This window comes from Shinella yambaruensis (genome assembly GCF_050859155.1).
In the GTDB taxonomy this organism is placed as follows: domain Bacteria; phylum Pseudomonadota; class Alphaproteobacteria; order Rhizobiales; family Rhizobiaceae; genus Shinella; species Shinella yambaruensis.
Window position 1 is genome coordinate 2,421,936 of the sequence record NZ_CP150638.1, and the last position, 56,361, is coordinate 2,478,296.

General features: G+C 66.4%; 51 protein-coding genes and 1 other RNA gene (2 of these 52 running past the window's edge). 22 read left to right on the forward strand and 30 right to left on the reverse strand.

All coding sequences use genetic code 11. From position 1 onward, the window contains the following. Both WMC41_RS12020 and WMC41_RS12025 read right to left on the reverse strand, forming a co-directional pair. Window positions 1-764: the 5' portion of a PhzF family phenazine biosynthesis protein gene (locus tag WMC41_RS12020; RefSeq protein ID WP_432343421.1), read on the reverse strand. Its footprint begins 154 nt before the window's first position; 764 of the gene's 918 nt are visible here — the first part of the coding sequence; the start codon lies at window positions 762-764; the stop codon falls past the left edge of the window. Window positions 765-893: 129 nt separating this feature from the next. Beyond that, entirely contained in the window at window positions 894-2,000 is a 1,107-nt protein-coding gene (locus tag WMC41_RS12025) for an endonuclease/exonuclease/phosphatase family protein (protein WP_244766686.1), read from the reverse strand. A gap of 167 nt (window positions 2,001-2,167) precedes the next feature. On the opposite strand from WMC41_RS12025, the gene WMC41_RS12030 reads away from it, so the two are divergent. Then, window positions 2,168-3,784, forward strand: coding sequence for a hypothetical protein (locus WMC41_RS12030; protein ID WP_432343423.1), 1,617 nt, complete (start codon window positions 2,168-2,170; stop codon window positions 3,782-3,784). 12 nt (window positions 3,785-3,796) lie between these two features. Here the strand turns inward: WMC41_RS12030 and WMC41_RS12035 are convergent, their stop codons facing one another. Beyond that, window positions 3,797-4,213, reverse strand: a complete 417-nt coding sequence (locus WMC41_RS12035; RefSeq protein ID WP_244766688.1) for an Lrp/AsnC family transcriptional regulator — start codon at window positions 4,211-4,213, stop codon at window positions 3,797-3,799. Between the two features lie 138 nt (window positions 4,214-4,351). On the opposite strand from WMC41_RS12035, the gene WMC41_RS12040 reads away from it, so the two are divergent. Beyond that, entirely contained in the window at window positions 4,352-5,995 is a 1,644-nt protein-coding gene (locus tag WMC41_RS12040; RefSeq protein ID WP_432343425.1) for a M20/M25/M40 family metallo-hydrolase, read from the forward strand. Between the two features lie 183 nt (window positions 5,996-6,178). On the opposite strand, the gene WMC41_RS12045 is transcribed toward WMC41_RS12040, so the two are convergent. The 3 genes from WMC41_RS12045 to WMC41_RS12055 all read right to left on the reverse strand — a co-directional run bounded on the left by WMC41_RS12045 (window position 6,179) and on the right by WMC41_RS12055 (window position 9,650). After that, on the reverse strand, window positions 6,179-7,402 hold the full coding sequence (locus tag WMC41_RS12045) for a PLP-dependent aminotransferase family protein (RefSeq protein WP_432343427.1): 1,224 nt from the start codon (window positions 7,400-7,402) through the stop codon (window positions 6,179-6,181). Between the two features lie 512 nt (window positions 7,403-7,914). Continuing rightward, window positions 7,915-8,934 (reverse strand): ketol-acid reductoisomerase, encoded by a 1,020-nt coding sequence (gene ilvC, locus WMC41_RS12050; protein ID WP_244766691.1) that lies wholly within the window; start codon window positions 8,932-8,934, stop codon window positions 7,915-7,917. Window positions 8,935-8,993: 59 nt separating this feature from the next. Beyond that, window positions 8,994-9,650, reverse strand: a complete 657-nt coding sequence (locus tag WMC41_RS12055) for a TetR/AcrR family transcriptional regulator C-terminal domain-containing protein (protein WP_272805782.1) — start codon at window positions 9,648-9,650, stop codon at window positions 8,994-8,996. 395 nt (window positions 9,651-10,045) lie between these two features. Here WMC41_RS12055 and WMC41_RS12060 point away from each other — a divergent pair, with 395 nt between their 5' ends. The 5 genes from WMC41_RS12060 (at window position 10,046) to WMC41_RS12080 (ending at window position 12,794) form a co-directional block, all read left to right on the forward strand. Further along, window positions 10,046-10,426: a hypothetical protein gene (locus WMC41_RS12060; RefSeq protein ID WP_244766693.1), complete on the forward strand. Its 381-nt coding sequence runs from the start codon at window positions 10,046-10,048 to the stop codon at window positions 10,424-10,426. A 117-nt stretch (window positions 10,427-10,543) separates the two neighbouring features. After that, window positions 10,544-10,843 carry a hypothetical protein gene (locus tag WMC41_RS12065; protein ID WP_244766694.1) on the forward strand — a complete coding sequence of 100 codons (300 nt, stop codon included), beginning with the start codon at window positions 10,544-10,546 and terminating at the stop codon, window positions 10,841-10,843. Window positions 10,844-10,853: 10 nt separating this feature from the next. Beyond that, entirely contained in the window at window positions 10,854-11,216 is a 363-nt protein-coding gene (locus tag WMC41_RS12070) for a DUF4087 domain-containing protein (RefSeq protein WP_432343430.1), read from the forward strand. Window positions 11,217-11,418: 202 nt separating this feature from the next. Next, complete coding sequence (locus WMC41_RS12075) at window positions 11,419-11,628, forward strand: cold-shock protein (RefSeq protein ID WP_064330432.1); 210 nt, start codon at window positions 11,419-11,421, stop codon at window positions 11,626-11,628. Between the two features lie 152 nt (window positions 11,629-11,780). Beyond that, window positions 11,781-12,794, forward strand: a complete 1,014-nt coding sequence (locus tag WMC41_RS12080) for a bifunctional helix-turn-helix transcriptional regulator/GNAT family N-acetyltransferase (protein ID WP_432343432.1) — start codon at window positions 11,781-11,783, stop codon at window positions 12,792-12,794. On the opposite strand, the gene WMC41_RS12085 is transcribed toward WMC41_RS12080, so the two are convergent. Both WMC41_RS12085 and WMC41_RS12090 read right to left on the reverse strand, forming a co-directional pair. Next, on the reverse strand, window positions 12,736-13,980 hold the full coding sequence (locus tag WMC41_RS12085) for an FAD-dependent oxidoreductase (protein WP_432343434.1): 1,245 nt from the start codon (window positions 13,978-13,980) through the stop codon (window positions 12,736-12,738). The genes WMC41_RS12080 and WMC41_RS12085 overlap by 59 nt on opposite strands. 45 nt (window positions 13,981-14,025) lie before the next feature. After that, window positions 14,026-14,433, reverse strand: coding sequence for a winged helix-turn-helix transcriptional regulator (locus WMC41_RS12090; protein ID WP_272805785.1), 408 nt, complete (start codon window positions 14,431-14,433; stop codon window positions 14,026-14,028). Between the two features lie 168 nt (window positions 14,434-14,601). Here WMC41_RS12090 and WMC41_RS12095 point away from each other — a divergent pair, with 168 nt between their 5' ends. Further along, window positions 14,602-15,489 (forward strand): SDR family oxidoreductase, encoded by an 888-nt coding sequence (locus WMC41_RS12095; RefSeq protein WP_432343437.1) that lies wholly within the window; start codon window positions 14,602-14,604, stop codon window positions 15,487-15,489. 43 nt (window positions 15,490-15,532) lie between these two features. Here the strand turns inward: WMC41_RS12095 and WMC41_RS12100 are convergent, their stop codons facing one another. Beyond that, on the reverse strand, window positions 15,533-16,285 hold the full coding sequence (locus WMC41_RS12100) for a pyridoxine 5'-phosphate synthase (RefSeq protein ID WP_432343440.1): 753 nt from the start codon (window positions 16,283-16,285) through the stop codon (window positions 15,533-15,535). Window positions 16,286-16,531: 246 nt separating this feature from the next. Between WMC41_RS12100 and WMC41_RS12105 the strand changes: the two genes are divergently transcribed. Further along, window positions 16,532-17,629, forward strand: coding sequence for a hypothetical protein (locus WMC41_RS12105; RefSeq protein ID WP_244766701.1), 1,098 nt, complete (start codon window positions 16,532-16,534; stop codon window positions 17,627-17,629). Between the two features lie 324 nt (window positions 17,630-17,953). After that, entirely contained in the window at window positions 17,954-18,634 is a 681-nt protein-coding gene (locus WMC41_RS12110) for a MerR family transcriptional regulator (protein ID WP_432343442.1), read from the forward strand. Between the two features lie 79 nt (window positions 18,635-18,713). On the opposite strand, the gene WMC41_RS12115 is transcribed toward WMC41_RS12110, so the two are convergent. Further along, entirely contained in the window at window positions 18,714-19,841 is a 1,128-nt protein-coding gene (locus WMC41_RS12115; protein ID WP_244766702.1) for an ATP-dependent DNA helicase, read from the reverse strand. Between the two features lie 147 nt (window positions 19,842-19,988). Here WMC41_RS12115 and WMC41_RS12120 point away from each other — a divergent pair, with 147 nt between their 5' ends. Then, window positions 19,989-21,077, forward strand: a complete 1,089-nt coding sequence (locus WMC41_RS12120) for an AbrB family transcriptional regulator (RefSeq protein WP_244766703.1) — start codon at window positions 19,989-19,991, stop codon at window positions 21,075-21,077. On the opposite strand, the gene WMC41_RS12125 is transcribed toward WMC41_RS12120, so the two are convergent. Genes WMC41_RS12125 through WMC41_RS12140 form a run of 4 tightly spaced genes read right to left on the reverse strand, consistent with a single transcriptional unit; the run spans window position 21,074 to window position 23,393 of the window. Continuing rightward, a complete protein-coding gene (locus WMC41_RS12125; RefSeq protein WP_432343445.1) occupies window positions 21,074-21,487 on the reverse strand; it encodes a nitrile hydratase accessory protein in 414 nt (137 codons plus the stop codon). The two genes, WMC41_RS12120 and WMC41_RS12125, sit on opposite strands and share 4 nt — an antisense overlap. Beyond that, window positions 21,474-22,133, reverse strand: a complete 660-nt coding sequence (nthB, locus tag WMC41_RS12130) for a nitrile hydratase subunit beta (protein WP_432343448.1) — start codon at window positions 22,131-22,133, stop codon at window positions 21,474-21,476. Before nthB ends, WMC41_RS12125 begins: the two co-directional genes overlap by 14 nt. Next, complete coding sequence (nthA, locus tag WMC41_RS12135) at window positions 22,130-22,759, reverse strand: nitrile hydratase subunit alpha (RefSeq protein WP_432343451.1); 630 nt, start codon at window positions 22,757-22,759, stop codon at window positions 22,130-22,132. Before nthA ends, nthB begins: the two co-directional genes overlap by 4 nt. Window positions 22,760-22,799: 40 nt before the next feature. Beyond that, window positions 22,800-23,393 carry a LysE family translocator gene (locus WMC41_RS12140; RefSeq protein ID WP_244766707.1) on the reverse strand — a complete coding sequence of 198 codons (594 nt, stop codon included), beginning with the start codon at window positions 23,391-23,393 and terminating at the stop codon, window positions 22,800-22,802. Window positions 23,394-23,519: 126 nt separating this feature from the next. Between WMC41_RS12140 and WMC41_RS12145 the strand changes: the two genes are divergently transcribed. Next, on the forward strand, window positions 23,520-24,365 hold the full coding sequence (locus WMC41_RS12145) for an aldo/keto reductase (protein ID WP_272805793.1): 846 nt from the start codon (window positions 23,520-23,522) through the stop codon (window positions 24,363-24,365). A 228-nt stretch (window positions 24,366-24,593) separates the two neighbouring features. Here the strand turns inward: WMC41_RS12145 and ilvN are convergent, their stop codons facing one another. Then, complete coding sequence (gene ilvN / locus WMC41_RS12150; RefSeq protein WP_244766709.1) at window positions 24,594-25,166, reverse strand: acetolactate synthase small subunit; 573 nt, start codon at window positions 25,164-25,166, stop codon at window positions 24,594-24,596. Window positions 25,167-25,237: 71 nt separating this feature from the next. Then, complete coding sequence (locus tag WMC41_RS12155) at window positions 25,238-27,016, reverse strand: acetolactate synthase 3 large subunit (protein ID WP_432343456.1); 1,779 nt, start codon at window positions 27,014-27,016, stop codon at window positions 25,238-25,240. 343 nt (window positions 27,017-27,359) lie between these two features. Here WMC41_RS12155 and WMC41_RS12160 point away from each other — a divergent pair, with 343 nt between their 5' ends. Continuing rightward, the gene (locus tag WMC41_RS12160; RefSeq protein WP_432343458.1) at window positions 27,360-29,444 is read left to right on the forward strand and encodes a helicase HerA domain-containing protein; all 2,085 of its coding nucleotides are present in this window, start codon (window positions 27,360-27,362) and stop codon (window positions 29,442-29,444) included. A 65-nt stretch (window positions 29,445-29,509) separates the two neighbouring features. Here WMC41_RS12160 and miaA read toward each other — a convergent pair whose 3' ends face one another. Continuing rightward, the gene (miaA, locus tag WMC41_RS12165; protein ID WP_432343460.1) at window positions 29,510-30,439 is read right to left on the reverse strand and encodes a tRNA (adenosine(37)-N6)-dimethylallyltransferase MiaA; all 930 of its coding nucleotides are present in this window, start codon (window positions 30,437-30,439) and stop codon (window positions 29,510-29,512) included. On the opposite strand from miaA, the gene serB reads away from it, so the two are divergent. Continuing rightward, window positions 30,438-31,328 carry a phosphoserine phosphatase SerB gene (gene serB / locus WMC41_RS12170; protein ID WP_272805797.1) on the forward strand — a complete coding sequence of 297 codons (891 nt, stop codon included), beginning with the start codon at window positions 30,438-30,440 and terminating at the stop codon, window positions 31,326-31,328. The genes miaA and serB overlap by 2 nt on opposite strands. Then, window positions 31,328-31,885, forward strand: a complete 558-nt coding sequence (locus WMC41_RS12175; RefSeq protein ID WP_432343463.1) for a GNAT family N-acetyltransferase — start codon at window positions 31,328-31,330, stop codon at window positions 31,883-31,885. The genes serB and WMC41_RS12175 overlap by 1 nt, the downstream gene beginning before the upstream one ends. Window positions 31,886-31,976: 91 nt before the next feature. On the opposite strand, the gene WMC41_RS12180 is transcribed toward WMC41_RS12175, so the two are convergent. The 7 genes from WMC41_RS12180 to WMC41_RS12210 form a co-directional block, all read right to left on the reverse strand. Further along, window positions 31,977-33,500: a DegQ family serine endoprotease gene (locus WMC41_RS12180; RefSeq protein ID WP_432343465.1), complete on the reverse strand. Its 1,524-nt coding sequence runs from the start codon at window positions 33,498-33,500 to the stop codon at window positions 31,977-31,979. A gap of 127 nt (window positions 33,501-33,627) precedes the next feature. Next, the gene (locus WMC41_RS12185) at window positions 33,628-33,816 is read right to left on the reverse strand and encodes a DUF2065 domain-containing protein (RefSeq protein ID WP_432343468.1); all 189 of its coding nucleotides are present in this window, start codon (window positions 33,814-33,816) and stop codon (window positions 33,628-33,630) included. Between the two features lie 7 nt (window positions 33,817-33,823). After that, window positions 33,824-34,774 (reverse strand): protease modulator HflC, encoded by a 951-nt coding sequence (gene hflC / locus WMC41_RS12190; RefSeq protein ID WP_432343470.1) that lies wholly within the window; start codon window positions 34,772-34,774, stop codon window positions 33,824-33,826. Next, complete coding sequence (hflK, locus tag WMC41_RS12195; RefSeq protein ID WP_244766718.1) at window positions 34,774-35,895, reverse strand: FtsH protease activity modulator HflK; 1,122 nt, start codon at window positions 35,893-35,895, stop codon at window positions 34,774-34,776. The genes hflC and hflK overlap by 1 nt, the downstream gene beginning before the upstream one ends. A gap of 156 nt (window positions 35,896-36,051) precedes the next feature. After that, window positions 36,052-36,573, reverse strand: coding sequence for a dihydrofolate reductase (locus tag WMC41_RS12200; protein WP_288077977.1), 522 nt, complete (start codon window positions 36,571-36,573; stop codon window positions 36,052-36,054). 15 nt (window positions 36,574-36,588) lie between these two features. Beyond that, entirely contained in the window at window positions 36,589-37,383 is a 795-nt protein-coding gene (locus tag WMC41_RS12205) for a thymidylate synthase (protein ID WP_272805802.1), read from the reverse strand. A gap of 87 nt (window positions 37,384-37,470) precedes the next feature. Continuing rightward, complete coding sequence (locus WMC41_RS12210) at window positions 37,471-37,782, reverse strand: DUF2853 family protein (RefSeq protein WP_432343474.1); 312 nt, start codon at window positions 37,780-37,782, stop codon at window positions 37,471-37,473. 210 nt (window positions 37,783-37,992) lie between these two features. Between WMC41_RS12210 and ssrA the strand changes: the two genes are divergently transcribed. The 4 genes from ssrA (at window position 37,993) to WMC41_RS12230 (ending at window position 39,689) form a co-directional block, all read left to right on the forward strand. Continuing rightward, window positions 37,993-38,353: a transfer-messenger RNA gene (gene ssrA / locus WMC41_RS12215) on the forward strand. 209 nt (window positions 38,354-38,562) lie between these two features. Next, window positions 38,563-39,081, forward strand: a complete 519-nt coding sequence (locus WMC41_RS12220) for an SspB family protein (protein ID WP_244766722.1) — start codon at window positions 38,563-38,565, stop codon at window positions 39,079-39,081. Window positions 39,082-39,090: 9 nt separating this feature from the next. Beyond that, window positions 39,091-39,300, forward strand: coding sequence for a DUF4169 family protein (locus WMC41_RS12225; RefSeq protein ID WP_244766723.1), 210 nt, complete (start codon window positions 39,091-39,093; stop codon window positions 39,298-39,300). Window positions 39,301-39,464: 164 nt separating this feature from the next. Further along, window positions 39,465-39,689, forward strand: a complete 225-nt coding sequence (locus WMC41_RS12230; RefSeq protein WP_288077978.1) for a ribbon-helix-helix domain-containing protein — start codon at window positions 39,465-39,467, stop codon at window positions 39,687-39,689. Window positions 39,690-39,782: 93 nt separating this feature from the next. Here the strand turns inward: WMC41_RS12230 and WMC41_RS12235 are convergent, their stop codons facing one another. The 4 genes from WMC41_RS12235 to WMC41_RS12250 form a co-directional block, all read right to left on the reverse strand. Beyond that, window positions 39,783-43,580, reverse strand: a complete 3,798-nt coding sequence (locus WMC41_RS12235) for an AsmA family protein (protein WP_432343478.1) — start codon at window positions 43,578-43,580, stop codon at window positions 39,783-39,785. Between the two features lie 42 nt (window positions 43,581-43,622). Beyond that, window positions 43,623-45,044: an FAD-binding oxidoreductase gene (locus WMC41_RS12240; protein ID WP_432343481.1), complete on the reverse strand. Its 1,422-nt coding sequence runs from the start codon at window positions 45,042-45,044 to the stop codon at window positions 43,623-43,625. A gap of 260 nt (window positions 45,045-45,304) precedes the next feature. After that, window positions 45,305-48,481, reverse strand: a complete 3,177-nt coding sequence (locus WMC41_RS12245; protein WP_432343483.1) for an efflux RND transporter permease subunit — start codon at window positions 48,479-48,481, stop codon at window positions 45,305-45,307. After that, window positions 48,481-49,653 carry an efflux RND transporter periplasmic adaptor subunit gene (locus WMC41_RS12250; RefSeq protein WP_432343485.1) on the reverse strand — a complete coding sequence of 391 codons (1,173 nt, stop codon included), beginning with the start codon at window positions 49,651-49,653 and terminating at the stop codon, window positions 48,481-48,483. The genes WMC41_RS12245 and WMC41_RS12250 overlap by 1 nt, the downstream gene beginning before the upstream one ends. A gap of 299 nt (window positions 49,654-49,952) precedes the next feature. On the opposite strand from WMC41_RS12250, the gene WMC41_RS12255 reads away from it, so the two are divergent. The 3 genes from WMC41_RS12255 (at window position 49,953) to WMC41_RS12265 (ending at window position 53,797) form a co-directional block, all read left to right on the forward strand. Continuing rightward, on the forward strand, window positions 49,953-50,774 hold the full coding sequence (locus WMC41_RS12255; protein ID WP_432343488.1) for a cyclase family protein: 822 nt from the start codon (window positions 49,953-49,955) through the stop codon (window positions 50,772-50,774). A gap of 50 nt (window positions 50,775-50,824) precedes the next feature. Beyond that, on the forward strand, window positions 50,825-51,238 hold the full coding sequence (locus WMC41_RS12260) for a carboxymuconolactone decarboxylase family protein (RefSeq protein ID WP_432343489.1): 414 nt from the start codon (window positions 50,825-50,827) through the stop codon (window positions 51,236-51,238). A 102-nt stretch (window positions 51,239-51,340) separates the two neighbouring features. Continuing rightward, window positions 51,341-53,797 carry an ATP-dependent helicase gene (locus WMC41_RS12265; protein ID WP_432343491.1) on the forward strand — a complete coding sequence of 819 codons (2,457 nt, stop codon included), beginning with the start codon at window positions 51,341-51,343 and terminating at the stop codon, window positions 53,795-53,797. A 218-nt stretch (window positions 53,798-54,015) separates the two neighbouring features. On the opposite strand, the gene WMC41_RS12270 is transcribed toward WMC41_RS12265, so the two are convergent. Next, window positions 54,016-55,206: a DUF2778 domain-containing protein gene (locus WMC41_RS12270; RefSeq protein WP_432343493.1), complete on the reverse strand. Its 1,191-nt coding sequence runs from the start codon at window positions 55,204-55,206 to the stop codon at window positions 54,016-54,018. 253 nt (window positions 55,207-55,459) lie between these two features. Next, a protein-coding gene (locus WMC41_RS12275) for an amidase (protein ID WP_432343496.1) crosses the window boundary here: on the reverse strand, window positions 55,460-56,361 show its 3' portion. Its footprint extends 517 nt past the window's final position; the window shows 902 of its 1,419 coding nt (coding positions 518-1,419); its start codon lies beyond the right edge, outside the window; the stop codon is at window positions 55,460-55,462.

Below are 56,361 nucleotides of genomic sequence, written 5' to 3' on the forward strand. Positions count from 1 at the left end.
ACCAGCTTGTCGAAGAAGTGGATGGCGCCGGACATGGCCGCGACCGCGGCCCCCGTCGCCGGGTCCTCGGCAATGCCCATGTCGGGCGCGAACATGCGGGTGTGGAAGCGGGCGACGTGATTGACCCCGCCGCGGCAATAGAGATAGGCCGAGGCGAGCCGTCCCTCGGCGAAGGGCGCGCAGCGCTCCCAGAGCGTCGGGTCGAATTCCACCGCAGCGGCCGCCGCGAGGTCGTGCACCGGGATCATCACGAAGGCGACGCCGGCGCTCCACAACGAGGCTACGTGATTCTCGAAGCCGATCTGGCCGGGCTTCAGGCTGAAGGCATCGGCGAGCGCCTGCCGGTCGAACGCGGCCTCCAGGCGCGCCGCCTTGCGCGGCACGTCGAATTCGGCGAAGGCGGCCTTGCGCGCGCCGAGCCTGACCGCGCAGCGCACAGGACCGACATTTTCCTCCAGAACGCTGACGAGATCGCGCGGGCCCGCCTCGCCGCCCTCGCCCGCCTCGGCGATGGCGATCGCCGCGCCGACCGTCGGGTGGCCGGCGAACGGCAGCTCCCGGCCGGGCGTGAAGATGCGCAGGCGCGCGCTGTGCGCCGGGTTCTCCGGCGTCCTCACGAAGACGGTCTCGGAAAGATTGAACTCGCCGGCAATGCGCTGCATCGTGCCGTCGTCGAGATCATCGGCATCGAAGACGACGGCCAGCGGATTGCCCGCGAGCCGCGTGTCGGTGAAGACGTCATAGATGGCGTAGCGACGGGGCAAGGCATTCTCCCTGTTCGTTTTTTGCCCGAAAGCATCCTGCTAGAATTGCCCGAGGCGCTTCCTGCGGGCAAGGGAAAACCACACCGTGCGCCAACGGGCGTTTCCGCGGCCGGCAGGCCGGAGAACGGGTCACAGGTCGAGCGTCATCACCACCGGGCAATGGTCGGAGGCCTTCGGCCGGTCCCAGCCGACGCGGGGATACCGCTCCACCTCCTGCCCCGGCGGGAAGGGCGTGCGGAAGGGCTGGCCGGCGCGGATGATTTCGGGAACGCGCTGCGCGTTGCGCTCGGCAAGCGAGGGCGAGAGCCAGATATAGTCGAGCTGGCAGAGATGGCGCTCCTCCGGCCCTCGGCTGTGATAGAGCGTCCAGCGGTCGTCCACCGGCCGGCGCAGCATCGGGTTCACGGCGAAACCGTCCGCGCTGAAGGCATCGAGCGCGCTCACCGCCTCTTTGCGCGGGATGAAGCGGTAGCCGTTGCGCTTGTCGCCCTCGATCGCCAGCTTCTCCTGATAGTCGTTCATGTCGCCGCAGATGGCGAAGGCCTTGCCCGCCGTATGGCCGGCGCCGAAGCGGTCCTCGATGATCCGGCGCACCGCCTTCGCCTCGGCCATGCGCACCGGCATGGTCGACTGGCGCCCGTCCATTCCCTCCCTGCCCGGCCCCATCGACTTGAAATGCACGACGTAGAGCGTCAGCGGCCGGCCGCCGATGCGCAGATCCATCTCCAGGCAATCGCGCTTGAAGATCTTGTCGTCCGGGTTGAGCCCCTGCCCGAGATCCGGCGTATGGAGGTCGAAATCGCGATAGGTGACCGCGGCATGGCTGCGGATATCGACGCATTCGATGCGCTGGCCGTCGCGCGTCTCCTCGCGCATCAGCACGGAAACGTCGATGCCGCGGCTGTCATTGCCCTCGATCAGGTATTTCTGCCGGTAGCCGTTGCCGACCATGCGGAAGAGATAACCGTATTCGAACGCCTGGAGGGCCGCCATGTTGTCGGTTTCCTGCAGGCAGAGGATGTCGGCATCCGCATCGGCGATGGCCAGCGCCGAATGCTGGCGGGCATCGTCGGTGTGCGCGATGGTGCGCGCCTCCTCCAGCCTCTGGTATTCCGCCTCGTTGCGGATGTCGAAGAGGCGCAGCACGCGGTCCTGGCGAAGCTGGTTGCGAAAGCCCGTGAAATCGAAACGGGTCATGAGGTTTTCGATATTGAAGGTGGCGATGCGTAGCGACATGGGGGCTTTCAAGGGTCCTTCGGGCAATGCCGGGCAAGTGTAACCGGCTGACCGGCAATGGAAAGCCGCTTTTCGCACCGGCGCCTGTCCTTCCCGGAATAAACCGGCCTGCCGCGCCGTTACCCAGTGCGGATGATGCGCATCCGGTTGCGGGCGGAGGATTGCTCATGGGGACTGTATCCAGCACAGCACGGGCGTTCCTGGCCGCATGGCTCGCGCTGCTGCTTCTCACCTGCCTGCCCGCCCGCGCCGCGGAAAGCTACATCACCGGTCCCGGCGAGGCCGCCCGCGCGGCAGGACGCGTCACCGAAGCGCTTGGCAGGACGCCGCAGGTGCACACGATCCGAATCACCGAAAAGGAGGTGAACCTCGTCATAGAGGGGGCCGGAACGGGCAACGTGGACGAATGGCGCGTGCGGCAGGCGACCCGCCTTCTCTTCTTCGAAGCCGAGACCGTCGGCGGCCCTTCGGCGCGGTCCGCACCGGCGATGGTGGCCGATCTTGCCAGCGGCCTCTTCCCGCTCGACGCGATTCCCCTTGCCAAGGCCGACCAGGTCGCCACCCGCGCCATAAGCTATGCGAAGCTCGAGAGCGGCGGCGCGGTGCAGTCGATCGAGATCTCCCGGCGCGTGAACCTCCTGCCGACGCCCTCCTACGGCGATATCCGCTGGGCGGTCTACGTCGCCTCGCCGCGCGAAAGCGCCACCGTCTACGCGGATGCCGGAGGCACGATCATCGGCGGCGACCTTTCCAACACCAACCGCGCCCGCCAGATGGATTTCTTCAAGGACGAGGACTGGCCGAAGGAGGCCGCGCTGGAAAGCCTCGCCTCCGTCATCGGCAACAAGCCTGTCGTCCGCGACCTGACGATCTACCCGAAATCCGTGCAGGTGAAGGCCGACCATCCCAGCCTGCCGGAAACCACGGTCGGCTATTCCTGGGACATTTCCGGCGTGACGCGCTCGCCCATCACCTCGCCGATGTTCCCCGGCACATCGGCCCTGCCCGGCTTCTCGATCGGCGATGTCGATCTCTCCAGGCTCACGATGATCCGCGACAAGGCGAAGGCGGCCTGGCAGAACGACAAGTCGACGATGAGCTACATGATGCTGAAGCTCTCGACCGACGGGCCCGGCAAGCCGGAACTGCGCTGGGTGGTGCATTTCACCGATCTCGGCCAGCCGGGGGAAATGACGCTGTTTACCGCCAGCGGCACGGTGGAGGTGACGACGGACGGCACGGTGCGCGCCGCCAACCTGCCCGATGCCCGCAAGCCGAAGCGCAACTGGCTGGACCCCGCCATGACCTGGCAGACGCTCGGCACGATCGGCGAGCAGTTCGGCAAGAACGCCCGCTTCGCCGAGATCACCGTCAGCAAGGATTCGATGAGCCTGCTTGCCGAAGTGCCCGACACGCCCGGCACCATGCGCGACTACAACGCCAACGACCGCGGCATCACCGCATCGAGCATGATGATGCCCTGGGATGCGGAATTCCGGCCCGAACGGCTCTTCCGCCTGGAGGACCTCGCCTTCTTCTCCGCCGAAAAGCTCGGCGAGCTGACGGCGCGGACCTTCACCCGCCTGCAGGTCGGCACGGAGATGGCGGTGGCGCGCTACACCTTTTCCGTCGGCCAGCTGATGGCGCCGGACGGCAGCTTCATGGTGCCCTCGCCGGACGGCAAGGTGACGCTCGAAATCCGGCTGGAGGCCGCCGACGGCTGGAAGGGCGGGCGCATCACCTATTCCTCGACCGGCGAGGAAATCGACATCGTGATGCCGTAGGCCTGTAACCCGTTACAAGGTCGTCAGCAGCAGGCTGGTTTCCGATTTCGAGACGCCGTCCATGGCGCGGATGCCGCGCAGCACGCGCTCGAATTCCACGAGATTGTCCGCGTGGATTTCCGCCACGAGGTCCCAGGCGCCGTTCGTCGTGTGCAGGGCGCGCACTTCCGGAAGGCCGCGCAGCGCCTGGATGGCGGCCAGCGTCTTCTGGCCGGTGATCTCGATCATCATGATGGCGCGCACGGCGTGCGGATCATCGGCCTGCGTCACGCGCACGGAAAAGCCGGCGATGACCCCGTCGCGCGTCAGGCGCTCGATCCGGTTCTGCACCGTGCCGCGCGAGACCTTCAGCTCCTCCGCGAGAGCCGAGAGCGAGGCGCGGCCGTCCTTGCGCAGGAGGGCGAGGAGCTTGCGGTCGATCGTATCCATCACACCTGCCGATTTGTCAGTCTTCGCTGGCGAAACGGCAATAATGCCTGCAATTTTTCCAAAAAATTGCCGTTTCGCCTGCCGTCGTCCTTGGCTAGCCTTGTGCGTCCCTCAATGCAACCGCTTTCGGCAGGCCCCATGACGAACGACACCGCACATGCCATCGCAACCGCGCGAACCCGCGACCTCTCGCTCCTGATGACCCGCTGGCCGAGCGTGACGGGCTCGCCGGACGAGGCGCATTTTTCGCACAAGCTGCAGGCGCATCTTGCCGAAACGCCCTATTTCACCCGCCATGCCGACCAGCTCTTCACCGTGGACAGCCATGGCGAACCGCTGACGCGGAGCGTCGCGGCGCTGGTGCGCGGCAGCGGGCGGCGCACGGTGGTGCTGGCCGGCCATTTCGACACCGTCTCCATCGCCAATTACGGCACGCTCGCGCCGCTCGCCTGCGATCCGGAACCGCTGACCGAGGCGCTTCTGAAGGAGCTGAGAAGCCGGCCGCTGAATGCCGCGGAAGCCAGGGCGCTGAAGGATTTCGAAAGCGGCAATTTCATTGCCGGACGCGGCCTGCTCGACATGAAGAGCGGCCTTGCCGCCGGCATCGCGGCGCTGGAGCGTTTTGCCGGCCTGGAGGCCAAGGAGGGCAATATCCTCTTCGTGGCGACGCCCGACGAGGAGAACCGTTCGCGCGGCATGCGCAGCCTGCGCAATGCCCTGCCGGACATCGCCCGGCGCTTCGACCTCGACATTGTCGGCGGCATCAACCTCGATGCGTCGAGCTGCGAGCGCGACGGCGCGGAAGGCCGCGCGGTCTATCTCGGCTCCATCGGCAAGTTCGCGCCCTTCGCCTTCGTCATCGGCCGGCCGACCCATGCCGGCTATCCGTTCAACGGCACGAGCGCCCACCGCATCAGCGCCGAGATCGTCCGGGCCATGGATACGGTGCCGGAACTGAGCGACGCGGCCTTCGGCGAGCATTCTCCGCCGCCCGTCTGCCTTGAGGCGCGCGACATCCGCGATGGCTACGACGTGACCACGCCGGACCGCGTCTGGCTCTCCTTCAACTGGCTGACGCACCGGCGCAGCGCCAGCGACATCGTCGGCGAATTCCAGAGCATCGTTTCCGATGCGCTGGAGACCGCGCTTCGAGCGCAGGACGACCACGCCACCCGCTATCGCGGGCGCGACGCCGGGAAGACGGAAGGGCTCGTGCTCGACTATGCCGAACTGCTGGAGCGGGCCGCCGCGCGCGGCGGCCATGCGGCGCGCGCCCGGCTCGAGGCTCTTGACCGCGCGCTTGCCGGCAGCACCGACCCCCTGAAGGTCAGCCGCGAGATCGTCTCCGCCGCGGCGACCGAGGCCGGCATCGAAGGGCCGGCGGTGATCATCGGCTTCGGCAGCCTGCATTATCCGCTGGTGCATCTCGACCAGTCCGAGGCCGGCCGCCGGATGCAGGCGCGGCTTCAGCCCGTGATGGAAGAGGCCGCGGCACGGCACGGCACCTCGATCAAGTTCAAGCAGATCTTCGCCGGCATTTCCGACATGAGCTTCTTCGGTCATCGGCCGGAGGCCGGCGAGACGGGCCTGCTGACCGCCAACACCCCCTCGGCGGCCTTCACCGACGACGCGCCGGACGACCTGCTCTCCTTCCCGACGGTCAATATCGGCCCCTGGGGTCGCGACTACCACCAGAAATGGGAGCGCGTGCATGCGCCCTATACGTTCGGCGTCTTGCCGGACCTGGTGTTCGCGTCAGCGCTGGCCTGCCTGGAGGAATAACGAAGGTCGGGGGCACAGGCCCCTCATCCGGCCTGCCGGCCACCTTCTCCCCGCAAGCGGGGCGAAGGGGTATGCCGTGCCGGCTTCCCCAACCAATAACTGTTTCGTGGGCCACGTCCCCTCTCCCCGCCTGCGGGGAGAGGGTTAGGGTGAGGGGCAAACCCCACCCGCGTCGAACGCCATTCAGGCCGCAAGGCGCTCGCTGGCGAGCAGCCGGCCGAGGCGGGAAATGCCCTCCTCGATGGTCGCATCGTCGGCGCAGGAGAAGCTGAGGCGCAGCGTGTTCGCGCCGCTGCCATCCGCATGGAAGGCCTGGCCGGGCACGAAGGCGACCTTTTCCGTCTCGATGGAGCGGGCGAGCAGCTTTGCCCCGTCCATGCCGGCCGGCAGCGTGACCCAGACGAACATGCCGCCCTCCGGTTTCGTCCAGTTGACGCCCTCGGGCATGTATTTCTGCAGGGCGGCGAGCATGGCGTTGCGGCGGGCGCTGTAGGCGGCCCTGATCTTCGCCACCTGCGCGTCGAAACCGCGCTCGGCGACATGGGCGATGGCCATCTGGTTGATGGTCGAGGAATGCAGGTCCGCCGCCTGCTTCATCAGCACGAGCTTGCGGATGACGGGCGCGGCCGCGACGATGTAGCCGACGCGCAGGCCCGGCGCGAGCGTCTTGGAGAAGCTGCCGCAGTAGATCGTGCGCGCCGCGTCGATGCTGCCCTTGCGGGCGATCTCCAGCGCCAGGATCGGCGGGATGGCCTCGCCGTCATAGCGCAGCGACTGGTAGGCGGCATCCTCGATGACGGGGATTTCCAGCTCTTCGGCAAGGTCGAGCAGCTTTTCGCGGCCCGCCCGGTCGACCGTCTCGCCGGTCGGGTTGGCGAAATCGGCGGAAAGATAGGCGAACTTGACGCGGCCGCCGGCCTCCGCCGCCGTCGCGCGATAGGCGTCCGGCGTGCGGTTGCCGGAAAGGTTCAGCCGGTCGTAGGTCGGCTCATAGGCGTTGAAGGCCTGCAGCGCGCCGAGATAGGTCGGCCAGGTGACGAGCGCGGTGTCCTTGGGCGAGAGGAAAAGCTTTCCGAGATAATCGAGGCCCTGCTGCGAGCCGGAAACGATGAAGACGTTTTCCGCCGTACAGGGGATGCCGATCTTGCCCATCTCGCCGGCGAGCCAGTCGCGCAGCGGCTTGTAGCCCTCGCTGACGGAATATTGCAGGCCCGCCGCCGCGCCCTCGCCGGCCAGCACATCGGCATAGGCGGCCGAGAAGGCTTCCTTTGGAAACAGCGCCGGATCCGGGATGCCGCCTGCGAACGAGATGATGTCGGGCCGTTCCAGGAGTTTCAGCAATTCGCGGATTTCGGATGCCTTCATGCGCGACGCGCGCGTGGCGAAGGCTTGTTCCCATTTGAACATAGGGGGTTTCCTCGGGCTTGTTGTTTGAACGCACCTCATCACGGTGCGGTTTTTATGTCAATAATACTGACCTAAATAATCGCAACAACAAAACATGCCCGCGTCCCAAGATTTCGTACGGGACTAAACTCGCCGGAGCGCCCGTGCCCCGGCGGCGGTTTCAGCCGCAGGCGGCGCTCAGGTGGCGCGGTCGCTGTAAAGGCTGAGCAGCACGAGCGTGGCTATACTGCCCAGGATAAAGAGATCGAACCAGGCGAAGTATTGGACAATCGTGGACATCGCATTTTCCTCCCGGAGACGGAACGAAACACGCCTGTATTTTGTTCCTGTTCGCCCTCCGGAGCAAGTTTATTACTTGCTGCACTGCAAAGAGGCGGAAGATGCACTGCATTATTTCAGAAGACCTGAAATAGAAAGCCGGGCGGAAAACCCGCCCGGCCCGTCGTCCTGCGCAAAGCAGAAGCGATTGCCGATCCCCGCATTGCCGGAAGGAAGCGGGATCGGCAGACCCCTTAGTTGACGGCCTTGTCGACCAGCTTGTTCTTGCCGATCCACGGCATCATGCCGCGGAGTTTCGCGCCGACTTCCTCGATCTGGTGCGAGTCGTTGTTGCGGCGGATACCCTTGAAGCGGGCGCCGCCGGCCTTCCATTCCTGCATCCATTCGGAGGTGAACTTGCCGGTCTGGATGTCGTGGAGGACGCGCTTCATCTCGGCCTTGGTCTCGGCGGTGATGATGCGCGGACCCGTGACGTATTCGCCCCACTCGGCCGTGTTGGAGATCGAGTAGTTCATGTTGGCGATGCCGCCTTCATAGATCAGGTCGACGATCAGCTTGACTTCGTGCAGGCACTCGAAATAGGCCATTTCCGGCGCATAACCGGCCTCGACCAGCGTTTCGAAGCCGGCGCGGATCAGTTCGACGAGACCGCCGCACAGGACGACCTGCTCGCCGAAGAGGTCGGTTTCGCACTCTTCCTTGAAGTTGGTCTCGATGATGCCCGAACGGCCGCCGCCGACGCCGCAGGCGTAGGAGAGCGCGAGGTCAAGCGCGTTGCCGGATGCGTTCTGGTGAACGGCGACGAGGCAGGGAACGCCGCCGCCCTTCTGGTATTCGCCGCGAACCGTGTGGCCCGGGCCCTTCGGCGCGATCATGACGACGTCGACCGAGGCCTTCGGCTCGATGAGGCCGAAATGGACGTTGAGGCCGTGCGCGAAGGCGATGGCCGCGCCGTCGCGGATGTTGCCGGCGATCTCGTTCTTGTAGATGTCGGCCTGGAGTTCGTCCGGCGTCGCCATCATCAGGAGGTCCGCCCACTTGGCGGCGTCCGCAACGGTCATGACCTTGAAGCCGTCGGCTTCGGCCTTCTTGATGGTCGGCGAGCCGGCCTTGAGGGCGATCACGAGGTTCTTGGCGCCGGAATCCTTGAGGTTGAGGGCGTGGGCACGGCCCTGCGAGCCGTAGCCGACGACGGCGACGTTCTTCGCCTTGATGAGGTTGAGATCGGCATCACGATCGTAATAGACGCGCATCGATGGTTCCTTCCCTTCGCTAGTCTGTTTGCGTTGAACCGGCGGGCCTGCCTGCCGGCTTATCCTTTCGCGCCGTAAAGCGTCAGGAAGGCATCGACCGCCTTCTCCGCGCGGGGCGAGAATTCATTCTTGAGCGCTGCGGCATTCTCGCCGAGCAGCATGCGCAGGTGCATGTCGGAGACGATCAGGCCGTAGAGCGTGCCGTATGCCTCGTCCGCACCGTCGAAAGCAAGCAGCTTCGCCTTGCGGCCCGCCTCCAGGAGGGCCGCGGCGCGCCTGCTGATCTGCCGGCGGCCGCGCTCCTGCAAGAGGCGGCCGAGACCGGCGCCCTCGCGGCTCGCCTGGCCGATGGCAAGGCGGTTCAGCGCCAGCGACACATCGCCGGAAAGCACGTCGATCAGGTCGCGGGCAAAAGCAAGGAGATGCTTGCGCAGCGTCTCGGCGGTCAGTGCGCCCGCGCTCACCTCGACCGTGCGCACCTTGCCGGCCTGGTAGGTGATCATCGCCGAGATCAGCCCGTCGCGGTCGCCGAACCACTTGTAGAGGCTTTCCTTCGAACAGTTCGCCGCGCGCGCCACGCCGGCCGTCGTCAGCGCACGCTCGCCACCCTCCACGAGCAGGCCGAGCGCACGCTCCAGCACCGCGCCCTGACGTTCCGTCAGTCCCGCGGCCGCAGCCCCCGCTTTTGCCTGTTCGAACACCTGCAAGACGATCATCCATCCGTTTGCGTACCGTACCGTACGGTTCGGCAACCTTCTAACGATCTCCGCATGGCCGGTCAACAGCCTTCTTCCAACGAATGAAAGAGAAGTGATTTGCCGTGCCGAATCTCTTTCCAGGCCGGGCCACGGGACATGCAATAATCGCTGCAATGCACAATGAGACGGAAATTTTCTTTCCGCTATGTCGCTGATTTGAAACATAACTCTACGCCAAACGGACAGAGGGCCTGACCGGCACAAAATTTTTCGCTTCCCAATCCGTTTCCGCTTGTTAAGATTTGTGAGACCTGCGGTGCAGCAGGCCGTTCGCATAGCGCATCGGCACGCCGGCATCGGGGCTCTCAGTCAGGAGTATGAAGCCAATCGCCCTTACGCCAAGGAGACAGAAGATGATGAATTTCCTGCCAGACCTTCACGAAGGACATGCGCCCATCACTCTGCAGCAGCTGTTCGGCGCCGCCCTCGAGGCGCTCGACGCGTGGGAAGACGAACGCGCCGAACCGATGGTGATCTACGAGGACCAGATCATCCCGATAAGCATCGTTTTCGAAAGCATGCGGGCGTGCACCGATATCCTGCCGCGTACCCTGGCGGACATCGTTTCCGACACGCTTGCCCGCAATCCGGCGACGGCCGAGACGGAGATCGGCACCTTCGGCGATGCCGCCCATCTTGCCGGCGCCCTTGTCGAGCAGCGTCGCCTGTGCGGCGAGGCCGCCATCGCCGCCTTCCTCGATCATCACCGGGTCGACAAGCGCCGCCCGGCCTGATTCTCAAGGGGTCCCGTCCAGGGCGGGACCTTTCTTGGCATGGCCCGACGGCCCCGCGAATAAGGGGCAGGCGCTGCGCGTTACAGCTTCGCCTGCCCTCCTGCGACGGATCCCGCCATGCTTCGTCTCCTTGCGTCCATCCTGCTTCTTTCCGCCCTGCCCGTCCACGCCGCCGGGGAGCCGCCCTATGTCGGCACCTGGGATTGCGAGGTCTCGACCTTCACCTTCACCGCCGACACCTATGATTCGGGCGAAGGGCCGATGCCCATCCTGAAAAGCGAGCAGGACGGCGGCGCCTACATCCTGACCTTCGCCGACGACTATCGCATCGGCCTTGCCAACATCACCGACAGCGGGATGGACTGGGCCTCCGAGGCCAGCGGCGACACGTTCCACTGCAAGAAGATCGGGAACTGAGGGTGCGACGATGAGGAAGCCGATCCTCTTTGCCCTGCTCGCCCTGGCGGCCACCGTCGCCATGGCCGAGGCGGCCGAAACCCGCTGCGGCTGGCTGCAGAACCCGACACCCGCCAACTGGTGGCTCGACGACAGCGAGGGGAGCTGGACACTGATGACGCAGGGCGCCGGCAACGAGCCCGCCGGCTTCGACCGGATTCCCGACATTTCCGCCGGCGACTATGTGCGCACCAACGGCAATTACGGCTATGCCTGCGCCTGCATGAAGGTGGAGACCGATGCCGCGGAGGGCCGGATCACCGCCATTCACAGCGTCCGGCAACTGCCGATCTCGCAATGCGCGAACGATACGGCGCTGCCGGCGGTCGAATGAAAACCGTAGGCGATCCGGGCCGCGCACATCTTGACCCGGAGCACCGAACCACTTATTTCTCCCGCATCGAGATTTGAACGTTGACTTCTGCATTTGCAGGCGCTTGCGCCTGCAGTTACGAACCTACCCTTCAAATTCGACCTCCCATGGTTGCCGTCCCGGCGACCGAAGATTGATTTGACGGCTTAGGAAAGGTTTCGTCATGGCAACTGGTACCGTAAAGTGGTTCAACACGACCAAGGGTTACGGCTTCATTCAGCAGGACAGCGGTGAGCCGGACGTTTTCGTCCACATCTCCGCCGTTCAGCGCGCTGGCCTCGCAGCGCTCAACGAAGGTCAGAAGGTCAGCTTCGAGCTGGTCCGCGACCGCAAGTCCGGCAAGATGTCGGCTGACCAGCTCGTCGCAGCCTGATCGGCCGCGACAGCATTGAAATCGGAAAGGCCGGAGCGATCCGGCCTTTTTTGCGTCCGCCCCCTCGCACACTTGGTCATGCAACGGCAGCGACGCAAATTACTTGACTCAGTCAAATAAATGGCAACTATGGTGATCGAAGGAGATCCATCATGACGGCCATTGCCCCTGAGGAACCCGGTGCGGACACGATCGAAGCGGTCCGCGCCTTCAACCGCTTCTACACCAACCGCATCGGCGTGCTCGACCGCGCCTATCTCGACACGCCCTATACGCTGACCGAAGCGCGCGTCATCTACGAACTCGCCAATGGCGGCGCCACCGCCGCCTCGCAGCTGACGATGGAACTGTCGCTCGATCCCGCCTATGTCAGCCGCATGCTGAAACGTTTCGCGGGGGCGGGCATGGTCGACATCCGCCAGGACCCGGCCGATGGCCGCGGACGGCTGCTGAGCCTGACGGAGAGCGGCCGGGCGGTCGCCGCCGACCTCGCCACGCGGTCGCGGGCAAGCATCGCGACGCTCATCGAGCCGCTCGACGAGGTGGCGCGACACAGGCTGACGGCGGCGCTCAGCGACGTCACGGCCCTCCTTGCCGGGCAGGACCTTTCAAGCCCGATCCGGATCCGCCCCCACCGGGTCGGCGACATGGGCAGGGTGATCGCCAGCCAGGCCCAAAGCTATGCGGAAAGCTACGGCTGGAACGAGGAATACGAGGCGCTCGTCGCCGAGATCTGCGCGAAATTCCTGCGCGACTTCGATCCGGCCCGCGAGCACTGCTGGATCGCCGAGCAGAACGGCACGCTCGTCGGCAGCATCTTCCTGGTGAAGGCCAGCGAGACGACGGCCAGGCTGCGCCTGCTGCATGTCGCCGAGGCCGCGCGCGGCCATGGCCTCGGCACCCGGCTTGTGACGGCGTGCATCCGCTTTGCGCAAGACGCCGGCTACAGGCGGCTGGAGCTCTGGACGAACGACATCCTGACCGCCGCCCGCCGCATCTATCAGGCCGCCGGCTTCACCCTGCAGAAGGAGGAGGCGCACCACAGCTTCGGCCAGGACCTCGTGGGGCAGACCTGGGCGCTCGACCTTGCCGGCTGGCAGGAACCGCTCACGCCTCCTGCAGCGTGCGCTCCAGCCAGCGGCACTCCTGAAGCCCAGCCCGTATGAACGGATCGACCAGCGTGCCGGAGACGATCGCCGCAAGGACCTGCGGTGCCGGCAGGATTTTCGCGACGGTCGCCACAAGCCGGTCGCGCAGCCAGGCGATCGCCTGCGAGTCCGACTGGTAGAAGGGCGTGAAGACGTAGGAGAGCAGCTGGAACAGCCGGACATGGTTTCGCCGGGCGGCCGCATAGGCCGCCAGCCCTTCCTCCAGGGAGGCGGCCGTGGACAGGGCATGCGCCAGCGCCGCCGCATCGAGCAGCGCCATGTTCGCCCCCTGCCCGAGCTGCGGGCTGGTCGAATGGGCGCTGTCGCCGATGAAGGCGATGCCGTCCGCCACGGGCGGCAGCGTGGTGCGGTGGGCATAGCGGGCGAGCGTCAGCTGGTCCCAGTCCGTGATCTGGTCGAGGAAGGGCGCGGTCTCGGGCCAGTAGTCGAGGATGCACCCCTTCCAGCGCTGAAGGCCGGCCTGCCGCACCGCGCCCGCATCCGCCGCCTTGAGACTCCAGAAGAAGGCGACCTTGCGCCCCTCGCCCGCATGGGCCCGGCCGACCGGCAGCACGCCGATCATCACCTTCGCCGCGTCATAGCGTTGCGCGAGCGCCCGCGCATCGTGCGGTATGCCGTCGCAATCGAGCGTCGCCCAGAAGGCGCCCCAGGGCAGTTCGCGCACAGCGGGCGCGACGACGGACGCGGCGGCAAGCTGGGAACGGGCGCCCGTCGCGTCGACCACCAGGTCGTAGTCGCCGACGATCTCGCCCTCTGGATCATGCAGGGCGGTGCGCGCCTGCCGCGTCTCGGCCTTGGCGAGCGTGATGCCGGTGCGGATGGGCAGGCCCGCGGCCGCCACCGCATCATGCAGGGTGGCAAAGAGCGCCGCCCGATGCACGGCAAGGCCATAACGGCCGCCGGCCAGCGCATCGTAGCGCACGTCGAGCACCGTCCGCCCGCTCCGCGCGTCGGCCCCATGCAGCCGGTCGATGCGGTTGCCCAGCGAATGGATGGCCGGGGACAGGCCGAGCGCATCGAGCACGGTAAGCCCCGTCGGCTGCATCAGCAGGCCGGAACCGACGGGGGACGGCTGCTCGAAGCGTTCGATCAGCTCCACCCGGTGGCCGGCGCGCGACAGGAACAGCGCCGCCGCAAGCCCCGCGGGCCCGGCGCCGGCGATACCGATATCGAGTGGCTTCATGGCCGCCTTCCCTGCATGCGGCTCCGGAGCCCAGCGGCCGGAGCGTCAGTCCTTTACCGCGTCGTAGGCCTGTCGGGCGGCCCGGATCGCGGCATGGTTCTCGCTAGACCACTGCACGAGGGAGCGCAGAAGCGCAAGGAAGGAATGGCCGAGCGGCGTCAGGCAATATTCGACGCTCGGCGGCTGGGTGGGATAGACGGTGCGCGTCAGATAGCCGTCGCGCTGCAGGTCGCGCAGCGTCTGGGTCAGCATGCGCTGCGAAATATCGGGGATGAAGCGGCGCAGCTGCGAAAAGCGGCGCGGCCCGTCGGCAAGGCCGAGAATCATCAGCGACGTCCACTTGCCGCCGACGCTGTCCAGCACGTCGCGCACCGGACAATCGTCCATCGACATGGCGACACCGTCGATGAGAATGACGCGCTCGCCCTCGGCACGGTCGACGATCCTGTTCATTGCCGGTTCCCTCCAGGTAACCACCGCAGAAAAAACTGCCTTCTTTACAGCTCCTATCAGATTACCAGATAAGAGCAAGTCTCAATTAGAGATCAACGCGCAGCAGGACCAGGGCGCCTCCCCGCCACGCCTGCAGGAACGGTCCGCAAGGGCCCAGAAAGGCAAAACATGACCGACACAGTTCTCGTTACCGGCGCCTCCGGCCAGCTCGGCCGCCTCGTCATCGACGCGCTCCTCGCCTCCGGCAAGCTCGCGCCCGCCAACATCATCGCCACGACCCGCGACGTCTCGAAGCTCGCCGCCTATGCCGACAAGGGCGTCACCGTGCGCGCCGCCGATTTCGACGATCCGGCCTCGCTCGACGCGGCCTTTGCCGGCGCCGGCAAGGTGCTGATCATCTCCACCGACGCGCTCGACACGCCCGGCAAGCGCCTCGCCCAGCACAAGGCCGCTATCGCCGCCGCCGCCAGGGCGGGTGCGAAGCACATCCTCTATACGTCGATGCCGCAGCCGGACGATTCGCTCGTCACCTTCGCCCCCGACCATCTCGGCAGCGAAGAAGCGATCAAGGTGACCGGCATCCCCTACACCATCCTGCGCGACGGCTGGTATGCGGAAAACCTCTTCATGTCGCTGCCACATGCGCTGCAGACGGGCTCCTGGTACACCTCGTCCGGTGCGGGCAGGATCGCCCACATCACCCGCGCCGACACCGCCGCCGCCCTTGCCGGCGCCGTGCTGAAGGCCGGCAACGAGAGCCGCACCTACACGCTGACCGGCCCGAAGACGCACACGGCCGAAGAGATCGCCGCCATCGTCTCCGCGGCGACCGGCAAGCCGCTTGCCGTCGTGCATGTCACGGATGCCCAGCTTGCCGAGGGGCTGAAGGCCGCAGGCCTGCCGGAAGGCTTCGTGCCGACCATCGTCTCCTTCGACGCCAACACGCGCGAAGGCAGGATCGCGATGGTGACGGAAGACGCCGAGGCGCTTTCCGGCCGTGCGCCGACAACCTTCGAGGACTTCGTCGCCGCGAACAAGGCCGCGTTTCTCGGTTGATGCCATTCAAGGTGCGGCGCTCGACCGGGCGCCGCAAGGCCTGTCAGACGTCCTGGCCGCAGGCGCGGCAGAAGCGCCGCACGGTCTCCGCCATGCCGTGTTCCAACGCGTCGGCGGTCAGGCCATGCCCGATCGACACTTCGGCAAGACGCGGGATGCGCGCGACGAGCGCCGGCAGGTTGGCGACCGTCAGGTCATGGCCGGCATTGACGTCGAGGCCGAGCTCGAAGGCGATATCCGCCGTCTCGCCAAGTCGTTCGACGATCCGCGCCGCCTCGGCCGGATCGTCGTAGCAGCCGCCATAGGGGCCGGTGTAGAGCTCGATCCGGTCCGCGCCGACCTCCTTCGCGATGGTCAGCGCCTCACGGTCGGGATCGCCATCGGCAAAGACCGAGACGCGCAGCCCCAGCTTCTTCAGCCGGCCGACGATGTTGCCGAGGAGGTTATGGTTCTTGCGGAAGTCCCAGCCGTGGTCGGAGGTCGCCTGGGAGGGATCGTCGGGCACGAGCGTCACCTGCTCGGGGCGATGCTCCTCGACGAGCCGCATGAAGCCCTCTTCCGGAAAGCCCTCGATGTTGAATTCCGTGCCGGAAAACTCGGTGTCGATGAGGCTGCGGATCGGCGCGAGATCGGAAAAGCGGATATGGCGCTGGTCCGGCCGCGGATGCACGGTAAGGCCGCTCGCGCCCGCCTGAAGGGCGATCCGGCCAAGGCCGGTGACGCTCGGCCAGGGCAAGTCCCGCCGGTTGCGCAGCATGGCAATGGCATTGAGATTGACCGACAGTTTCGCAGGCATGGCGACGCAAACTCCTCTTGCAGGCCACAAGCTCTAGCCTGTTGTTTCCACAAGGGCAATCGCCGCAAGGCGGCCGCAGGCCGGGGCCTTGCGGCTTTGTGGCGGGAGCCTGTGCATGCCCCCTTGCCGTTGCGCAAGAATCACCGGTAGAATCCCGATGATTTTAGGGGATGCCGGGCCGGCGTCCCGTCTTGGGGAACGGGAAGGAAATCGGGCAGCAGCGATGGTCTCCTCTGTGGCGACACCATGAGCAGGACCGACAGGCCGGCGTGCGAACGTGTGCGGCGTGCGCTTGATGCCATCATCACGAGCGAGGCCTTCGCCCGCTCCGGGCGGTTGCGCTCGTTCCTTTCCTATATCGTCGAAAGCGAGCTCTCCGGCAAAGCCGCCCAGCTCAAGGGCTACAGCATCGGCATCGACGTCTTCGGCCGGCCGCCGGGCTTCGACGCCGGCAACGACCCGCTCGTGCGCGTCCAGGCCGGCAAGCTCAGGAAACTGCTGGAGCAGTACTACGAGACGGAGGGCGCAGGCGACCGCCTGCGCATCCGCGTGCCGCTCGGCAGCTACGTTCCGGAATACAGCGCCGCCGAGGACGAGCCGGAAGCGGTGGACGACGCCTCCGCCATGCCGCCTCCCACGGTACGGGCCGCGCGGCAGAAGCCGGAAGTGCGTCGCTCCTGGCTCCCCGCGCCGGTCTCCTCACCGCTCGCCCTTTTCTCGCTGCTGCCGCTGTTCTTCCTTGCCCCTTCCATCTATCCGGATGCCTCCAGCGCGGCGATCGCCAAGGCGCAGCTGGCGCTGTCGGTGCAGAACAAGCTTGCCGGCCTCGCCCAGGCGCTGCCGAGCCTCCACATCCTGCAATGCTGGCCATCGGGCGGCGAATGCAATGCGCTGGCCCGCGCCATCGCCGGCTCCGCCGGCTACCACAGGACCGTACACCTCGTCGATTTGCGCGAGGCGCCGGAACCGCACGCGCTCTCCTACGCCCTCCGCATCGAGAACCGCCCGAACGGACACGGCGTCTACGCCCGGCTGATCCACGAACCGTCCGGCACCACGGTTTTCACCCGCCATTTTTCGCACGAACAGCTCCGCAGCGAAGGCGGCCTTGCCTATGAGGCGGTCGCTTTCGCCGCCCGCGCCCTCACCGCCACCGGCCCGCTCTATCGCCATGCCATGCGCACGGGAACGGCCAGCAGTCTCATGGAATGTCTCGCACAGGCGGAGCAGGACCCGCCGCGCGGAACACCCGGTGCCGGTGAGCCGATCGCCTGCAACCTGGCGCCGGCGACGCTGGCCGGGGTCTCGCCGACCGAGAGCCCCGTCACCACCCTGACGCGCTGAGGCTCCCGCATCCAACCGGCAGGCGGCGCCAGAAAATACATCCCTAGATATAACGATAGGCACGCCCCTCCCTTGGGTTTATTTTATGATGCAGGGCGGATTGGTAGTGTGTGCCGCTCGGATTCAGGATTCCGCACAATCGAGTCGCGAACGGAATTTGGAATCCCTGCACGATCGCATACAGTTTCATCGGCATGCACAGCCGGCGAAACGGTGAAGGGCATTGTCCGCCGGCGCGTCATCCAGCCTTCGCAGGGAGGCTGGTCATGGGCCGGCGACCGGGGGTTAAGCACATGACCAATCTACTTCTTGCGGGCTGCTTTCATGATGACCAATGAGTCGAAGAAGGCCGACAGCCGCTCGGGCGCGCGCAAATCCATCCGTTTCCTGCCAATCGCGCCCCTGCCGGAGAACCTGCCCGAAGGACGCCTTGCCATTGCGGACATGGCCAACGCCTTCGGCGTGACCCATCGCACGCTGCATTTCTACGAGGAGAAGGGCCTTTTGACCGCGGCCCGCGTCGGCCCCATGCGGGTCTACGGCCCGGATGAGATCCAGCAGATGGCGGTGGTCAACACCTGTCGCGAGACGGGCATGCCGGTCGCGGTGATCCAGGAACTGCTGGAACGCCTTTCCGCCGCCGAAAGCCAGGAGGAGGCCGACGGCGTCTTCCGCAACGCCATGACCGCCCGCAAGCGCGAACTGGTGGCGCAGCAGTCGACGATCCGCCGGCAGATGCAGCAGATCAGCGAACTGCTCGACTTCAGCTCCGCCCACGAGCCGGAGACGAACGACAATACGCCCCGCGCCCACCTGACGCCGGCCGAACTGCACTGCCTCGCCCTGATGGCGGAAGGCTACCCGACGAGCCGCATTGCCCGCGCGCTCGAGATCGAGCCCGGCGAAGTGCAGGTGATGGAAAAGAACATCATCGCCAAGTTCGACAGCAACAACCGTTTCCAGGCCGTCGCCAAGGCGGTCATGCTCGGCATCGTCGGTCACTGAGACCGGCGAGACGGGCCGGACATGACGACCGGCCCCTTCCATCCGCTTCCTGAAAAGCGGTCCGTCGCGCGGGTCCTGGCTATCGCACGACGGTGAGCGTTTCCGCGGCGCGCGTAATGGCGGTGTAGAGCCAGCGTTCGCGCGTGTCGCGGAAAGCAAAACTTTCATCGAACAGCACGACATTGTTCCACTGCGAGCCCTGCGCCTTGTGCACGGTCAGCGCATAGCCGAAATCGAACTCGTCATAGCGCTTGCGCGTCGACCAGGGGATTTCCTCGTCGAGGTTCTCGAAGGCGGCCTTCAGGAGCTTGATCTTGGCCGCGCCGCGGTCCATGTCGTCGTCCTCCGGCCGGATCATCAGGTTGATGCCGGGCTTCACCGTCTCCTTGGACGAGCTCATCACCTGCCAGAGCGAGCCGTTGAGCAGGCCCTTGGCCGGGTCGTTGCGCAGGCACACCAGCTTGTCGCCGGATTGCGGATAGTCGGTGGTAAAGCCCTTCAGCTCGCGCAGGCGCTGGTTGTAGCGCCGCCGCGTCCGGTTCGTGCCGACGAGCACCTGGTCGGCATCGAGCACGAGCGTCTGGTCCACCTCGTTGCGACCGATGACGCGCGCGGCGCCATAGTCGCCATAGGCGATGTCGCTGCCCTCGCGCACCTGCATGGCGAGCTGGATGATCGGATTGTCGCGTGCCTGCCGGTGGATGTCCGTCAACAGATAGTCCGGCTCCTGGTTGGTGAAGTAGCCGCCGCCGGAAACGGGCGGCAGCTGGCCGGGATCGCCGAGCACGAGGATCGGCGTGCCGAAGCTCATCAGGTCCTTGCCGAGCGCCTCGTCGACCATCGAGCATTCGTCGACGACGACGAGGGCGGCCTTGGCGACCGGGCTCTGGCGGTTGATGGAGAACATCGGCGAGACCGAGGTCTTGCCCGTCTCCTCGTCCGCCACCTCCTCTTCCCCGCGCGGGCGGTAGATCAGCGAGTGGATCGTCTTGGCGTTGGTCGCGCCCTTGGAGCGCAGCACCTGGGCGGCCTTGCCGGTGAAAGCGGCGAACAGCACCTCGCCGTCGACATTCTCCGCAAAGTGGCGGGCAAGCGTCGTCTTGCCCGTGCCGGCATAGCCGAACAGGCGGAACAACGGCTCGCGCCCGTCCTTCAGCCACCGCGCGACGGCCTTCAGCGCGTCATCCTGTTGGGGTGCAAATTCCATGACCGGACTTGGCAGGATTCGGCGCCGCGAGGCAAGGGGGACGTGGCCGTTTCGCGGGCTGGCGGACGGATTCGGCGCCCGGGCGATTTTCCCCTGTTCGCCGAAGCCCTGCCGCGCTATTGAGGGCGCAGTTTTCCGGAGCGATCCTTGTCCCGCGCCTCCCCTCCCTCGAAGAGCACAGTCCCGCCCGCGGGATTCGGCAGGCTGCCCGCCCTCCTGCAATGGTTTGCGGTCGGCGCGCTCTCGGTCGTCATCACGGTGCCGCTGGAATTCGGGGGCTTTCCCGCCGCCCTGCTGATGGGACCGATGCTGGCCGGCATCGCCGTGGCGCTGGGCGGGGGAACGATCCGCCTGCCGCGCATCTTCTTCTTCTTCGTCCAGGTCGTGCTGGCCCTGATGATCGCCACCACGGTCTCCGAGGATTTCCTCGGCACCTTCCAGCGCAACTGGCCGCTGATGCTGTTCGTCGTGGTCTCCGTCATCAGCATGAGCACGCTGTGCGGCTGGCTGATCACGCGCACCGGCATCCTGCCCGGCACGACGGCGATCTGGGGCTCCTCCGCCGGCGCCGCCTCGACCATGATGATGATGGCGGAAGCCTACGGCGCCGATGCCCGGCTTGTCGCCTTCATGCAATATCTGCGCGTCGTCTTCGTTGCCAGCCTTGCCACGCTCGTCGCCCATTTCGGCGGGCACGACGGCGCGGCGGTGCCGCCGCATGCCTGGTTCGAGCCGGTGCCGCTGCCGCCGCTCGTCCTGATGCTGGCGGTCGGCATCGTCAGCGGCCTCGCCGGCCAGAAGCTGCGCATCCCGGCCGGTGCCTTCCTGGTGCCCTTCGCCCTCGCCGCCGTGCTCAATGCCTCCGGCGCCATCAGCATCGAGCTGCCGCAATGGCTGCTCGTCGTCGCCTTCACGCTGCTCGGCTGGAACATCGGCCTCGGCTTCACCCGCGCCATCCTCCTGCATGCGCGCCGGGCGCTCCTGCCGACGGTGCTCTCCATCCTCGCGCTGATCAGCTTTTCCGGCCTGCTTGCCGGCCTGCTGATCCTTCTCCTCGGCATCGACCCGCTGACGGCCTATCTCTCGACCAGCCCCGGCGGCCTCGATTCCATCGCCGTCATCGCCGCCTCCAGCAAGGTCGACGTCGCCTTCGTCATGACGCTGCAGACGGCCCGGCTCATCCTGGTGACCCTGTTCGGCCCGTGGCTTGCGCGATTCGTCGCCGATCGGGCTTAGGATCGATCGACATCCAGCCAAGGCCGGCATGAACCGAAAGGCGATTGGTCCTGGTCCATCGCGTTTTCAAGACGGATGGGTTTTCCATGCGACGTCGCCTCGGCGGCGCGCGCCCAGCGATCGGACAGCGCGGCCTGCTCCGCCTCGCTCGCAACGCCACGGACAGCCAGCAGCGAAGACAGCGCGGCAACCCAGCAGTCGAAATAATCGGCACCATCGGCCGCCCTTCCGGGCCGGTGAACCTCGCGCGACAGGGCCTCGGCCCACTCGCCCCAGGTGAAGACGCCCCGTTCGTGGAGGCGCACCGTCATCGCGAAGGCCTGCGCCTGCCAGGGTTCGGCGAAGACCGGATCGCCTTCCCGGGATTTCGGCAGGCCGGGCGAATCGGCCGGCGTCTCACACCGGCTCAAGATAGCTCTCCCAGGCGTCGATCGAGATGGTGAGGCCGGGCGCAGCCCCCTCGCCCCAGATCTCCGCCCCGTCGAAGACGACGGTATAGACCCATTGCGGGTTCTCGCCCCTGCCGTGCGCGCTGTCGTCCGGAAAGACGAAGGAGCCCTGCACGGTCTCGACCACGCCGACCTTGCCGCGGGCGTAACGCGGCAGGCGGGTATGCGTCGCCGGATTGACATTGCGGGTGCGCACGCGCGCGCCGGCGGCAAACCGCGGCGCCGTGTCGACCGGCCGGTCGCACGGCCCGCCCCTCGCAAGAACGGCCGGCACCATCTGCGCCGTCAGCACGCGCTTCGGCGTCGCGCCCTTCTCCAGCATCCGGCCCTCGGCAAGCTCCGCCCCGCTGACGAAGCCGTGGCGCTGCAGAAGCGTTTCCAGCGCCCGGATCCAGATCTCGTAATAGCTCGCGGCAAGATAGGTGGCCGGCGGGATGTTTTCCCGCGCATGGCGGCTTTCGTCGATGGTCCAGGCGCCGAAGGCGCCGCAGGAGAGCGTCACGCCGAGCGCCCGCTTTTCCCACTCGGCATGGAAATACGGCTCGTTAACCTCCGGCGCGACGGGGCCGAAACCGTGCAGGCCGCCGAGATCGTGCGGCCCGTTCATGCCCGCGCCTCGGGAGAAAGCGCCAGCCCGGTGCCGATCATGGCATCGCGCGTCACGAGATCGGCAAGCGCGTCCTGGTCGAGCCTCTCGCTGCCCGCCGGCCGCTCCGGCACGACGAGATAACGCAGCTCCGCCGTCGAATCCCACACGCGGATCTTCCGGTCGGCCGGCAGCGTGACGCCGAATTCCGCCAGCACGCCGCGCGGATCCATCACGGCGCGCGCGCGATAGGCCGGCGCCTTGTACCAGACGGGCGGCAGGCCGAGCACGGACCAGGGATAACAGGAGCAGAGCGTGCAGACGACGAGATTGTGCGTCTCGCCGTCGTTGAACACCGCCCGCATATGCTCGCCCTGCCGGCCGGTATAACCGAGGCTGGCGATCGCCGCCGTCGCATCCTGCTTCAGCCAGGCGGCAAAATCCGGCTCCGCCCAGGCCTTGGCGACGACGCGCGCGCCGTTGCGCGGGCCGATCTTCGTCTCGTAGGTCTCCACGATGACGTCGATGGCCTCCGGATCGATCAGGCCCTTCTCCGTCAGGATGGTTTCGAGCGCGCGCACGCGCGCTTCCATCGGCGAGAGATGGTTGTCGTGATGATGGTCGTCGTCGTGGTCATGCATGTGCATGGCAGTCCCTGCGCTCCGGTCCGGCCTTCCTTTTACGCGTCTAGCGCAGCATCGGCCAGAGGCTTGCGACGAGCAGCAGGGCCATGGTGATGTTGAACCATTTCAGCCGCACCGGATCGGAGAGCCACTGGCGCAGCGCCGAGCCGAAGCCGGCCCAGGTGGAGACGCTGGGGAAGTTGACGATGGCAAAGGCGATGCCGACGATCAGCACGCTCATCGTGTAGTTCGCCGCGTTCGTATAGGTCGCCATGGCGGAGACGGCCATGACCCAGGCCTTCGGATTGACCCACTGGAAGGCGGCGGCCTCAAGGAAGCTCATCGGCCGCGCCCCCGTCTTGCCTTCGCCAAGCGAGCGCGACGTGCCGATCTTCCAGGCGATCCAGATGAGGTAGGCGCCGCCCGCGAACTTCAGCAGCGTATAGACCAGCGGCACGGCCTCCAAGAGCGCGCCGAGCCCGAAGCCGACGGCAAGCAGCAGCACGAGGAAACCGACGCCGATGCCGCACATATGCGGGATCGTGCGCACGAAACCGAAGTTCACGCCGGAGGCGAAGAGCATCATGTTGTTCGGGCCGGGGGTGATGGAGGTGGTGAAGGCGAAGACCAGAAGCGCCAGAAAAATCTCGATCTGCATGGGAGGTCCTGAATATCCCGGTTGTTTTTTCCGATTGATAGTCCATCTCCTTGCAACGACCAGCCAATTCTTGTCATGCATGCAATTTGGATGGCTGATGCATGGCCCATGCAAGCGGAGCGCAACATGAAAGCGGAACTACCGGCAGTCACCCTCCCCGGCGGTCGGCAGGTGCCGGCCCTCGGCCTCGGCACCTGGCACATGGGCGAAGGCGATGCCTCGATGGCCGAGGAGGTAAACAGCCTGCGCGCCGGCATCGACCTCGGCATGACGCTGATCGACACGGCGGAAATGTATGCCGACGGCGGCGCCGAGACCGTGGTCGGCGAGGCGATCCGGGGCCGGCGCGATGCGGTGTACCTCGTCAGCAAGGTGCTGCCCTACAATGCGAGCCGCAGCGGCACGATTGCCGCCTGCGAGGCGAGCCTGAAGCGCCTCGGCACCGACCATGTCGACCTCTACCTCCTGCACTGGCGCGGCCGCCATCCGCTCGCCGAGACGGTCGAGGCCTTCGAGGCGCTGAAGGCTGAGGGCAAGATCGGCGCCTGGGGCGTCTCCAATTTCGACAAGGACGACATGCTGGAACTGCTCGACGCCGCCGAGCCCGCCCGCCCCGCCGCCAACCAGGTGCTCTACAACCTGTCCCGCCGCGGCATCGAGTTCGATCTCCTGCGCTGGAGCCAGGTGCAGGGCATCCCGATCATGGCCTATTCGCCGCTCGACGAGGGCCGCCTCGTCGGCCATCCGGTGCTGGAGGAGATCGGCCGCATCCACAAGGCGAGCTCCGCCCAGGTCGCCCTCGCCTTCCTCCTGACCAGGCCCGGCGTCATCGCCATCCCCAAATCAGGCTCGCCGGACCGGGTGCGCGAAAACTTCCACGCCGCCGAAATCCGCCTGACCTCGGAGGACCTCCGCCTCCTCGACGAAGCCTTCCCGCCGCCGACGCGCAAGCGGCCGCTGGAGATGATCTGATCCTTCTGAAAAGAAAAGGGCTTTTCCTTTTCCTGAAAAGCCCTCCCCCACCCGCGACGTCATCCTCGGGCTTGACCCGAGGATCCACGTGACACGGCACGCCTTGAGTTTGTGGGTGGATCCTCGGGTCAAGCCCGAGGATGACGGAGGAGAGGCTTGAGGCTCTGCCAAGACGTCCAACGCGGAAGCTTCGTCCGACAGGTTGAAAGCACTCGCCCCCCTACCCGCTCACATGCCCTGCGGGCCGCGGTTCATCGCGGCGATGCCCGTGCGACACACTTCGCTGAGGCCGAGCGGCTTCATGATCGCGACGAACTGGTCGACCTTGGACGATTTTCCCGTGATCTCGAAGATGAAGTGGTCCGTGGTCGCATCGACGACCTTGGCGTGGAAGGCGTCGGCAAGGCGCAGGGTTTCCGCGCGCATCTCGCCGGAGCCCGTGACCTTGACCAGCGCCACCTCGCGTTCGATCGGCCGTTCCTGGCCGAGCACCTTTGCGCGAACGGTGAGATCGACGACCCGGTGCACCGGCACGATGCGTTCGAGCTGCGACTTGATCTGTTCGAGAACGCTGGGCGTGCCGCGTGTCACGATGGTGATGCGCGAAAGATGCGCCTCGTGCTCGGTCTCCGAGACCGTGAGGCTCTCGATGTTGTAGCCGCGGCCGGAGAACAGGCCGATGACGCGGGCAAGCACGCCCGGCTCGTTGTCGACGAGCACGGAGAGCGTGTGGCTCTCCGCGACCTGGGTTTCCTTGGCGATGAAATAGGCAGAGCCGGTGGGCTGAAGGTGTGCGTTCATGATGTTCTTTCCTCACGCAATTCCAAATGCAAAACCGCTTCACGCTTTTGCTGGAATCGCTCTCCTTTCCATCAAACGAGCTGGCGGCCCTTGGCGTCGATCGCATTGGCGACCGCTTCGTCCGTGGCCTCGTCGGGCAGCAGCATTTCGTTGTGCGCCTTGCCCGAGGGGATCATCGGGAAGCAGTTGGCGAGGTTCGCCACGCGGCAATCGAAGATCACCGGGCGCTTGACGTCGATCATCTCCTGGATCGCGCCGTCGAGATCGCCGGGCTTGTCGCAGGCGATGCCGACGCCGCCATAGGCTTCCGCGAGCTTGACGAAGTCAGGCATCGCCTCCGTGTAGGAGTTCGACAGGCGGTTGCCGTGCAGCAGCTGCTGCCACTGGCGCACCATGCCCATGTACTGGTTGTTCAGGATGAAGATCTTGACCGGCAGGTTGTACTGCACGGCACAGCTCATCTCCTGGATGCACATCTGGATCGAGGCATCGCCCGCGATGTCGATGACGAGGCTGTCGCGGTGCGCGACCTGCACGCCGATCGCCGCCGGGAAGCCGTAGCCCATCGTGCCGAGGCCGCCCGAGGTCATCCAGCGGTTCGGCTGCTCGAAGCCGTAGAACTGCGCCGCCCACATCTGGTGCTGGCCGACTTCCGTCGTGATGTAGGTGTCGCGGTCCTTGGTCAGCTCGTAGAGGCGCTGGATGGCATATTGCGGCATGATCACGTCGTCGCTCGCCTTGTAGGCGAACGAGTTGCGCGCGCGCCACCTGGCGATCGACGTCCACCAGTCCGCCTGGATCGCCTTGTCGTAATCCTTCGCGGCAGCGCGCCACTGGCGGACCATGTCCTCCAGGATCGCACCGACATCGCCGAGGATCGGAACGTCGACACGGACGTTCTTGTTGATCGAGGACGGGTCGATGTCGATGTGGATCTTCTTCGAGTTCGGCGAAAAGGCGTTGAGGCGGCCGGTGATGCGGTCGTCGAAGCGCGCGCCGATGCAGACCATGACGTCGCAGTCATGCATCGCCATGTTCGCCTCGTAGGACCCGTGCATGCCCAGCATGCCCAGCCAGTTCTTGCCGGAGGCCGGATAGGCGCCGAGGCCCATCAGCGTCGAGGTGATCGGGAAGCCGGTGATCTCGACCAGCTCGCGCAGCAGGCGCGAGGCTTCCGGCCCGGAATTCACGACGCCGCCGCCGGAATAGATGACCGGCCGGCGGGCCGAGCGCATCAGGCTGACGGCGGCCGCGATCTGGTTCGCGTCGCCCGTGAGCTTCGGCTGGTAGCTCTTCTGGGTGGGCGCGGCGGAGGGCGGCGTATAGGTGCCTGTCGCGAACTGGACGTCCTTCGGGATATCGACGACGACGGGACCGGGACGGCCGGACTGCGCGATGCGGAAGGCCTCGTGGATGATGCGGGCGAGATCGTTGACGTCCTTGACCAGCCAGTTGTGCTTGGTGCAGGGGCGCGTGATGCCGACCGTATCGCATTCCTGGAAGGCGTCCGACCCGATGAGCGTGGTCGGAACCTGGCCGGTGAGGCAGACGAGCGGGATGGAATCCATCAGCGCATCCTGCAGCGGCGTGACGGCATTGGTCGCGCCCGGGCCCGAGGTGACGAGCATGACGCCGACCTTTCCGGTGGAGCGGGCATAGCCTTCGGCCATGTGGCCGGCGCCCTGCTCATGGCGCACGAGGATGTGCTCGATGTCGTCCTGCTGGAAGATCTCGTCATAGATCGGCAGGACGGCACCGCCCGGATAGCCGAAGATATGTTCCACGCCATTGTCTTTCAGGGCCTGCAAGACAATTTCGGCGCCCGTCATCTGATTTTCTGTTCCGCTCATCGGATTTCCGTCCGTCTCTTTCGTATTTCGGGTGATTATCGAATTTCTGGGCATAAAAAAAGGCCCCTTGGAGGAGCCTGTTTACCGCGCATGGGTGCTTTCGCCGGGTGGTTACACCACCCTGCCCATGCGCGTTCCCACCACAAGAATGATAGAGGTCAGATTTTTCATGGGGCGAAGTGTTAACGGCAAAGCCCCCGCGCGTCAACGCCTTTCCGTCTGTTTCGCAATGGCACGGATTCTGGTGTGAGCGTCAAATTACAACCAAAGGATGCATCAGGACGAAACGTCTTATTAAGCGGCAATCATTAGACTTCGCCTTTGATGGCAAGGAGTGCCGTGATTGCTGAACAGTGATTTTCAGAATTCCATTGTAGCCGGCGAGCAGGATCGCCGGAATGGCCTGTCGACGGGCAACCGGCTGCTCGGCCGCGTCGTCGCCTGCAATGGGTCGCACGCCACCATCAGCGCCGTCGCCGAGAGCGGGGAAACCGCACTCACGGAACTGTGGGCCGTCGGCCGCCTCATCTCCATTTCCGTTGGCCGTAACCGCGTCGTCGCGCTCGTCTATTCCATGTCCACCGACCAGCAGAGCTGGGTGGAAAACCACGACACGGTCTTCCGCATCGAGGTGGAACTGCTCGGCGAGGTGCATGTCAGCGCCGACGGCCGCGAGGAATTTTCCGCCGGCATCACCGATTACCCGCATCTCGGCGCCATCGCCCACCGCATCCGCGCCTCGGATCTCGCCAAGGTCTACGACACCGGCAAGAACGATGTCTGCGCCATCGGCAAGCTGACGCAGGACGAGACGCTCGACGCGACGATCCATGTGCCGTCCATGCTGGAGAAGCACTTCGCCATCGTCGGCACGACCGGCGTCGGCAAGTCCACCTCCGTCACGCTGCTGCTGCACAAGGCGATCCAGGCCGATCCGCGCCTGCGCGTGCTCATCCTCGACCCGCACAACGAATTCGCCTCCGCCTTCGGCGAGCTTGCGGTCATCATCGATACCGATACGCTGGACCTGCCCTTCTGGCTGTTCCGCCTGGAGGAATTCGCCGAAGTCGTCTTCCGCGGCCGTCCGCCGGTGCCGGAGGAGATGGACATCCTGCGCGACCTGATCCCGGAGGCCAAGCGCGCCTTCCGCGGATCGAGCGACAACGGCCTAATGCGCCGCACGAGCGAGAAAAGCTCGGTGACCGCCGATACGCCGGTGCCGTTCCGCATCGCCGACCTGCTCGCCCTCATCGACGAGCGCATCGGGCGCCTCGAAGGCCGGGCGGAAAAGCCGCACCTGCGCTCGCTCAAGGTCAAGATCATGTCGGCGATCAACGACCCGCGCTACCATTTCATGTTCTCCTCGAACACGATCACCGACACGATCCTCGACACGATAGCCCGCATCTTCCGCATTCCCGGCGACGGCAAGCCGGTGACCACCTTCCAGCTCGCCGGCATCCCGTCCGAAGTCGTCAATTCGGTCGCCTCCGTGCTCTGCCGCATGGCCTTCGAAATCGGCCTGTGGAGCAATGGCGGCGTGCACATGTTGGTCGTCTGCGAGGAGGCGCACCGCTACGTGCCGGCGGACATGAAGCTGGGCTTCATGCCGACGCGCCAGGCCATCGCCCGCATCGCCAAGGAAGGCCGCAAATACGGCGTCTCGCTCGGCATCATCACCCAGCGCCCCGGCGAGCTCGACCCGACGATCCTCTCCCAGTGCTCGACGATCTTCGCCATGCGCCTTGCCAACGAGCACGACCAGGAGATCATCCGCTCGGCGATCCCCAACTCCTCGTCCTCGACGACCAGCTTCATCTCCTCGATCGGCAATGGCGAGGCGATCGCCTTCGGCGAGGCCGTGGCCGTGCCGATGCGCATGCGCTTTTCGCGCGTCGATGCCAATCGCCTGCCGAAGGCGAACGGCACCGGCGTCAAGATCAGCGACGAGACGCCGCAAAGCGTCGACCTGCGCTCCATCGTCGCCCGCATGCGCGCCATCACCGGACCCGACATTTCCGGCTTCCAGAACGCCTATCTCGCCGCCCAGGGCCAGAACGGCTCCTTGCCGACCGGCTACGAGGATGCGCCCTACGAGGACGAGGAGGATTACATCGAGACGCTGCAGGCCGCGCGTCCCGCCGCCCAGCCGTCCCAGCACGAGCCGTACCGGCCCGACATGCTGCCGGGCGCCCAGGGCGCCTACGACCCCTCGCCCCAGGAGCGTTTCGAGGCGATCCGCCGGGAATTGACCTCCGAACCGCAACGCCCCGCTGCCGATCCCTACCGCCAACCGGCGGCAGACCCCTATCGCCAGCCGGCGGCACGCCCCGCGCCCGCCTTCGGCGAGCAGCAGGAACCGCGGCGCGAGGGCTCCATCCGCGAACAGCTTCTCAAGAAGCCGCTGAGCAGCCTGATCCGGCGCTAGGGCGGGCCGAACCCTCCTGCCTCCTGCGCCTTGAGGCCTTGGTTTACGCCCGTCGCGGAAAGCCGCTACGGACCCTCACTGGTCGTGCCCGCGGCGGCCAGCGGGTCGATGCGCTGCCAGCTCTCGTCGAGCTGGTTGCGGAACCAGGTCATCTGGCGCTTGGCATATTGCCGCGTCGCCGCCGCGCCGCGCGCGACGACCTCCGCCGCACTCATCGTCCCGGCCAGCATCGCCGCGATCTGCGGCACGCCGATCGCCTTCATGACGGGCATGGCGGGCGAAAGATCGAGCGCCAGCAGCGCCTGCACCTCCTCCACCGCGCCGGATGCCAGCATGTCTGCGAAGCGCCGGTCGATGCGGGCGGCCAGCACCGCGCGGTCCGGCAGGACGACCAGCTTCTTCGCCCGGTCCGCATCGATGACGGCCGGCCCCGCCGCAGACTGGAAGGCCGAGATCGACTGTCCCGTCGCCTCCAGCACCTCCAGCGCCCGCACGATCCGCTGGCCGTCGCCCGGCTTCAGGCGCGCCGCCGTTTGCGGATCATGCGCCTCAAGCACACGGTGCAGGGCCTCGGCCCCTTCCTCCGCGAGCCGGCCGCGCAGATGCGTGCGGACGGCCTCGGGAATCGCGGGCATGTCGGAGAGCCCGCCCGTCAGCGCGCGAAAATAAAGGCCGGTGCCGCCGACGAAGACCGGCAGTTTCTCCCGCCGCCGCAGTTCCGCAACGACCGTCGCCGCCTCGCGCAGCCAGTCGCCGGTCGAATAGGCCGCACCGGCCGGCACATGGCCGTAGAGCCGGTGCTCGATGCCGGCCATGTCCGCCGGCTGCGGGCGGGCGGTGAGCACGTTCAGCGTGTCGTAGACCTGCATGCTGTCGGCATTCACCACCACGCCATCGTGCTCGGTGGCCAGCCGCACGGCGAGCGCGGACTTGCCGCTGGCCGTCGGGCCCGTTATCAGGATCGCGTCCCGCTTTCGATCAAGGTTTCTCATCATGGCTTTCGTTGCCACGCTTGTCGCCAATCCGTCAAACCCCGTCCTGACGCCTAGCCTTGCAGAAAAGGCCGCCGATGCGGTCAAGGCGTCCGGGCTCTACTGGCTTGCCGACGGCATCGCCTGCGACATCGCGCTGCGCGACGGCAGCGACCTTGGCGCCGCGGAGGCCGCAATCCGCGCCGTCATTGGGGGCGAGCCGGTCGATCTTGCCATCCAGGAAGCGGAAACGCGGCGCAAGAAACTGCTGATCGCCGACATGGATTCGACGATGATCGGCCAGGAATGCATTGACGAGCTCGCCGCCGAAGTCGGCCTCAAGGACAAGGTCGCGGCGATCACCGCCCGTGCCATGAACGGCGAGATCGCCTTCGAGCCCGCGCTTCGCGAGCGCGTCGCCCTTCTCAAGGGGCTCCCGGTCTCCGTTATCGACGAGGTCATCGAAAAACGCATCACGCTGACGCCGGGCGGACGCGAACTGATCGCGACGATGAAGGCCAAGGGGTATTATACCGCCCTCGTCTCCGGCGGCTTCACCGTCTTCACGAGCCGCATCGCCGCCATGCTCGGCTTCGACGAGAACCGCGCCAACCTGCTGCTCGACGCCGACGGCAAGCTCACCGGCGCGGTGGCGGAGCCGATCCTCGGCAAGCAGGCCAAGGTCGACGCCCTCATCGAGGTTTCCGAACGGCTCGGCATCTCGCCGGACGAAGCCATGGCCGTCGGCGACGGCGCGAACGACCTCGGCATGCTGCACCTGTCGGGTGCCGGCGTCGCGCTGCACGCCAAGCCGGCCGTCGCTGCCGAGGCGAGGATCCGCATCGACCACGGCGACCTCACCGCCCTGCTCTACCTCCAGGGCTACCGCAAATCCGACTTCGTGACCGGCTGATGCCCATCGCCACGACCAGGCGCCTGGTGCTCAGGAACTGGGAGGAAAGGGACCGGGACCTCTTCCACGAGATCAATTCCGATCCCGTGGTGATGGAATTCTTCCCGTTCCTGCGCACGCGCGCCCAGTCCGACGAGCTCTTCGAGCGCATCCGCGGCATCATCGCCGAGACCGGCCTCGGCTTCTACGCGCTCGCCGAGCGGGAGAGCGACGCCGCCCTTGGCTTCTGCGGCCTTTCCCGCACGACGGACCGGCTGGAACCGCACCTGCCGGCCGGCTCGGTGGAGATCGGCTGGCGGCTGGCGCGACGCCACTGGGGCCGGGGCTACGTCACCGAAGCCGCCGAACGGCTGCTCGCCTTCGGCTTCGAGGAGAAAGGCCTTGCCGAGATCGTCTCCTTCGCCGTCGCCGGCAACACGCGCTCCATCGCGGTCATGCGGCGCATCGGCATGCGCGCCGCGCCGGAGCGGAATTTCGACATGCCCGGCCTCGACGACCCCACCCTTCGCCCGCATGTCCTCTACGCGCTGGATCGCGCGGGCTGGCAGAGCCGCTGAGAGCCCCCGTAAAACGGCCGCTGAAGCAACGCTCCAGCGGCCTGATTCCATCTCGCAGCTTTCGCCCGCAAGCCCCTGAAGGGACTCGCCCTTAATCAATGCGTACGGTGATGTAGCGCAGCGCTCCGGTGCGGTTGGCGATCATCATCAGCGCGTTGCGGCGGTCTTCCGACTTCAGCTTGGCGATGCGGGTCTTGACCTCTTCCGCCGTCGTCACCGCCTCCTGGCCGATCTCGACGATCACGTCGCCGGGCACGATGCCGCGCTCGGCGGCGGCCGAATCGGGCGCCACCTCGGTGATGACGACGCCCTTGACGCTTTCGACGATCTCGAAGGTCTTGCGCGCCTCCTCGCCGAGGTCGCTGATGCCCATGCCGAGCACCGTGTCGGCCTTGCTGGGCTGGGCCTCGCCGGTCTCGGGCGCCATGCCTTCCTCCGTGGTGCCCTCGCCCTCCGTCACCTCGTCCTCGCCGGCCTGCTTCTCGCCGTCCTCGAGGCGGCCGAGCGTGACCTTGACGGTCATTTCCTTGCCGTCGCGCAGCAGCACGACATCGACGGCCTTGCCGACCGGGCTTTCGGCGACGACGCGCGGCAGGTCGCGCATCTCGTCGACATCCTTGCCGTCGAAGCGGATGATGACGTCGCCGGTCATGATCGAGCCGTTGTCGACCGGCCCGCCCTTGATGATGCCGGCGACGAGCGCGCCCTTGGCCTCGCTCATGCCGATGCTTTCGGCGATGTCGTCGGTGACCGGCTGGATGCGCACGCCGAGCCAGCCGCGCCGCGTCTCGCCGAAGTCGCGCAGCTGCAGGAAGATGTTCTGCGCAAGCTCCGTCGGCACGGAGAAGCCGATGCCGATCGAGCCGCCGGAGGGCGAGATGATCGCCGTGTTGATGCCGATGACCTCGCCCTTCATGTTGAACAGCGGGCCGCCGGAATTGCCGCGGTTGATGGCGGCGTCCGTCTGGATGAAGTTGTCGTAGGGACCGGCATTGATGTTGCGCCCGCGCGCCGAGATGATGCCGACCGTCACCGAACCGCCGAGGCCGAACGGGTTGCCGATCGCCATCACCCAGTCGCCGATGCGCATGGTGCGGGAATCGCCGAAGGGCACCGCCTTCAGCGGCGCTTTCGGCTCGACCTTCAGGAGCGCAAGGTCGGTCTTCGGGTCGGTGCCGACGAGCTTGGCCTTCAGCTTGGAGCCATTGGCGAAGTTCACCTCGATATCGTCCGCGCCCTCGATGACGTGGTTGTTCGTGGCGATGAAGCCCGAGGGATCGATGACGAAGCCGGAGCCGAGCGAATTGACGGTCTGGCCCTGGTTGCCGTCCTCGCCGCCTTCCCCCTTGAAGAACTCGTCGAAGAAGTCCTGGAAGGGCGAGCCTTCCGGCACCTGGGGAACGGGCGCCTTGTCGTCGCTCTTGACGTTCTGCGAGGTGGAGATGTTCACCACGGCATCAAGCAGGCTTTCGGCGAGGTCGGCGACCGATTCCGGGCCGTTCGGCTGGACCTGCGCGGCCGCCGGAACGGCAAGCGGTCCCCCCGCGACCAGCGAAAAACTCACCGCGAGCGCGAGTACCGCATGGGCAACGCTGGACCTCATCTTCAAAGCCATGGTCGGCATCCTCTTTCGTCTGGATTGTCGCAGCGAGTGTTTGCCCCGGATACGGCAAAAATCAGTCCGCCGCGCTGAAATCATGTGAAGTCTTGCCCGTCTTCGCGGGCTGCCGCAAGGGCCGCGTTCACGCGCCGCGGATGAACCAGACCATGGCGACGCCCAGCGCCACGGCGGCGAGCCCCGACATGCGCAGCTGGCCTTCCGGAATCTGCGGCAGCATTTCCGCCATGCGCTTCAAAACCGAAGGGGCCAGTGCGTACACCAGCCCCTCGATGATCAGGAAGAACGCGATCCCCGTCAGGAAATCGGACATGCCGTTCTCAGTTTGCGGTCGACGGCGTCGTCGCCGTGCCGTTGCCGGTGCCCGTCGCCGCACCCGAGGTCTCAGGCCTCATGCCCGCAGCGTCCTCGAAGTAGCGGAAGAACTCCGACTGCGGCGACAGCACCAGCGTGGTGTCGGACGAAGTCATCGAGGTCCGGTAGGCGCTCATCGACCGGTAGAAGTCGAAGAAGTCCGGGTCCTGCGAGAAGGCTTCGCCGAAGACGCGGTTGCGCTCGCCTTCGCCCTCACCTCTGAGGATTTCCGAATCGCGCTGCGCGGCCGCGATGAACTCGACGACCTGGCGGTCGGCGATGGCACGGCGGCGCTGGCCCTCTTCGTTACCGCGGGCGCGGATGAGTTCGGCTTCCGCCAGACGCTCGGCCTTCATGCGATCGTAGGTCTGCTGCGAGACCTCCTGCGTCAGGTCCGTGCGGCGGATGCGCACGTCGGAGATCGTGAGGCCGAGGTTCGAGGCGTCGTTCGTCAGTTCGCCGCGCACTTCACGCATCATCGAGGCGCGCTCTTCGGAAAGCGCGGATTCGAAGCCGCGCAGACCGTAGACCCGGCGCAACGCCGCATCGAGACGGGTGCGCAGGCGCGCTTCCGCCGATTCCCGGTCGCCCGAGACCGCTTCGCGGAAGCGGCGGGCATCGGTGATCTTGTAGACCACGAAGGCATCGACCTCGTAGAACTTGCCGCCCGAGACCTGGACGCGGATGTCGTCGAGGTCGAAGCGCAGCGCCTGGTCCTGGATATACTGCACGCTGTCGGCGTCCATGAAGCCGAAGGGCAGCTTGAAGTAGAGGCCGGGCTCGGCCTTGACGTCCTGGATCTGGCCGAAGCGGATGACGATCGCCTGCTGGCGCTCGTTGACGACGAACACCGAGGAATAGGCGATGAAGAGGAGAACGCCGATGGCGATCAGGATTGCCGGTACACGATTGCCCATTACTGCGTGCCTCCCGCCTGCTGCTGGCTGGTCGACCGGCCAAGTTCGTTGAGGGGAAGGAACGGAACGACGCCCTGGCCGCCCTGCTTCTCGTCGATGATGACCTTCTTGGAATTCTGCATCACGCCTTCCATGGTTTCAAGGAAGAGGCGCTTGCGGGTGACGTCCGGCGCTGCCTTGTACTGTTCGTAGATGGACAGGAAGCGTGCCGCCTCACCTTCCGCTTCCTTGACGACGCGGTCCTTGTAGGCGGCCGCCTCTTCGCGGATCTGCGCGGACTGGCCGCGGGCAAGACCCAGCTTCTGGTTGGCGTACTGGTTGGCTTCCTCGACGAAGCGGTCCTCGTCCTGCTCGGCGCGCTGCACCTCGTCGAAGGCATCGGCCACCTCGCGCGGCGGGGCCGCGTCCTCGATGGCGACCGTGTTGATCGAGATACCGGAGCCGTAGGCGTCCATGGTCGCCTGGATCGTCGTCTTCACGCCTTCCGCGATCGCCTGGCGGTTGTCGCGGAAGATGTCCTGGGCGGGACGGCGGCCGACGACTTCGCGCATGGCGCTTTCGGCAACCTGCTGCAGCGTCTCGGCCGGGTATTCGAGGTTGAAGAGGTAGGACTGCGGATCGGTGACCGAATAGAGCACCGAGAACTGCACGTTGACGATGTTCTGGTCGCCCGTCAGCATCAGGCCGGAGCTGTCGGAATTCGAGGAGGCCGTGCGGCGGCCGATATTCTGCTGCTGCTCGGTGATCTTCACGAGTTCGACGGTTTCCAGCGGCCAGAGGTGGAAGTGCAGGCCGGGCATGGAGACTTCCTGCTTCGGCTTGCCGAAGCGCAGCTCGACGCCGCGCTCGTCCGGCTGGACGGTATAGATGGAACTCATCAGCCAGAAGACGCCGACGAGCAGCAGCGCGATGACCACGACGCCGCCGTTGATGCCGCCGGGCATGACGTTCTTCAATTGGTCCTGGCCGCGCCGGATGATGTCCTCAAGGTCGGGCGGGCCGCCATTGCCGCTTCCGCCGCCGCCGCGGGGGCGGTTCGGTCCCTGCCCCCATGGCCCCTGATTGTTTCCGCCGCCGCCGCCCCAAGGGCCGCCGCCGCCGTTCTGATTGCTCCAGGGCATCAATACCTCTTTCTTTATATCCCTACGTGCCGCATTTCGCGGAGTGTTTCACCGCGCAACGCGAGGTGAACCCGTTATAGGTATCCCTCCGGCACCTTTCAACAAATCCGCGTGGGCTTGCGGGCCTGTGCGGCAAAATAGTTCGTGATCGGGGGTTTATGCGGCCGCTTTTCGGCGCCAGGTGACAAAACGCATGGCGTGGCTGTCCTTCTCGCCCTGCGGAATCGGCTCTTCCACCGCCTTTTCGAAGACGGCCGGGTCGATGTCGGGAAAGCGCGCATCGCCCTCCACATCCGCCTCGACATGGGTGACATGCAGGATATCCGCCCGGTCGAAGGCCTGGGCGTAGATCTGCCCGCCGCCGATGACGCAAACCTCGTCGACGCCCAGTCTTCCCGCCTCCCGGCGTGCGGCGGCCAGCCCCTCCTCGAGCGAGGAGACGACCTCGGCGCCGGGCGCGGAAAAGGCCGCGTCGCGGGTGATGACGATATTCGGCCGGCCCGGCAGCGGCCGGCCGATCGATTCCCAGGTCTTGCGGCCCATCAGCACCGGCTTGCCGAGCGTCAGCTGCTTGAAGCGCTTGAGGTCCGACGGCAGGCGCCACGGCAGGTCGCCGTCGCGGCCGATGACGCCGTTCCTGGCGACGGCCACGACGAGGACGATCTTGGCTTCAGTCATGCGGACACCTGGAAATCAGACGGCGATGGGCGCCTTGATGGTTGAATCGGCTTCATAGCCGATCAGGGTGAAGTCCTCGAACTTGAAGGAGAAAAGGTCCTTCACATCGGGATTGAGCTTCATGAAGGGCAAGGGTTTCGGGCGGCGCGTCATCTGGGTGCGCACCTGCTCGAAATGATTGGAGTAGATGTGCGCGTCGCCCAGCGTGTGCACGAAGTCGCCCGGCTGCAGGCCGGTCGCCTGCGCCACCATCATGGTCAGCAGCGCATAGGAGGCGATGTTGAAGGGCACGCCGAGGAAAATGTCGGCGGAGCGCTGGTAGAGCTGGCAAGAGAGCTTTCCGTCCGCCACGTAGAACTGGAACAGGCAATGGCAGGGCGGCAGCGCCATCTCGTCGACCAGCGCCGGGTTCCACGCCGAGACGATGTGGCGGCGCGAGTTCGGATTGCGCCTGATGCTGTCGAGGACGGCGACGATCTGGTCGAGATGGCGCCCGTCATGGGTCGGCCAGGAGCGCCACTGGTAGCCGTAGACCGGGCCGAGCTCGCCCTCGGCATCGGCCCATTCGTCCCAGATGGTCACGCCGTTCTCGTTGAGATAGGCGATGTTGGTATCGCCCTTGAGGAACCACAGGAGTTCATGGATGATCGAGCGCAGGTGCAGCTTCTTGGTCGTCAGCACCGGAAAACCTTCCGAAAGATCGAAGCGCATCTGGTAGCCGAAGACGCCGCGCGTGCCCGTGCCGGTCCGGTCGGCGCGGTCGGTGCCGTTTTCCATCACATGGGCGAGAAGGTCGAGATATTGCTGCATGGTCGCCGCCGATTCGTTGTCCAGCGTGAGATACTAGAGCGGGAACGGCGGCGTCCAAAGCGTGAAATCGGGTTGTCCCGGTTTTCCTCAGGCGAGCGCGCCGAGCGTGCCGAGCTCCTTGGCGGTGAGATAGTAGAAGGTGACGCGCGATTTGGTGCGGTCGTCGGCCATGGTCTTGCAGACGGCCTCCACGGCCTTGTCGGCCGCCTCGCCCGTGATGCCGAACTTCTTGGCGCACCGCTTTTCCTTGACGCGGTTCAGCTCTTCCGGGTCGGAGCAGGAGACGAGCGAGGAGTCGCGGTTGCGCAGCGCGATGCCGAGATGGCTCACGATCTTCTTGACGATGGCCTCGTCCGCACCGCTGTCATACTTGCGGACATCTGCGAGATAGTCGGTCATGGTAGCTCCTCTACGATCTCTCGGCCGCCGCCGTCATGACGGACCTGCCGCGTGCCATGTTTTTCATGCGGCCGCGGCAAGTCAAGTGCTAATAAAGCCCGGCCATCCCGTCCCGCTCGCCGGCTTACAGGGCCGAGGCCCACGGAAACCCCGCCCTCCGTTCGCCGAAACCGCCCGAGCCCGAAAACTTTGCCAGATCCCTGTCACAAAGCCCTTTTCTTGGGGGCCGAGAGCGCCTATATGAAGGGTGCTGCCTCGGCAGCTATGGCAATAAACGGGCGGTGTAATAAACCCATTGGACCCGGGGGCGGTACCCGGCGCCTCCACCAAAAACCGGTCTTTCCAAGCGGACCGGCTTTTGATGGGGGCGAAATAGGATCGACAAGGGCGTAAAGATCGACTTTTTGCTCGGCATTGTACCACCGTTATCGGGCTAAACTTGTAGTTGCAAACGACAACTATGCGGAAGCTCGTCTCGCTGCCTAATGGCGGTGTGACACTTCACTCAAAGTCCTGACGGGTCGCACCGGCAGGCGGGGTCCGAAGGCACCTGGCAACAGAAGCCTTCACCTTCTCCAATCTCTTGAAATGGTCTATAGCTGTGCCAGATGACTCGTGCCGACAGGTATGAGGCCGGAGCAGTTCCAGCAAAAGCGTGAAGCGGTTTTGCGTCCGGAATTGCGTCGAAACAAGGGACGGAGCATTTCTGCGTTTCGAAGAAAAGCACAAATGCTCTCATGCAATGCCTGAACACAAAGGCTGGAAGAAAGACAGGAACGGATGGCGCAAGACCATATTCGCTATGACATTCTCGCCCAGGACGCGCTGCGCAGCGTCATCCGCAAGGTTTTGTCCGAGGTCGCCGTCACCGGGCACCTGCCGGGCGAGCACCACTTCTTCATCACGTTCCTCACCAACGCCCCCGGCGTGCGCATCTCGCAGCACCTGAAGGCGAAGTATGCCGAGCAGATGACCATCGTCATCCAGCACCAGTTCTGGGATCTCAAGGTCACCGAGAGCCTGTTCGAGATCGGCCTCTCCTTCTCCGACACACCGGAAAAGCTCGTCATCCCGTTCAACGCCATCCGCGGCTTCTATGACCCGTCGGTAAGCTTCGAACTGGAGTTCGACGTGCCGGCCGTCGAGGAAGACGGACACTCCGCCGAGATCACGGCCTACCCCGCCTTCGCGGAAAAGGCGGAGGAAGCCATCGAGGAGCCGACGCCGCCGACCGGTGGCGACGACAACAACAAGGGTGGCTCCGTCGTCTCGCTCGATTCCTTCCGCAAGAAGAACTGAGGTCACGCGATGAGCGGCGACGTCGTCAATCTCCGCCAGGTCCGCAAGCAGAAGGCCCGCTCCGAAAAGGAAAGGCAGGCCGAGCAGAACCGCATCAGCTTCGGCCGCACCAAGGCCGAAAAGGCACTGACGCGCGCGCTGAACGACAAGGCGCAGAAGACGTTCGAACAGGGCCATCTGGAACGGCCCGGCCGCGACCCCGAGGATGGCGAAGGCTGATCTTTCAAGCCCTTGCCGTCGGGACCGGACCCGATACCGGAGAACGTTCCGGCGGCTCAAGGCAGAGCGGGCAGCCCCTTGCTCCCCGCGCCTTCGGGCAAGGAAGAACCGTTGCGCTCTGCCGGAACGCTCCAACCGGACGGCACCGGGGCGCAGGAATGGGCATGATCCGCAAATATTCGACGACCCTGCACGGCCACCGCACGAGCTTCTCGCTCGAGCCCGCCTTCCATGACGCGCTAAGGGCTATCGCCGACGAGCGCGGCCTGCCGGTCGCCGCCCTCATTCGTGAAATCGACGATGCCCGCGGCGTCGAGGGCAACCTCTCCTCGGCGCTGCGCCTCCATGTGCTGGACTGGCTGAAACGCAAGGCAGGCGGCGCGACGTAGCGCACGGCCCGCAAGAAGCCTTGCCGGCTTCCCGGCGGGCCACGTCCGCGGCGACGTGGACCACAATTCGCTGCTCCCGAAACGCGGAACGGCTCAGTTGACACCCGGCAGCGCGTCGAAATTCAGGTTCTGCCCGCTGTCGACGGGCGGCAGTTCGCCGCCCCGCTCCACGCCCTCCTCCGGCGAAACCGGAAGGCGGCGGCGTTCCGCCTCTTCCTCCGCCCGGCGGGCCTCATCCGCCGCGCGCTGCTCGGCGCGGCGGCGGGCCTGTTCCTCGGCCTCCAGCAGGCGGCGTGCGTCGTCCGCGGCCTTGCGGCGAGCGCTTTCGGCCGCTTCCGCCGCTTCCCGCGCGGCCCGTTCCTGCTCGGCGCGCACGCGCGCCTCCGCACGGCGGCGCTGCTCTTCCTCCATCTGCAGGCGCATCGCCTCGGCCAGCGTGGCCCGCGCCTCGGCGCGCGAACGATAGAGGGCCGCCTCGCGCCTGAGGCGCTGCTTTTCCAGCACGTTGGCCTGCAGGGTCTCCACCCGGCGGCGCTCCGTCTCGAAGCGCCGTAGCGACAGGTAATTGGCGAGCGGCTGCACGTCGAGCGCGACACCCGGCGCCTCCACGAGGCCGCGATAGTCAAGCACCACCTCGGGCTCCGCGCCCGCCAGTGCCTCCTCGCCGGCCGCGTAGGTGACGGACAGCCGGCCCGCCATCGCATCGCCGGCAAGGTCGATATCCGCATCGCCGGAGAAACCGGCCCTGCCATCCCCGGCCGTCACGCTCTGGACGCGCAGCTTGCCGCCGGCGAGCGCGAAGGGCATGCGCACCGTGCCCAGCGCCGCCTCGCCCTTGAGGATCGCATCCGCCGCGAACCCGGCGACGCGCTCGGGCGTGATGTCGCCCTCGATACCGTCGGCCGCCGTCAGCAGCGCCGGCAGCGCGCCGGTATCGAGCCCGCGCAAGGTGAGGTCGGAGAGCCGCGCCTCGCCCGAGCCGCTGGCGCCCTCGACCATGGCGCGCACGCTTTTGCCGGAAGCGTCGACGGCCAGTGTCACATCCGCCTTGCCCATGGCGACGGCGCCCTGCGGACCGCTCCAGACGATCCTTGCCAGATCGGCGCCGGAAAGCTCCGCCCGTGCCTCGAACAGGCCGTTCTCCTCCGCATTGGCGACCTTGAGCCGTCCGGCAAGCCGGCCGCCCAGCCAGTCGCCCGCCATGTCGGTCAGCGCCAGTTCGCCCCCCTTCCAGACGAGGTTGCCCGAAAATCCCTCCACCGCGCCGTAGAGCCCCGGCCAGAACGCCCCGGCCTGCAGCGCGACGGACACATCGGCGGCATCCTGAAGCGGCTGCACGAGCGGCGCGGTGTTCAGCCCGCCGTCAAGGGGATCGGTCACCGGTCCGGCGACAGCCTCGGCGAGGAAGGCGAAATCGACCGTATCGAAGCGCAGCGCGCCCGTTCCCTTGAGCGTCGCCGCCGTACGGTCGAGCGTCAGGCGGCCGGAAAAGGCATTGCGGTCGGCCTCCCCGGCAATGTCGGTGATCGTGATGGCCTCGGCGCTCGTGGCGACGGACGCCTGCAGGGCAAGCGGCAGGCCGGCGCCGGCCTGCGGCACGGCGATGCCGTTCATCATCAGATAGGGCTCGATGTCGTCGCTTTTCGCCGAAAGCGCGAGCGCACCGGCCGGGAAACCGGCGGCGGAGAGCGCGGCCGTGCCCTTGATGGAGATCGTCGTGCTGCCCGCGTTGAAGGCCGCCGAGACATCGGCCGGGCCGTCCTCCGGCTGCGTCACGCGGAAGGTGACGCTGCCGTCGGGGTCCGCATCGAAGGGCAATGGGTCGAGCCCGACCTGCCCGGCCAGCACGACCGACTGCGGATTGAAGATGCTGCCTTCAAGCTCGAAATTGCGTCCCACCAGCAGGTCGGCGGGTGTCGCTGCGGAGAATCTCATCTCGACCCGCCCGTCGTTGACCGGGCCGCTGAGCGTCAGCGTCGCCGGATTTTCCGCCCCTGAGACGGCCAGACGGACGGCGAGGTCCGCATTGTCGTAGTAGCCGGAATTGGCAAGGAAACGGGCGAGCACGGGATGGGCCGGCAAATGCCGCGCCAGCAGCTCGGCCACCGGACGCATCGCGGCAGCCTTCACCCTCATGTCGAGCCCGGCGCTCGGCGCAAGAAGCGAGCCGCCGAGCGTGCCGCTGGCCGAGAGGGCCGCGCCGTCCAGCGAGGCGATGTTGAGGCGGCTCAGCGTCAGAAGGCCATCCCTGACGGACAGCGCCGCGTTGACGCCGGAGGCGCTTTCGCCGAAGGCGAGGAAACGATCGGCCTTGACGTCGAGCGCGATCGAATGATCCAGCACGGTCGAAAGCGAGGCATCGCCCGCGACAAGGCCGACAAGCGCCTGGAGCGATTCCAGCGCGACTTCGTTGCCGCGCAATTGCAGCGACAGGGTGGGCGCGGCATCCGCGCGCGATTCCCGCTCGATACGCCCGAGCAGCGAGGCGCCGCCGATGGCGATTTCGAGGTTTTCGAAGCGCTGCAGTTCGTCGGTGAGGTTCACTTCGGCGGAAAAGCCCGCCGTCTTGAGCTTGCGGATTTCCGGATCCACGGATCCGGCAAGCCAGGTCGCCAACCCCGACGGCTGGTTCGAGGCGACCAGCAGGTCGCCGACGAAGCCGCGGTTCTGCCTGAGCGTCAGCCGGCCCTTGGCCTCCAGCGTGGTGCGGCCGGGCAGAAGCGCATCCGCCCGGTCGATCCGCCAGCCCTCGCCGTCCGGCTTCACGTCGAGGCGCACCTCGCGCACCGTCGTGTCGCCGACCACCACGGCCGGCAGGAACAGGCTGGCGCGGCCGGGCACCTGGGGGATCGGGATGTCGGCGGCGATCGCCAGCAGCGCCTGGAGCCGCTGGCGGGCGGAAACCTGCGGGTTGCGGCCGGTCTTGCCCCCCTCGCCGTTATTGCCGATGCGCGAGACGTCGATCTGCTGGCCGTCGGCGATCAGGAGGAATTCCGGTGCGCGGCCGGTGTCGAGCGTCGCCTCGCCCGTCACCACATAGGGGTCCTCGTGCGGGCCGGCCTCGAGGCGATAGTCCGGCACGCGGATGCGCTCGTTGGAAAGCTCGAACTTGCCGGCGACGCGGATCGGATCGGCCGGCCCCTCGCCCTTCGGCCGCGGCTTTTCCGCGATGGTGAAGTCGCCGTGATATTGCGGGCGGAAATCGACGACCTTCAGCGCACCGTCGAGATCGGCGGTGAAGGCGAGCCGGTCGGGCACGATGCGGGCGCGCAGGGAAAGCGCGCCGTTCTCCGCCTGCCCGCTCGAAAGCTGGAAGGCACCGCTCTCGCCATCGAGCGCCGCGCGCCCGTCGATGCGCCACGGGCCGGCGAGCGACTTTGCCGAAACCTGCGCATCAAGGCCGGTGACATGGCGGGTGCGGCCGGTCTGCGCATCGACGAATTCGATCTCGCCGCCGGTGATCGCGACATTTTCGAGGATGACGGTGCGGGCCGGGATATCGGACTTGCGGCCGCGCGCCCAGTCCAGCGTGCCGTCCTCGAAAAGCCTGATGCGCGCCTTCGGCTCCTCGATGCGCATGTCGAAGATCAGCGCCTCGCCGGAGAGGAACGGCGCCAGTTCCGCATCCATGGAGAAGCGCGCCACCTCGACCAGCGGCTGCCCGTCCTCGGGCGCCCCGACACGCACGTCGTTGAGCGTCACGGAGGGGAACGGGATCAGGCGGGCATCGACGCTGCCATGCACCACGACGGTGCGGCCCATGATGCGGCTCGCCTCGCGCTCGAAATCCTGGCGGAAGCTGGTCCAGTCGACGAAGAGCGGCGCGAGCAGCGCCGCAAAGAGCGCCACGACCACCAAGCCGCCAACGAAGAGCATGATTCTCGAAAGCACGCCGCCTGCCTTGAATTTCGTTTCACCGCCTCAGGATAACGACTAATTGCCCGAGAGGGTCGAAAAAATCTTGCCGGGGTTCAGAATGTTGTCCGGATCGAGCGCCTGCTTGATCTGCCGCATCAGCTGGACCGTGCCGCCGAGCTCGCCCGGCAGGAAGGCCTGCTTGCCCTGGCCGATGCCGTGCTCGCCGGTGCAGGTGCCGTCCATGGCGAGCGCCCGGGCATTGAGCCGGCCGACGAAGGCCTCCACCTCGGCGACATGCGCCGGGTCCTTGTCGTCGAAGACGAGGCTGACATGGAAATTGCCGTCTCCGGCATGGCCGACGATCGGCGCCAGGAGCCCGTGCTCCTCGATGTCGACCTCCGTTTCGGCCACGCAGTCGGCAAGGCGCGAGATCGGCACGCAGACGTCGGTCGCGATCGCCTCCCAGCCGGGCCGCAGCGCCTTGGCCGACCAGTAGACATTGTGCCGCGCCTTCCAGAGCTTCGCGCGCTCCTCGGCGTCCGCGCTCCACTGGAACGTCCCGCCGCCGCATTCGGCGGCGATCGCGCCGAACTCCTCCGATTGCAGGCGCACGCTGTCCTCGTTGCCGTGGAACTCGACGAAAAGTGTCGGCTGCTCCGGCAGCGTCAGGCCGGAATAGGCGTTGCAGGCCTTGATCTGCAGCGTGTTGACGAGCTCGATGCGGGCGACGGGAATGCCGAGCTGGATGGTCATGATGACGGCATTGCAGGCGTCCTTCAGCGTCGGGAAGCCGCAGATGCCGCCGGCGATGACCGAAGGGATGCCCTGGAGGCGCAGCGTGATCGAGGTGAGCACACCAAGCGTGCCCTCGGCGCCGACGAAGAGCCGTGTCAGGTCGTAGCCGGCGGAGGATTTTCGCGCGCGGCGGGCGGTGCGGATCTCCTCGCCGGTGGCCGTGACGGCGGTCACGGCGAGTACATTGTCCTTCATCGTACCGTAGCGCACCGCATTGGTGCCCGAGGCGCGCGTCGAGGTCATGCCGCCGATCGAGGCATTCGCGCCGGGATCGATCGGGAAGAACAGGCCGGTATCGCGCAGGTAGACGTTCAGCTCCTCGCGGGTGATACCGGGCTCGACCGTGCAGTCGAGGTCTTCGGCATTGACCTCCAGCACCCGCTTCATGTTGCTGAAATCAATGGAGATGCCGCCGTTCGGCGCGTTCACCTGCCCCTCCAGCGAGGAGCCCGTGCCGAACGGGATGACCGGCACCTTCAGTTCGGCGCAAAGGGAGACGACGGCCTTCACCTCGTCGGCATTCTCGACGAAGACGACGCCGTCCGGCAGCTGGGCGGGAATATAGGTGGTGGTGTGCGCATGCTGGGCGCGGATCGCCTCGCCCGTCTGGAACCTCGCCCCGAAGCGCCCGGCAAGACGCGGCAGCGCCGCGGCGATGCCCTCCTCGTTGCGCGCGCCGCCCCTGATATCCGCCAAAGCCATCGTCAAATCCTCAACCCTGTGCGGATTTACTCAGCAAATTGAGGGACGTCTGTCCAGCCGCAATTGCGCGAAGGATAAAAGTCTTGGCGGCCCCTCATCCGGCCTGCCGGCCACCTTCTCCCCGCAAGCGGGGCGAAGGGATATGCCGCACCGATTTCCCCAACAAATACCCGTTCGTGAGGCAAGTCCCCTCTCCCCGCTTGCGGGGAGAGGGTTAGGGTGAGGGGCACTCGCCACAGGGCAGATAGCGCCGTGAGGCTTCACTCCGCCGCCTGCGGCAGGGCTTCCGCCGGCGGCGGCGACGCCTCGTCCTTGCGCTTGCCGAGCGTCTCGGCATGGGCAAGCTCCGCGGCGAGGCGCTTTTCCTCGTCGGCATGCGGGCTGGTGAAGCCGGCGATGACGAGATAGGCGACGGGCGTCAGGTAGAGCGTGACGACGGTGGCAAGGCCGAGGCCGCCGACCAGCACCCAGCCGAGCGAGATGCGCGCCTCCGCGCCCGCCCCGCTGGCGAGGATCAGCGGCAGGGCGCCGACGACCGTGGCGATCATCGTCATCAGGACCGGGCGCAGGCGGATGTTCGAGGCATCCTCGATGGCGCTGCGGATATCCTGCCCGCGGTCGCGCAGCTGGTTGGCGAACTCGACGATCAGGATGCCGTTCTTCGCCATGATGCCGACGAGCAGCACGAGCCCGATCTGGCTGTAGATGTTCAGCGTTGTGCCCGTCATGATCATCGCGAAGACGGCGCAGGCAAGCCCCAGCGGCACCGTCACCATGATGATGATCGCGCTGACGAAGCTCTCGAACTGCGCGGCGAGCACGAGGAAGATGATGGCGAGCGCGAAGCCGAAGGTGATGAAGAGCCCGTTCGAATTCTCCTGCAGCGTCGCCGCTTCCGCCATGGGCAGCACGCGGGAACCTTCCGGCAGCAGCGGCGCGGCCATCTCCTGAACCAGGGAAAGCGCCTCGCCGAGCGCCAGGCCGTCCTTCAGGCCGGCGGAAAGCGAGACGGCGCGCAGCTGCTGTTCGCGCGAAAGCTGCGGGGCGACGGCCTTCTCCTCCAGCGAGGCGATGGACGACATGGGCACGATCTTGCCGTCGCCGGTCTTGAGGAAGATGTTCTCCAGGTCCATCGGGTCGTTGATCGGCTGCGTCGTCGAGGACAGCTTGACGGGATAGGCCTGCCCTTCGACATAGATGTCGACGACGCTCGTGCCTTCCAGCATGGCCTGCAAGGCCGCGGAGAGACCGGTGATGTCGATGCCGAGATCGGCGGCGCGCTCGCGGTTGACGGTCACGGAAAGCTGCGCCTGGTTGGCCTCGTAGTTCAGCCGCACGTTCTGGAAGCGGCCGCTGTCCTCGATCTGGCGCACGAGTTCGGCGGCCGCATTGCCGAGCTTGGTGTAGTCGTTGCCGACCAGCGCGACCTGCAGGCCGTTGCCGGCGCCGCGGATGCCGAGGCTGTTCGGCTGCATGGCGAAGGCGCGCACCGAGGGCACGGCGCCGACCGCCGCGTTGATGTCCTGCACGATCTGCTGCTGCGTGCGCTCGCGCTCGCCCCAGGGCGCCAGCGTCAGCACCATGAAGCCGCTGTTCGTCGAGCCGCCCTGGCCGGAGATCGAGAAGATGTTGACGATCTCGCCGCTATCGTAGAGCGGGCGCAGCTTGTTCTCGATCAGCTTCATCTGGTCCTGCGCATATTCCAGCGACACGCCCTGCGGCGCGTTCACGCGCAGCATGACCATGGACCGGTCCTCGCTCGGCGTCAGCTCGGACTTGATGGTGAAGAAGGAGGTGGCGCCCGCCGCGGTGAAGATGAGCGCCACGACGAAGACGATGAAGGGCACGCCGAGGCAGGCATGCAGCGTCGAGCGGTAGAGGCGCGAGGCCGCGCCGCCGATGCGGGCGAGAAGGCCCGTATGCGCGTGCGTCATGTCCTTGGTCAGCATGCGCGAGGCCAGCATCGGGCACAGCGTCAGCGCCACGAAGGAGGAGAGCAGGATGGCGAAGGCGAGCACGAAGCCGAATTCGCGGAAGAGACGCCCCGCCTGCCCGGGCAGGAAGGAAAGCGGGATGAACACGGCGGCGAGCGTCGCCGTCGTGGCGATGACGGCGAAGAACACCTCCAGCGTGCCGAGGATGGCGGCAGCGCGCGGCTTCAGGCCCTCGGCCCGGCGGCGCACGATGTTTTCGAGGACGACGATCGCGTCGTCCACCACGAGACCCGTCGCCAGCACGATCGCAAGCAGCGTGAGGATGTTGACGGAGAAGCCGGCCATGTAGATGGCCGCGATCGTGCCGATCAGCGCGATCGGCATGCTGATCGTCGGGATCAGCGTCGCTCGCCAGTCGAGCAGGAAAAGATAGATGACGAGCGTGACGATCGACACCGCGACGATGAGCGCGATCTCCACTTCGTGGATCGCGCCGTCGATGAAGACGGCGTCGTCGCTGGTGATCTTGATCTCGGTGCCCTCCGGCAGGATGTTGGCGAACTGCGCCACCATCTGCTTCACGCCGGCGGAGATATCGAGCGTGTTGGACTGCGCCTGGCGGATGATGCCGAGGCCGATGCCTTGCCGGCCATTGGAGCGCAGCGCGGTGGAGCCCTCGTCCGGCCCCAGCGTCACCAGGGAGACGTCGCCGAGACGCACGCGGTTCTTCAGGATCAGGTTTTCGAAGTCGGCAGGCGTTTCCAGATCCGCCGTCGCGCGCACGGTGATGTCCTGGCTCTGGCTCTTCAGCGAGCCGGCGGGCACGTCGAAGGCGGCCGTCGCCAGCGCGTTGCGCAGGTCCGCGACCGTCAGGCCGCGCGCGGCGAGCTTCGACTGGTCGACGTCGACGCGGAAGATCTTCTCCTGGTCGCCATAGACGGCGACATCGGCAACGCCCTCCACGGAGGCGAGCCGGTCGGTGATCTCGTTTTCGGCGAGAAGCGTCAGGTCTTCGAGCGAGAGCGTGTCCGAGGTGAGCGCCAGGCGCATGATCGGCTGGCTGTCCGCATCCGCCTTGACGACGCGCGGTTCGTCGGCCCCGTCGGGGATCTGGTTCGCCACGCGGCCGAGCGCGTCGCGCACGTCGTTGGCGGCCTGGTTGACGTCGGTCGTGTCGGAGAATTGCAGGGTGACGCGGCTACGGCCGAAGGAAGAGGACGAGGAAATGTCCTTGATGCCCTGGACGCGCGAGACGGCGCCCTCGATCACATCGGTCAGCTCGCGGTCGACGGTTTCCGGCGAAGCGCCGTCGAACGTCGTGGAGACGCTGATCACCGGCTGGTCGACGGAGGGCAGCTCGCGGATCTCCACGCCGTTGAAGGCGGCAAGGCCGGCGACGACGATCAGCGTGTTGAGCACGAGGGCGAAGATCGGCCGGCGGATGAAGAGCGCGGTAAAGCCCGCCTTGCCGGATGTATCCAGTCCGCTTGCCCCGCCCGACATTACGAGCCCTCCGACACGGAGGACGTCACCTGGCCGTCCTGCTCGGCCACGGTGCGCACCGCGCCGCCCGGCCTCAGCGTCTGCACGCCTTCGGTGACGATCTGGTCGCCCTCGGCGATCTCGGCCTTCACGAGAACCTTGTCCGGATTGCGCTGCACGATATGGACCGGCACGCGCTCGACCGTCTCGCCCTTCACCCGCCAGACATAGGAGCCGTCGGCGCTCCACTGCACGGAAAGCGGATCGACGCTCGGATAGAGGTCGCCGGCAAAGCGCATGGTCACCTGGAAGGACATGCCCGCGCGCAGGAGGTCCTCGGGATTGTCAATCTGGGCGCGCACGCGAAGCGTCCGGCTCTCCTGGTCGATGCGGTTGTCGATCGCCTGCACCTCGCCGGTGAAGGTTTCGCCCGGCCGCGCGACCGCCGTCGCCGTCACGGCGCCGCCGACACGCACGCTCGTCGCAAACCGCTCCGGCACCCAGAAATCGACGAGGATTTCCGAACGGTCGTCGATGCGGGCGATCGCCGACGACGTGGTGACGTAATCGCCGGGATTGACGGAGATGATGCCGACGACGCCGCCATAGGGCGCGGTGATGTCGCGGCGGCGCAGCGTCAGCTCCGCGTTCTGCAAGGCGAGTTCCGCAGCCTGCAGCGCCGTCTGGGCGTCCTGCAGCTCGGCGGTGCTCATGGTGGATTTCAGGTTCTCGATGCGCGTCAGCTTCTGCCGGGCGCTGTCGCGCGCCACGCGCGCCTGGTCTGCGGTGATGCGCTGCTCGTCGCTGTCGAGGCGGGCGATCACCTGCCCCTGCTCCACCCGGTCGCCGGATTTCACCAGCACTTCCGTGAGGTTCCCGGTGGCATAGGGCGTGACGGTCACCGTGCGGATCGCCTCGCCGTCGCCGATGGCGTTGAGCCGGTCGTTGACGACGGACATGGCCACAGGCTTGGTGGCGACAAGCGCCGGGCCGCCGCCGAAGCCGCCGCGGCGGCCACCTTCGCGGCCGCCCTGCGCCTCGCCTTCGCCGGCCGGCGCGATGGCCGCGACGAGCGTGCCGGGCAGGCCCGTGGCCTCCAGCGTGGCATTCGCCCCGGGCACGAAGCGACCCCAGAGCAAGACCCCGGCCGAAAGGACGCCGAGGCTTATGAGGAGCTGTTTCCAAACCCGCATGCAATCTGTCTCCGAAGGAAGCGAACCGTCACCTGTTGCGGCGCGACATAGGCCAAGTATCCCGCTTTGAAAATGAACGGGCAATGAAAGAATGTGATCATTACCGAAATGTAAGATTGGCAGGCTGCTCTGTTACCGAAATGTAAGAAAAGGCGGAGAAATCTTCCCGTCCCGCCCCTTCCGCGAGCACGCACATGACTGGACGCCTCCTGCGCTTGTGGTAGCTTTTTCCCGGCCCCGGCGGCCAAGCCCTATTTCAGTATTCTTTCATCAACGCATTGAACGACAGGGGGAATTCCATGTGTGACGCCTGTGTCATCGATACCGTCAAGAACCGCATGCTTTCGAGGAGGAGCTTTTTCCGCGCTGCCGCCGCGGGCGCTGCCACGGTCGCGGCCGCAAGCTCCGGGGCGCTCAGCCCGGCGCTCGCCCAGGCGCCGACGAAGGCAACGGACCTCACCCATGAGCTCTACGAGGAATTTCCGACCTTTTTCGGGGAGCAGCAGTTCTGGCGCGAGCAGAAGTTCAATTACAAGGAACACAAGTTCAATCTCTTCGAACTGCGCGTGAACGAGCATACCGGCACCCATCTCGACGCGCCGCTGCATTTTTCCGAGGACGGCAAGTCGGTGGCGGAGATCCCGGTCTCCGATCTCGTGGTGCCACTCGCCATCATCGACATCCGGGAGAAGGCCGCCGCCAATGCCGATGCGCAGCTGACGCCGGACGACATCAAGGCCTGGATCGCGGCCAATGGCGAGCTGCCGGAAAAGGCCTGCGTCGCGCTGCTTTCCGGCTGGGACAAGCATCTCGGCACCGACAAGTTCCGCAATGCCGATGGCGAGGGCAAGATGCACTTCCCCGGCTTCCATGTCGAAGCGGTGCAGTATCTCGCGGAAAATTCGAGCGCGGTCGGCATCGCCGTCGATACGCTCTCGCTCGACTACGGCATCTCGCCGGATTTCGCGACGCACTATTCCTGGCTCGCCTCGGGCCACTGGGGGCTTGAGGCGGCCGCCAATCTGGGAGAGCTTCCGGCCAGGGGCGCGACCCTCATCGTCGGCGCGCCCAAGGTGCGCGGCGGCACGGGCGGCCCGACCCGCGTCATCGCGCTGGCCTGATCCCCATCCGGCCGGCGGTTCCGCCGCCGGCCAATTCCCCCGGAGGAACCATGAGCACCGTCAAGCCCGCCGACGATCTGGAAGCCGACCCGCGCGTCAAGGCGGTGTTCGACGATATCCGCGCCACCCGCAAATCGGACTTCGTCAACAATATGTGGCGCTACCTCGCCTTCGACCCGGCGCTGCTGGAGCGCACCTGGGCGGAGGTGAAGGCCGTCATGGCGACGCCCTCGACGCTCGATCCGCTGGTCAAGGAAATGCTCTACATCGCCGTCTCGGTGACGAACGGCTGCAGCTACTGCGTCCATTCCCACACCGCCGCCGCGAAAGCCAAGGGCATGACGGACGGGCAATATGCCGAACTGCTGTCCATCGTCTCGCTCGCCGGCAAGACGAACCAGCTCGCCACCGCCCTGCAGGTGCCCGTGGACGACGTCTTCGACGCCGACCGCCGAAAGCCCTGACAGCCGCCGCTTTCCACAATCTTCCGGCCAATCTTCTTCCCCGCGGAATAAAAGCAGAACGGAAAACTGGCCTTTCGGGACCGAATCACTACATTGAGCCGCATGATCAGCGGTTACGACGACATTCCCTTCTTCGACGAGGACCCGCAGCTCGCCGGCAAGCCCGCGGCACCGGCCAAGCCGACGGGCGGCATCGCCGCGCGCGCCATGGCGGCGCGCGATGCGCACCGGGCGCCGGATTATCTCTCCGGCCTCAACCCCGAGCAGCGCGAGGCCGTGGAAACGCTCGACGGCCCCGTGCTGGTGCTCGCCGGCGCCGGCACCGGCAAGACGCGCGTGCTCACCACCCGCATCGCCCATATCCTCGCCACCGGCCGGGCCTTTCCCAGCCAGATGCTGGCCGTGACCTTCACCAACAAGGCGGCACGCGAGATGAAGGAGCGCATCGGCCTCCTCGTCGGCGGCGCCGTCGAGGGCATGCCCTGGCTCGGCACCTTCCACTCGATCGGCGTCAAGCTGCTGCGCCGCCATGCCGAACTCGTCGGCCTCAGGTCGGATTTCTCGATCCTCGACACCGACGACGTGGTGCGGCTGATCAAGCAGATCATCCAGGCGGAAGGCATCGACGACAAGCGCTGGCCGGCAAAACAGTTCGCCGGCATGATCGACACCTGGAAGAACAAGGGCCTCGATCCGGCGCAGATCCCCGAGGGCGACGCGCGTGCCTTCGCCAACGGCAAGGGCCGCGAACTCTACGTCGCCTACCAGAACCGCCTGAAGACGCTGAACGCCTGCGACTTTGGCGACCTCCTGCTGCACCCGATCCGCCTGTTCCGCGCCAATCCGGATGTGTTGGCCGAATACCACCAGAAATTCCGCTACATCCTTGTCGACGAGTACCAGGACACCAACACCGCGCAGTACATGTGGCTGCGCCTGCTCGCCCAGCGGCCGAAGGGCACGCCGCAGAACGTGTGCTGCGTCGGCGACGACGACCAGTCGATCTACGGCTGGCGCGGCGCGGAGGTGGACAACATCCTGCGCTTCGAGAAGGATTTCCCGGGCGCGAAGGTGATCAAGCTGGAGCGCAACTACCGCTCCACCGCCCATATCCTCGGCGCCGCCGGCCATCTCATCGCCCACAACGAGGATCGCCTCGGCAAGACGCTCTTCACCGACCGGCGCGATCCCGACGACGACAAGGTCGTCGTGCACGCCGCCTGGGATTCGGAGGAAGAGGCCCGCGCCGTCGGCGAGGAGATCGAGCAGCTCCAGCGCAAGGAGCACAAGCTAAACGACATGGCGATCCTCGTGCGCGCCTCCTTCCAGATGCGCGAATTCGAAGACCGTTTCGTCACGCTCGGCCTCAACTACCGCGTCATCGGCGGCCCGCGCTTCTACGAGCGGCTGGAGATCCGCGACGCGCTCGCCTATTTCCGCCTGGTCAGCCAGCCGGCCGACGACCTCGCCTTCGAGCGCATCGTCAACACGCCGAAGCGCGGCCTCGGCGACACGACGATCCGCAACCTGCACGACTATGCACGCGCCCGCGACATCCCCATGCTCGCCGCCGCCGCCGACATCATCGAGACGGACGAGCTGAAGCCGAAGGCGCGCAAGGCCCTCTTCGACGTCGTCACCGATTTCCGCCGCTGGCAGTCGCTGCTGGAGACCATGCCGCACACCGAGCTTGCCGAGCAGATCCTCGACGAGAGCGGCTACACCGCCATGTGGCAGGCCGACAAGTCGGCCGAGGCGCCGGGCCGCCTCGAAAACCTCAAGGAACTCATCCGCTCGATGGAGGCCTTCGAATCGATGCGCGGCTTCCTCGAACATGTCTCGCTCGTCATGGATGCCGAGCAGAACGAGAACCTCGACGCCGTCTCGATCATGACGCTGCACTCGGCCAAGGGCCTCGAATTCGAGACCGTCTTCCTGCCCGGCTGGGAGGAAGGCCTCTTCCCGCACCAGCGCTCGCTCGACGAGGGCGGCCGCTCGGGGCTGGAGGAGGAACGCCGCCTCGCCTATGTCGGCATCACGCGCGCCAAGCGCCGCTGCCACATCTGGTTCGTCTCCAACCGCCGCATCCACGGCCTCTGGCAGACGACCCTGCCCTCGCGCTTCCTCGACGAACTGCCGGAAGCCCATGTCGAGGTGGCGGAAGTCGAACAATCCTATGGCGGCTACGGCCGCGGCGGCTATGGCCAGTCGCGCTTCGACAAGCAGGAGCCTTTCCAGAACGCCTATTCGACGCCCGGCTGGCGGCGTGCCCAGGCGAACCGCACCGATGCGACGCGCGACAACTGGGGCTCACGCTCCGGCCATGCGGTCGAGCGCATCGGCTATGGCGAGAGCGGGCCGCGCGCACGCACCATCGACGGCGAGCTCGTGGCGAAATCGACCGTGAGCGAGCCGTCGAAATTTGCGATCGGCGACCGCGTCTTCCACATGAAGTTCGGCAACGGCAACGTGGCGGCGATCGAGGGCAACAAGCTGACGATCGATTTCGACCGCGCGGGCCAGAAGCGCGTGCTGGACGGCTTTGTCGAAAAGGCCTGATCGGCGGCATCTGATTATTATCGTATCCGGTCTCACCCCCCTCTGCCCTGCCGGGCATCTCCCCCTCAAGGGGGGAGATTGGATGGAGGACCGTGTCGCCAAATTACGACGTTGCTGATTGCGCAAGGTCTTCGCCTCTTGCCGATCTCCCCCCCCTTGAGGGGGAGATGCCCGGCAGGGCAGAGGGGGGTAAAGACCGCCGCCGCCCATGAGAGCAATCAGGCGCCGGCCTTGCGATAGAGCGCGGCGAGCTGCGTGCGGGAGGACGGCAGTTCCGGCACCACGACCAGCATGGTCACATGGCCGCGCTTGAAGGCGTTGAGGAACGGCTCGTAGTTCTGGAAGGCGACGCAGCCATGCGAGCCCTTCTGGCCGCGCAGCAGGTTGGTGTGCGTCAGAAGACCCGTGCGGTTCTTCGGATCGCGACCATCGATCGACGTCATGCGGATCGCCTCGACGCCGTGGAAGCGCCGCTCGCGCATCTTCAGGCGATAGATGCCGGCCGGCGTCGGCCCGTTCATCTTGACATGCTCATAACGCGGATTGTCGCGCATCTTGCCGATGCCGGAATGGGCACGCAGCTTCGTGCCGTCGGGCATGTAGACCGTCGCGTTGGACACATCGTAGATCGCGACCTTCGTGCCGCGGCCCGGCCAGCCGGTGCCGCTGCCGCCCTTGCTCTTGAAGAGGTCGCCGAACAGCGAGCGCTCGGGCTTGACGAGGGCGACGTCTTCCTTGTCCCTGGTCTTCGCATCCTCGCGCCTGGTGCGCGCGACGGGCTTTTCCTCCACCGCCGGCTTTTCGATGGTGACCGTCTCCAGCGCGGGCTTTGCCTCCGGCAGCGGGATCTGGCCGAGGAGGTTTTCCTCCTCCGCCTCCGGCTTCTGCATGACGAGGCCGAAGGGCTGGATGTCCTTGCGGGCGGAAACGTCCTCGACGAGCGCCGTCACCATGGTCGGCTGGCCGGTGATCCGCTTTTCGTCTTCCACGGAACGCTCGGCGCGGGCGATGGCTGCCTCAATCATCGCCGCCTTCGCCTTCTCCCGCTTGACGGCGGCGGCGAGCTGAATGGAAATCCGGCGCTGATGGGCGACCTGGATGGCCTCCGCGGTCAATTGCTTCTGGCGCAGCTCGCTTTCCGACGGCGACGAGAGCCGCGAAAACTTCGCGACCTTCACCATGCGCTCGGTGTGGTTCTTCTCCGTTGAACCGGGTTTGCCGTGAAGGGAAGCGGCGATTGTCTTCTTGCCCTCGGAAAGCAGGGAAGCCGCGTCCTGCATTGCGCCGAGCGTCGAGACGACAGCCCAGGCGGAACCGGCGATGACGCCGCAAGCCAGGAACGTGCTGAGAAGGATACCCCCCCGGCGGGATTTCGACGCGGAACGCGCGGAACTGTATACAGACGCCATGATACTCGTTACCCGATACTCGTTACTCGACGCGGCCGCGGAAAACACGCTCCGGAAGCCGTTACGCTTGCGGCAGGCGACGGGATCACGCGTCCCGGGCTTCTGCCGAACGAGCAAAGAATGGCGAAATATGGTAAGCAATTCCTAAACGGCGCCTCGCGTTTTTGAAGGAGTCTGCCGGACGGTCCTCAACATCCGGCAAAGCTGCCTTTCACGAGAATGCGGCGCGGGCGTGTCGAAAGTCCGCGTATCCCTAGAACTGGGGATGCCGGGAAAGCCAGTCGGTGGCCGCCTCGTAGCGCGCGGCGGCGGCCAGCACGTCGCGGTCGGCCCGCGGGCGGCCGATGATCTGGATGCCGGCGGGCAATCCGTTCGCGCCGAAACCGGCCGGCATGGCGGCGACGGGAAGGCCGGCCAGCGTCGGGCCGATGACCACCTCCATCCAGCGATGATAGGTATCCATCGCCCGCCCCGCGATCGCCTTCGGCCAGTCGAGCCCGGCTTCGAAGGGGAAGACCTGGGCGGAGGGCAGGATCAGGAAATCGTAGGTCTCGAACAGGCCCATGACATGGCGCAGCCAGTCGCTGCGGCCGAGCGAGGCGGCATAGACCTCCGCCGCCGAGAGGTTCCGGCCGTTCTCGATTTCCCAGATCATCTCCGGCTTCATGCGCGCGCGCCGGTCCGGATCGGCATAGTCGGCCGCCTGGCCGTTGGCGACGAGAAAGTGGCGCAGCGTGCGCCAGGTCTGCCAGAGCCGCGCCATGTCGAAGCCCGGCGGCACCTCCTCCACGCGGCATCCAAGCCGCCGGAAGACGTCGAGCGAGGCGCCGCAAAGCTCCAGCACGCCGGGCTCGAAGGGAAGGTAGCCACCGAAATCGCCGAGCCAGCCGATGCGGGCGCCGGAGAGATCGTGGTCGGCATCGAACGCGAGGCCTTCGTCGGGAAGCGACAGCGGGTCGCGCGGATCGTGGCCGGATTGCGTCGCCAGGAGGGCGGCGACATCGGCAACGCTGCGCCCCATCGGGCCGTTGACCGCGAGTTGGCCGAGGAAGAGCTCGGTGTTGAGCGAGGGCACCCGGCCGAAGGACGGGCGGAAGCCGACGACATTGTTGAAGCCGGCGGGATTGCGCAGCGAGCCCATCATGTCGCTGCCGT

Coding starts and splice junctions, on each gene's coding strand:
- WMC41_RS12025 (WP_244766686.1), bottom strand. CDS start 2,000: ATGTCGCTACGCATCGCCACCTTCAATATCGAAAACCTCATGACCCGT.
- WMC41_RS12030 (WP_432343423.1), top strand. CDS start 2,168: ATGGGGACTGTATCCAGCACAGCACGGGCGTTCCTGGCCGCATGGCTC.
- WMC41_RS12035 (WP_244766688.1), bottom strand. CDS start 4,213: ATGGATACGATCGACCGCAAGCTCCTCGCCCTCCTGCGCAAGGACGGC.
- WMC41_RS12040 (WP_432343425.1), top strand. CDS start 4,352: ATGACGAACGACACCGCACATGCCATCGCAACCGCGCGAACCCGCGAC.
- WMC41_RS12045 (WP_432343427.1), bottom strand. CDS start 7,402: ATGTTCAAATGGGAACAAGCCTTCGCCACGCGCGCGTCGCGCATGAAG.
- ilvC (WP_244766691.1), bottom strand. CDS start 8,934: ATGCGCGTCTATTACGATCGTGATGCCGATCTCAACCTCATCAAGGCG.
- WMC41_RS12055 (WP_272805782.1), bottom strand. CDS start 9,650: ATGATCGTCTTGCAGGTGTTCGAACAGGCAAAAGCGGGGGCTGCGGCC.
- WMC41_RS12060 (WP_244766693.1), top strand. CDS start 10,046: ATGATGAATTTCCTGCCAGACCTTCACGAAGGACATGCGCCCATCACT.
- WMC41_RS12065 (WP_244766694.1), top strand. CDS start 10,544: ATGCTTCGTCTCCTTGCGTCCATCCTGCTTCTTTCCGCCCTGCCCGTC.
- WMC41_RS12070 (WP_432343430.1), top strand. CDS start 10,854: ATGAGGAAGCCGATCCTCTTTGCCCTGCTCGCCCTGGCGGCCACCGTC.
- WMC41_RS12075 (WP_064330432.1), top strand. CDS start 11,419: ATGGCAACTGGTACCGTAAAGTGGTTCAACACGACCAAGGGTTACGGC.
- WMC41_RS12080 (WP_432343432.1), top strand. CDS start 11,781: ATGACGGCCATTGCCCCTGAGGAACCCGGTGCGGACACGATCGAAGCG.
- WMC41_RS12085 (WP_432343434.1), bottom strand. CDS start 13,980: ATGAAGCCACTCGATATCGGTATCGCCGGCGCCGGGCCCGCGGGGCTT.
- WMC41_RS12090 (WP_272805785.1), bottom strand. CDS start 14,433: ATGAACAGGATCGTCGACCGTGCCGAGGGCGAGCGCGTCATTCTCATC.
- WMC41_RS12095 (WP_432343437.1), top strand. CDS start 14,602: ATGACCGACACAGTTCTCGTTACCGGCGCCTCCGGCCAGCTCGGCCGC.
- WMC41_RS12100 (WP_432343440.1), bottom strand. CDS start 16,285: ATGCCTGCGAAACTGTCGGTCAATCTCAATGCCATTGCCATGCTGCGC.
- WMC41_RS12105 (WP_244766701.1), top strand. CDS start 16,532: ATGAGCAGGACCGACAGGCCGGCGTGCGAACGTGTGCGGCGTGCGCTT.
- WMC41_RS12110 (WP_432343442.1), top strand. CDS start 17,954: ATGATGACCAATGAGTCGAAGAAGGCCGACAGCCGCTCGGGCGCGCGC.
- WMC41_RS12115 (WP_244766702.1), bottom strand. CDS start 19,841: ATGGAATTTGCACCCCAACAGGATGACGCGCTGAAGGCCGTCGCGCGG.
- nthB (WP_432343448.1), bottom strand. CDS start 22,133: ATGAACGGGCCGCACGATCTCGGCGGCCTGCACGGTTTCGGCCCCGTC.
- nthA (WP_432343451.1), bottom strand. CDS start 22,759: ATGCACATGCATGACCACGACGACGACCATCATCACGACAACCATCTC.
- WMC41_RS12140 (WP_244766707.1), bottom strand. CDS start 23,393: ATGCAGATCGAGATTTTTCTGGCGCTTCTGGTCTTCGCCTTCACCACC.
- WMC41_RS12145 (WP_272805793.1), top strand. CDS start 23,520: ATGAAAGCGGAACTACCGGCAGTCACCCTCCCCGGCGGTCGGCAGGTG.
- ilvN (WP_244766709.1), bottom strand. CDS start 25,166: ATGAACGCACACCTTCAGCCCACCGGCTCTGCCTATTTCATCGCCAAG.
- WMC41_RS12155 (WP_432343456.1), bottom strand. CDS start 27,016: ATGAGCGGAACAGAAAATCAGATGACGGGCGCCGAAATTGTCTTGCAG.
- serB (WP_272805797.1), top strand. CDS start 30,438: ATGGCTTTCGTTGCCACGCTTGTCGCCAATCCGTCAAACCCCGTCCTG.
- miaA (WP_432343460.1), bottom strand. CDS start 30,439: ATGATGAGAAACCTTGATCGAAAGCGGGACGCGATCCTGATAACGGGC.
- WMC41_RS12175 (WP_432343463.1), top strand. CDS start 31,328: ATGCCCATCGCCACGACCAGGCGCCTGGTGCTCAGGAACTGGGAGGAA.
- WMC41_RS12180 (WP_432343465.1), bottom strand. CDS start 33,500: ATGGCTTTGAAGATGAGGTCCAGCGTTGCCCATGCGGTACTCGCGCTC.
- WMC41_RS12185 (WP_432343468.1), bottom strand. CDS start 33,816: ATGTCCGATTTCCTGACGGGGATCGCGTTCTTCCTGATCATCGAGGGG.
- hflC (WP_432343470.1), bottom strand. CDS start 34,774: ATGGGCAATCGTGTACCGGCAATCCTGATCGCCATCGGCGTTCTCCTC.
- hflK (WP_244766718.1), bottom strand. CDS start 35,895: ATGCCCTGGAGCAATCAGAACGGCGGCGGCGGCCCTTGGGGCGGCGGC.
- WMC41_RS12200 (WP_288077977.1), bottom strand. CDS start 36,573: ATGACTGAAGCCAAGATCGTCCTCGTCGTGGCCGTCGCCAGGAACGGC.
- WMC41_RS12205 (WP_272805802.1), bottom strand. CDS start 37,383: ATGCAGCAATATCTCGACCTTCTCGCCCATGTGATGGAAAACGGCACC.
- WMC41_RS12210 (WP_432343474.1), bottom strand. CDS start 37,782: ATGACCGACTATCTCGCAGATGTCCGCAAGTATGACAGCGGTGCGGAC.
- WMC41_RS12220 (WP_244766722.1), top strand. CDS start 38,563: ATGGCGCAAGACCATATTCGCTATGACATTCTCGCCCAGGACGCGCTG.
- WMC41_RS12225 (WP_244766723.1), top strand. CDS start 39,091: ATGAGCGGCGACGTCGTCAATCTCCGCCAGGTCCGCAAGCAGAAGGCC.
- WMC41_RS12230 (WP_288077978.1), top strand. CDS start 39,465: ATGATCCGCAAATATTCGACGACCCTGCACGGCCACCGCACGAGCTTC.
- WMC41_RS12240 (WP_432343481.1), bottom strand. CDS start 45,044: ATGGCTTTGGCGGATATCAGGGGCGGCGCGCGCAACGAGGAGGGCATC.
- WMC41_RS12245 (WP_432343483.1), bottom strand. CDS start 48,481: ATGTCGGGCGGGGCAAGCGGACTGGATACATCCGGCAAGGCGGGCTTT.
- WMC41_RS12250 (WP_432343485.1), bottom strand. CDS start 49,653: ATGCGGGTTTGGAAACAGCTCCTCATAAGCCTCGGCGTCCTTTCGGCC.
- WMC41_RS12255 (WP_432343488.1), top strand. CDS start 49,953: ATGTGTGACGCCTGTGTCATCGATACCGTCAAGAACCGCATGCTTTCG.
- WMC41_RS12260 (WP_432343489.1), top strand. CDS start 50,825: ATGAGCACCGTCAAGCCCGCCGACGATCTGGAAGCCGACCCGCGCGTC.
- WMC41_RS12265 (WP_432343491.1), top strand. CDS start 51,341: ATGATCAGCGGTTACGACGACATTCCCTTCTTCGACGAGGACCCGCAG.
- WMC41_RS12270 (WP_432343493.1), bottom strand. CDS start 55,206: ATGGCGTCTGTATACAGTTCCGCGCGTTCCGCGTCGAAATCCCGCCGG.